Raw genomic sequence first — 57671 nt, 5'->3', positions numbered from 1 at the left:
TGACCTATGCTCTCTCCCGTAACAAGACCAAGACAGCCGTTTTCTTTGGCAAGATGCTGTGCTATCCTCATCATATATCTTCTCATTATGATAGTGAGTTCCTCATGAGGACACTGCTCATAAATATACATCTGAATGTCAGTGAAATTGACAACATGAAGTCTTATCTTTCCTGTATATCTTGAGACAAGTTTTGCAAGGTCTACAACTTTCTGTTTTGCTCTCTCACTTGTGTATGGTGGGGCATGGAAATATACCGCATCTATCCAGACACCTCTCTTAGAAATCATATATCCCGCAACGGGACTGTCGATTCCTCCTGATAGAAGAAGCATTGCTTTTCCTGCAGTTCCAAGAGGCATACCGCCTATTCCCTTATATACCTTTGAATAAATATAGGCTTTTTCTCTTATCTCCACCCATATATAAACATCAGGATTGTGCACATCTACCGAAAGTTCCGGAAAACGGTCAAGAAGATAGCCGCCCATCTCAACACACACCTCAGGTGATGTGTACGGATAATGCTTGTCACTTCTCTTTGATTTTACCTTAAATGAAAAATCGCATTTATCGTACTGTTTCTCTACGAAGTCTCCTACCGCCTTTGTCACATTGTCCCAGTTTTTGTCCTCGACAACCTCGACCGGACTTATTCCTGCAAGACCAAATACTCTTTGTAAAGTCTCGATAACTTCATCAAAATCAAAGTCGCCATCAGCCTGAACAAACACTCGTCCCGATTCTTTTTGAACCGTAAAATCACCGTCTATACCGGAAAGCCTTAATCTTATCTGATCACATAACGCATCTTCAAATTTATAACGGTTCTTTCCCTTAACGCCTATCTCCGCGTATTTTAATAAAAATCCCTGTGCCATCTTTTCCTCCATTTATTTACTGTTTAATAAATCTCTTAAGTATCGGAAGCTGTTTTTTTAGTACCTCCAATGCATACTCAACCTGTTCTTTTGTCGTTTCTACCGAAAAACTGAACCTTATCGTGGAATCGAGAAGTTCATCACTTACACCTATTGCTTTTAATGTGCCGCTAAGTTCGGGATGATTTGACGAACACGCCGAACCTGACGATACATAAACACCTTTTGCCGCAAGTGCATGAAGAAGAACCTCACTCTTTATCCCATAAAACGATGCACTTACGACATGAGGAGCAGTCTCTTTTATATCAATACCATCTATTCCATTTATAACAACACCACACGAGCCGTCAGCACATTTATTATCATCACCTATCTTGTAAAGACCGTCAATAAGCATCTTCTTTAATTCATAAAGTTTTTCTGTCTTTTCACTGTGCCCCCCATATATGAGCTTTGCCGCAAGTCCAAGTCCTGCTATCGCCGGAACATTCTCAGTTCCCGAACGCATACCTTTCTGCTGTCCCCCGCCAAAGATTATAGGTCTTATCTTTGTATTTTCTTTTATATATAAAAATCCGCTTCCCTTAGGTCCGTGAATTTTATGACCGCTTACTGACATAAGATCTATGCCCATTTTTTTAGGCACTATCTTATATTTGCCGTATGCCTGTATCGCATCCACATGAAAGAGCGTATTTTTATTTTTGCTTTTAATTATCTCAGATATTTTTTTTATATCCTCAACTGCACCCATCTCATTATTCACAAACATAATTGAAACAATAACCGTATCATCCCTTATGGCTTCTTTCAGTTCTTCCAAGTCAATATGACCGAGCCTGTCCACCTTAAGATAAGTCACCTCGTAACCCATCTCCTCAAGAAATGCAAGCGGCTCATGGATTGACGCGTGTTCTATTCTTGTCGTTATTATATGCTTTCCTGCCCTTTTATTTGCCATAACAGTGCCGATGAGAGCCATATTGTTTGACTCTGTTCCGCCCGATGTAAATACAATCTCTTTTGGCTGGCATTTAAGCGTTGCTGCTATATTTTCCTTTGCCTCATTTATATAATTTTCTGCCTCCATTCCCTTTGTATGCTTTGATGACGGGTTTCCAAAATCAGTCATCATAACTCTTTTAACTATGTCACAAACCTCCGGGAATGTCTGTGTTGTGGCAGCATTATCAAGATAAGCCTCCATTTGTCTTATTCCTCCGTACCTAGTCCTGCATCTCAAACATCATTATTGAAACGACCGCTATTCCGGCAGTTTCCGTCCTTAATATCCTCTTACCGAGAGATATAGGCTTTATCCCTCTTGATACAGCCTCTTCAACTTCGTCTTTTTCAAAACCGCCCTCTGGTCCAATAAAAATTCCAACTGATTTTTTCGTGCAGCCTTCTTTTACTATTTCTCTTGACTTTTCTATTCCGTCCTGTAACTCATATGGTATCATATTGTACTCTAAGCCACACGCAATGTCAAATGCCTCTTTGATACTTACAGGATTTGTCACTTCCGGAATAATCCCCCTGCCACTCTGTTTTGCGGCTGCTTCTGCTATCGTCTGCCAGCGTTTTGCCTTTTTGTCAGCTTTTTTATCATCAAGCTTCACAACGCATCTTTTCATTGCCACAGGAACTATCTTGGACACACCGAGTTCAACCGCCTTTTGAATGATAAACTCCATTTTGTCTTTCTTGGGAAGTCCCTGAAACAACACTATTTTACATGGAAGTTCGGTATCTGAATCCTGAACCTTCTCGATATTAAGCACTACCCTTTCAGAAGATATATCACTTATCCTTGAAACATAATCCGTTCCTTCTTTGTCACAGGCAATTATCCAGTCACCCTTCTCAAGCCTTAAAACATTTTTTATATGATTTACATCCGTCCCATCTATATAAACTTTATCATCTGTAATCTGCTCTTTGGATACATAAAAACGATACATATTTTTTCCTTTCATTACATAAAGATACATAGGTAATTGCGAAACTAAATATATGTTGTGTCAATTGCACAGCTATAACAAATAATATCGTCGGCACGCTTTCGCTATGTTGTCGTTCGTAGCAGTACATAAATCAGCAAAAAACGCTGATTAAGTGCTGACGACGACAAAAATGCCGACTAACACTATTTGTTATATCTGCACAATTTAATCAAGATTTATGACAGTTTCGCAAATACCTACATAAAGATACAGGCATGACAGAATTTTTATCCATACATGCCTGTATTTTTATTTTTACTTTGTTCTGCGATTTCCATTCATTTATATATTACAGTCCAGTGAACACCTGCTGTTTAAGAACAGTAACATAAGCTTTACATAAGACCGTTAAACCAGTTATTGCTGTTTGCAAATGTAGAATACGCACCACTGTAAGTATATGTAGCAGCATGCCCCATTGTAAATGCTGCACTATTAGCAAGTCCGAAACTTTCACCTGCCTTTGAAGATATGGTATCTCCGAGTGAACCAACACCACTGAACAATGTCTTTAACACATTTACATCTGTTTTTTTCAAGGTATCCTCATCAAGTGTAAGTTTATTGTCCTTTCCGATACTGATTCCGCTCTTTGAAAGAAGCACTGAATTTGCACTTGTATTATTTACCATGCTGACACTTCTTCTTAATATTCCTGTTGAGTCAACTTTTGAACTTGAATCAACATAATTGTTATATGCTTCTACAAATCCCTTTACCGCACTTGTGATGGCATCCCTGTCATAGTCCTTATTGCCATCCTTGTCCGTTTTCTTTTCGTATAATGAAGAGTCAGACAATTTTGATAATGACTCCTTTAACTTAGTTGAATTTGTCTTTACCTCAAGTAAAGCCGACTTAGAATCAGAAGCCGATGATGTGCTGCTGCCAGATGCCGTACTGTCTGTTTTTTGTGAAGCATAATACGCTGTCAAAAGTTTCTTATATCCACCGGACTTTATCATGGCGTAATCGCCAAGTAATGAACTTGTATTGCCAAAAATTGATGATGCTGAATTCTGTGTGCTATTGCTGCTGTCGGCAAAGAACATACTGCCTGCACCATTTATTGAAAATATTGATGACATAATGATCACACTCCTTTTATTTTTTCCGCCTGATTATCTATATTTTATATCGTCTGTTTTTTAATAAACTTTATCTTTTTTTGCTTTTTGCTCTTTTTCTATTGTTTGACAACGCCCCGCCTTTATTACCTGCTCTATCACTTATTTTGGCATTTTTATTACCTCTGCCGTTTGTTCCATTTGATGCAGAATTTTTTCTGTTTCCATACATATTTTCCAAACCGTTATTTCGTCTGTCAGACTTTTTGCCGCCATTCGCTTTTTTACCTGGTCTGTCATTTTTTCCTGACTTTTCTCCCGACCTTAAACTGCTTCCTGACCTCGATTTTTTCTCCCACGCTTCTTCCCTCCATTTTTCCTTTCTCGGTCTTATAAGACATTTTTCATCAAAACCGATAAGATCCTCCCTGCCGGCTTTTATAAGTGCTTCTTTTACAAGGTCATAATTCTTAGGATTTTTATACTGTATAAGTGCCCTCTGCATAGCCTTTTCGTGAGGATTTACAGGTGTGTAAACCTTTTTCATTGTTCTTGGATCAACACCCGTATAATACATACAAGTTGATATTGTCGACGGTGTCGGATAAAAATCCTGTACCTGTTCAGGCATATAACCTAAATCCCTAAGATGAACCGCCAGCTCCACGGCTTCTTTAAGTGTAGAACCCGGATGTGATGACATAAGATAAGGCACGACAAACTGCTTTTTACCGACTTTTTTATTTATCCTGTCATATCTTCTCTTAAATGCTTCATACACGGCATTTTCAGGTTTTCCCATATTTCTAAGAACTTCATCGGATATATGCTCCGGTGCAACCCTTAACTGACCGCTTATGTGGTACTCGCAAAGTTCTTTTAAGAATGTATCATCACTGTCTGCCATTATATAATCAAACCTAAGACCTGAACGCACAAAAACTTTTTTTACTCCGTCAAGCTTTCTGAGTTTACGCAAAAGATTAAGGTAATCGCTGTGGTCAACTTTAAGATTTGGACACGGTTTTGGAAAAAGACACTGCCTGTTCATACATACACCATGCTCAACCTGTTTGTCACACGCTCTCCCCCTGAAATCAGCCGTCGGACCTCCGACATCATGTATATATCCCTTAAAATCCGGCTCTTTTATCATCTGCTTTGCTTCTGCTATTATCGATTCGTGGCTTCTTGTCTGCAAAACCCTGCCCTGATGAAATTTAAGTGCACAAAAACTGCAGCCCCCAAAACACCCTCTGTTGCTTGTAAGACTAAACTTTATCTCAGACAAAGCAGGTACACCACCGTCTTTCTCATACATCGGGTGATATGCCCTCATATACGGCAGTGCATACACATCATCCATTTCAAGCTGTGTAAGCGGTCTTGCCGGAGGATTTTGCACCACATAAAGATGGTCGTTGTACTTTTCCACAAGTCTGCTCGCCGTAATAGAGTCTGTATTACAATACTGTATATAAAAACTTTTTGCATACTCAAGCTTATCATTCTGCATCGTCTCAAAATCAGGCAATGTTTTTGCATCATAAACGCTGTCCAGATTTTTGGCTCTGTAAACAGTTCCGTTTACAAAAGTAATATCTGACACATCAATCCCGCTTTCAAGAGCATCTGCTATCTCGACAACTGAAAGTTCACCCATTCCGTATATACATATATCCGCCTGCGAATCGACAAGTATCGAATGTTTAAGTTTGTCAGACCAGTAATCATAATGAGCAAGTCTCCTAAGACTCGCCTCAATACCCCCGATAATAATAGGCACTTTCTTATAAACTTTTCTTATAAGATTGCAATAAACTATAGTCGCATAATCAGGTCTTTTCCCGATAACACCACCCGGAGTATATGCATCCGAACTTCTCCTCTTTTTAGATACGGTATAATGATTAACCATCGAATCCATATTGCCTGCCGACACAAGAAAACCAAGTCTTGGCATACCAAACACTTTGATACTCTCCTCATCTTTCCAGTCAGGCTGTGCGATAAAACCTATCTTATATCCGTGACTCTCCAAAACCCTCGTAATAATAGCTGCACCAAAAGACGAATGATCCACATAGGCATCACCGCAGATGTAAACAAAATCAACCTGTTCCCAGCCACGCCTAAGCATATCCTCTCTGCAAACCGGCAAAAAATCTCTCTCATCATTATCGTAACTCATCTATAAAAACCTCATTTCTAATCTTTTAACATTGTAACCTTTCAGCCATAAAAAGATAATCGGCAATACAATGAGCTTGTTTATTGTATGCCAAATTCTCTTTTTATTACTAAACAAAAACATTATAATTGACTAAAACATACCATGTGCTATATAATAAACACCGCTGAAATTGTCAATATAAAATAACACAACAGGCGGCACAGTCGCTTTATATTATCATATATACTGTAAAAAACTATATAAACAACTTAATAAAAATACACCGGTGAGATTTTTATATATTGTATCTCTGACTTTCAGCTAAATAACACAGCGAATTAAAATATATACCAATTATTTTGCGGTATTTTTTAGATTAACATACCACCTCAAATCATTATAACAATATCGAAAGGATTTGCATATGAGAAAATTATTATTTTTTGATGTAGACGGAACACTCGCAGACAGAGTCGGCAAAAAAAATGTAGTTCCACAGTCAGCGAAAGATGCAATTAAAAAGCTTCAGGAAAACGGCCACCTCTGTTTTGTAAATACAGGTCGTTCATTATCTGAAATAGATGTATATCTCAAAGAATTAAATATGGATGGTTTTGTGTGCGGATGCGGTACTTATATTTTATATAAGAATGAAGTCCTTTTTTCACAGACAGTACCCTTTGAAATCGGTAATGAACTTGTAAGCGACCTTGAAAAATACAACATTGAATGGCTTCTTGAGGGCGAGAAAACGCTTTATTACAGAAATAAACCTTACACAACACATATTGGTGATTTTAAAGATGAGCAAAAGCATCTTTACCCTTCTGCCTATAAAGAACTTGAACCATCAAAGGCTTCTGACCTTGTATTTGACAAATTCTGCATAGGTATTCACAAAAACAGTGATTTCAAGTCATTTGAAGCAAAATATTCAAAAATATTTACAATAATAGACCGTGGCAATAATTTCTATGAAATTGTTCCTGCCAACTGTTCAAAAGCAACCGGTATGGAATTTCTGATGAAGCATTTCAATGTAGATAAAAAAGATACTATTGCAATAGGTGACAGCACGAATGATCTTACCATGCTTGAATTTGCCGGCACCAGCATAGCCATGAAACACAGCAGTCCTATTGTTCTTGAAAAAGCTGATTATGTGACAGACGATGTATTTGACGATGGCATATATAATGCCATGAAACATTTTGAACTTATCTAATCATTGACACTTAAACCTAAAAGTCAGTAAAAAAGCCTGCGTTTTGCCATCCAAAAATTGCTTTGCAATTCTCGTTGGTTTCCCACTATGTTATTAGCATTTTCCTATAACTTAAAAAATCATATTATCAAAAAAGATACTTTGCTAAAAACACTATGCAAAGTATCTTTTTTAATAAGCAGATTTACCTTATCTTTTCAAGGACAGTCTTGTATATCATTATCAGATATGCATCTATAAAACAGAATTTATTTTCCAAAAATTCCAATAATTTATACAAAAATGCTGCTCCGAGAAATGCCACGCTAATGCAGGTGACATAATAGTCAAGATTAAGTGCAAGAAGCACTATATTCCCCACAACATACGCAGAAAGCACCCCCGTAAACTTTCTTGCAATTTGCAATGCTTTATAAAGTGTGCATGACAGATTTTCAAGTTTTTCCGTTGTAACTTTCTTTGGGTCTTTTGATAAAACCTCATACATATCTTTGTAAATCTTTTTACTTTCTATATCATTTTTTATATTGGCATAATTTTTCACTTCTTCATTAAAGAGGTCAACATAATGTTCATATCCTTTTTTTCCAAATTCCTTACGCAAACACTTTTTAAAGACATTCATCATTAATTCTCCGTCACATTATTTAATATTTCAAGGGCAGTATCGTACTCAAAATTCTGCACATTATCATACACATCATTTAAAATACTCTGCGTTTCAGCCGATGCACTTCCCATCATTTTTTCTAATAATTCAATAATATCTATATAGTTGAAATCCTCAATATATTCCTTTAGTCTTTCAATATTCTGCATAAATTCCGTTGCAGGCATAACTTCAATTTTACTTTTATTTATATCCTGCTCCTTATAAAAAATACATGCCTGTTCAAGTTCATCATGGAATTTTTTGACTTTGTCAAGATAACCATCCATCATCTCATGAACATAAGGATTTTCAAACTCTCTTGCTGCAAATTCCATACGTTTTGACTGCCCAGCAAGTTCATCTGCACCTATATTCAAAAATATACCTTTTAAGCTATGAAAATAAAGCGTCATTGTTTCCATCTGCTCAGTATTTCTTATCACATCAATCATATTATAATTTTCAATTATATTTCTGACACTGACTGCGAGCACTTTCATATAATTTTCAAGACTGCCTGCCATAAGTGAAAGACCCTCTTGATAATTGAGTCCCTCAACTGCATTTAAAAACATTGTCCTGTCCTTTTCTTCTTCCTCTTCAACTTCTATCGTGTCAATCTCAATTCCATTCGCCGAGAAAACTTCCTCTAAATTTTCTTTCCTGACCGGTTTTCTGAGTACATCTGAAGCACCTGCTGCCCGAAACATTTCCATAACCTGATTGTCTACTGTTGCGGATACTCCAAAATAGAGAGTATTGTCATTATCTCCTGCAACAAACTTTATCTGCCTTATACTTTCCACTCCATCCATATCAGGCATAAGATAATCCATCAGAACTATATCATAACTTTTAGAACATGACATTTCAATCGCTTCCATGCCGGACTCAGCGGTATCTGCATTTGCACCATATCTTTCGATCATAGCCTTAAGAACAAGTGTATTTGCACTATTGTCATCAACAACAAGAACATCTAATTCACTAAGCTTCTTCATCTATGTTCAACTATCCTCCCTGTGATAAATCTCATATCTATACAATAAAGTGTCAATAACAACTTTTGACACTTACATCATATAATAGAAAAACGAAATACTGTAGTAGTAGTATATTCATCTCCAGCCTTTAATACCGCATTTGGAAATCCTTTAGTATTTATGGCATTTGGAAAATTCTGTGACTCAAAGCACGCACCACAGAAATTAGCATAATTTATACCGTCTTTTGAATTTTCCGTCGTAAGTCCACCTGCCGTATAAAGCTGTAATCCCGGCTGATCCGTATATACTTCCATCATTCTGCCTGTCTCTTTGCAAACAAACTGTGCTGCCTTTGCAACATCACATACATCGTCTCCATTAAGTACAAAGTTATGATCATACTCGGTAACGGTCTTTTCGTCTTTGTCATACGCACCAAGACCTTCACGCACCGGCTTTCCGTTTCTAAAATCAAGTGCTGTACCTTCGACACTCTTAATCTCACCGGTAGGCACCAATATATCGTTTACCGGAGTATAATTATCAGCATAAATTGTAATCTCCTGGTCGAGAATATCCTTACACTTATGTCCGCCTTTTCCTAGATTGAAATACGAATGATTTGTCATATTTACGATGGTATCTTCATCACCAACTGCATAATAATCTATCATAAGTTCATTGTCATCATTTAATGTATATGTAATGGCAACTGTGAGATTTCCCGGAAATCCCTGCTCACCGTCAGGACTCAGTCTTGAAAATGTAATGCTGTCACCATTCTCAACCACATCCGTCTCTGCATTATACATCATGCGGTTGTATCTCGTATTTCCTCCATGGAGACAGTTTGTGCTCTCATTCTTATCAAGCTTATACTCTTTTCCATTAAGGGTAAATATGGCATTTGACACTCTGTTTGCATATCTTCCCAGTGGTGCACCAAAACTTGGCATATTTACCTCATACTCAGCTACTGTATCATATCCGAGTACAATATCATCAATATTTCCATCCTTGTCCGGCATCATCAGATTGGTAATAATGCCACCCAGATCAATAAATGAAACTTCTATACCATTATTATTTTTCAAAGTATATTTTGTAACCTCGTCCCCATTTGCCGTAACTCCAAATTTTATTTTTGATATGCTCATATATCGTACCTCCTGAAATTTATACTGTTTACCTAATAGTGTTGAATTTTATATCGTTTTTTGTAAAAATAAGTCTATTTATATTATTATAGCAATTTCTTACATTTTTTACAACAGCCAAAACAAAACCCCGCAGCATAAAGCAGTCCGCCTCAATGCTACGGGGTTCATTATCTATATCTTTTTAATTTAACATGGCTTTTTTATTACAATGCAATCTCAACGCTTGTTGTTCCGGCTTTAGCTTCTACAGTCTTTCCTTCTGCTGTTACAGTAAAGTTCTTATCTGTAGAGTCATAAGATACTGTGATGACATTTGCGTTACGCTCAGCTTTTATGTCTGTAAGTTTGTTTGACTCACTGTCATAGATAGTTGCTGTCGCACTCTTTCCATCTTCAAGACCGTAAATGACCGCATCAGCTTTTTCAAGATAATCATAAACTACTGTCATCTTGTCTTCTGCATCAAAGTTACCATATGTGACAATGCTGTTTGGACGGGCAAGGATAGGTGTCTGGAAGTAGTCACACTGTCTCTTGTAATATTTTCCGCCCTCGTATGTTTCACCGCTCTGAATGTCTGTCCATGTTCCGCAGTCAGGTACATAGAATTCTGCAATTCCTTCTTCATTCATAACAGGTACGATACAGAGATTGTCACCGAGCATATACTGCTGGTCAAGATACTTGCAAGCTGTATCATCAGAGAATGCAACTATCATTGAACGCATCATAGGAACACCAACATTGTGTGTCTTGTTTGCCTGTGCCCAGAGGTAAGGCATAAGTCTTCCTTTAAGGACTGTATAGTGACGAAGTACATCACAAGCTTCTGTATCACCATCTTCATCGTAAACCCAAGGTACTCTGTAAGATGTTGAACCATGTAAACGGCTGTGTGTAGAGAGAAGTCCGAATGCACACCATCTCTTATAAACATCAGCAGGTGCAGTAGCTTCAAATCCACCCATATCGTGTGAGAAGAAACCGAATCCAGATGAGCAGAGTGAAAGTCCGCCACGGAGAGTCTCTGACATTGCTGAATACTCAGCGTAGCAGTCACCGCCCCAGTGAACAGGGAATTTCTGTCCGCCTACTGTTGCACTTCTCGCAAAGAGACAAGCCTTATCTTTTCCGTAGTAATCTTCAAGAGCTTCAAATACACACTTGTTGTAGAGGTATGTATAGTAGTTGTGCATCTTGATAGGATCCATTCCATTGTAATATTTGCACTTTGTAGGTATTCTCTCACCAAAGTCTGTCTTGATGTTATTTACACCCATATCAAAAAGTTTCTTAAGTAATCCCTTGAACCACTCACAAGCCTCAGGATTTGTAAAGTCAACGATAGCCATACCAGGCTGCCACATATCTGACTGGAATACGCTTCCGTCAAGGTTTTTGATGAAATATCCCTTTTCTTTTCCGATGTCAAAAAGTTTTGACTGCTGTCCGATGTATGAGTTAATCCATACGCAGACTTCAAGACCTTTTTCATTGTGAAGCTTGTCTAAAAGTCCCTTAGGATCCGGGAACATATCCTTATCCCACTCAAAGTTACACCACTCATACTCTTTCATCCAGAAGCAGTCGAAATGGAATACCTGAAGCGGAATCTTACGCTCTTTCATCCCATCGATAAAGCTCATAACTGTCTTTTCATCATAGCTTGTAGTAAATGATGTTGAAAGCCATAAACCAAATGTATATGCTGGTGGAAGTGCAGGCTTTCCTGTAAGTGTAGTATAGTTTTCAAGAACATGCTCAAGGTTTTCTCCACCAATGATAAAGTATTCAAGTTCCTCTCCAGGTACCGTAAATGTAACTTTTGATACTGTATCTGAGTTTACTTCAAATGAAACCTTGTCTGAACTATTTACAAGTACACCGTAGCTCTTTGATGAAATGTAGAACGGTACTGTCTTGTAACTCTGGTCTGAACAGGTACCACCATCGCAGTTCCATGTCTCAACTGTCTGACCATTCTTTACAAATGGTGTGAACTTCTCACCGAAACCATAAATACACTCACCTATGTCTGTCTTTAACTGTTCTCTGAGATATGTTGTATGAGCATCCTGTGGATAGTTGAAGAACTCGTCATCTTCCTGAAGATTCATGCGTGCATTAGCCGTGAACTGACTCTCTGAAATGATAGATGTTGCTCTCCATGCACCGCCTGTAAGGTGTCTGTCTTTGTAATAGAACTGAACATCCCAGTCATCGCCAATCTTAATCTCAACTCTTGTATCACCTGAAGTAAGTGTAACCTTATCTTCTGTTCTCTCGATTACAGGAGTATAACCTGTATCCTCATTGAGCTCATAACGAGGACTATTGTCAAGCCCTCCCCTGTAATGGTCAATATGAACTTTAATGATGTTTTCTGAAGTAGAGCTGTATGTAATCTCAAGGTTTGGTCCTCCGAGAGTCATACCTCTGTTCATAACCGTATAAGGTGTTGCAAGAACCTTAATGGAATTTTCAGTAGTTTCAACTTTGTATGCCTGTGAAGCATAGTTTACATTATAACCTTTTTTACTTAACCAAAATCCGTCTGCTACTTTCATTAGAAATCTCCTTTCTTTTTTTCCCATTTACTTAACTTTGATTACATTATATAAGCACTTTTTTGGTTCGTCTATAATTATTAGTGCGATTTTTAACACTATTATGATAACATACACACTTATGTATCTATACAGAAAGTTTCGCTGTAACTTCACCGTACATATCAGTTATAATACCAGATATTTCTAATCAGTTCTCTGGGCTTTCATCTTTACTTTCATCTCATACATACGCTCATCTGCCCTTGAACAGACTCCGTCAGTTTTCGGCATATCAAATTCCTCACTGCCTGCTATTCCATAAGAAGTCTGCATAAAATACCTATTCCCGCCTTTATTATCCTCATCGATAAATTCAAGCATTTTGTTGATACATTTCTTTATTTTTATATCATTCATCGACTTTTTGATGATGACACAGAACTCATCTCCACCCATGCGGCAGACCGTGCCTATATCATCAAAAGCATTTTTTAATATCCCGGAAAATCTCGTGATAAGCATATCCCCTTCTTCATGACCATATCTGTCATTTGTTCTTTTCAGATAATTCAGATCTAGCCACACCACACAATACGCTTCACTGCCATTGTCAAGTTTTTCAAATTCTTCCATCGACTTCGCCCTGTTGTATAGTCCGGTCATGGAATCAGTATATGCCATCCTAAGCAACACTTGTCGTTCAACATCATCCTTAAAAACTTTCATATAATTCATAAGATAGCTGAATAATAATGCTAATATTATGTAAATATTTCCTACAGGCATAAGATATACAGGCAAATCTGACATACCACCCGGATTTTTTGAAAGAACAAATGAAAGCAGTGGTATCGTATTACTTATTATAAGTACCCATAACACAGATGCTCTCAACTTGTCATCAACATTGTTGAATATTCTCCTAAAATTAGCAATAAACAGGCTTAAAAGTCCCATTATCATAAATACCCGGTAATATCCTGACACCCGGTTTAAATGAAAATCATAGAAGAAATAAGCAATTACTGTTACAAATGTTGCCGCTATATCAACCATAACATATATTTTCATGTACCATCTGAATCTGCATCACCCTGACTTATGTCTCTCTAACCTTTAAATTTAAGTGCTTTTTTAAGCAGCTTTATATTTTCATTCATAAGCTCAATGTAAGACACACCGTTTTTTAACTGTTTTGCCGATACCATGTGACAGGTATTAAATACCTCTACTTTTGCCCCTGTCTTTTTTGCTATCTTCTCTGCCACATCTGACTTATCATTCTCACTTTTAAATATAACCGGAATTTTTTCTTCCTTTATTCTCTCTTCAAGATAAGATATTGTCTGCTTTTTAGGTTTCTGATATCCACCACAGACAGGATATGCCGCACTATAAGCAAGGCCAAGTTCGCTTGCCATGTATCTCATCGAAAATCCATCGGCAAATATAAGATGCTTAATTCCTGCATTTTCGGACACTTCTCTAAGCTCATAATCTACATCTTCAAGTTTCTTTATATATTTTTTAGCATTTTTCTTATAATAATCTGCATTTTCTTTATCGGCATCACAAAGCTTTTCCTCTATAATTGAAACAATCTTTTTTGCACATACCGGTGAAGTCCACAAATGTTCATCATATTCACGCTGTCCTGTCTGCTCCTTTATGTCGCCATCTTCATTCAGCGAACTCACAATATCTGACGCATTATCCATCATAGGAACTTTTTTAATTTTCTTTGCTTCTTTACTTTTTACTTTCAAAAGGCTGTCAACCCATTTTTCAGAAGTTCCACTATTGTAAATAAGAACATCCGCCTTTAATACATTTGACATATCCGTTGAATCCGGTTTAAATGAATGTAAATCCTGTCCAGCCGGAACTATCATCGAAAGCTCCACTTTGTCACCTGCTATATTCTTCACAAAATCATAATATGGGAATATTGTCGTCACCACCGATAATTTCCCACTTTTTTCATTATCCTTTTGTGAGCCTTTCTTGCAGCCTGCAAGTGAACATATGCAAATAAGCAAAAGCGTACAAACAAGTAATCTCTTTTTAAGTTTCATATCTTTCCTCCTGAGTTTTTCTTTTTTCTGTGTCTTGAGCATACGATAATAATACTGAGAAGAAATATTTCTTTGCAAAGTGCGGACACTCCAAGTCTGTTCTGCAGCTTCTTTCTCATACCATGCACGGGCATCATGGTCTTTGACCTGCAATAAAGCCGAGTAATGCGACCATGACAATAACCCAACAGATTTTCCAGACGGTGTCTGGAAAATTTCAGGATAAGTCTTATAAAAAGAATAAAAGCTATATAAATTTGATTTTGTATAACCTCTTCCATATTCAGCCGACAATTCTTTTGCCAGCTTTTTTATAACTTCAGCTCCATATTTTGCCCTGTCCTCACCCTGTAATTCTTCTTCTGCAATTCGATACCCAAGCAGCCAGTTTCTCTGTATCAGTGTTGTATTGACCGCCTGATATGCAGCTTTTTGTGAAGACTCAATAATCCCACACATATCATTTAAAATGTCATCAGTTTTAACAAAATTATCCATAAGACTATTTTGTCCTGTTTTTTGTAATTTATTATCCATAGCCACCGCTCCTTTGGATTTCGATTTCAATTAAAACACTATTTTCCAAAAGTTGTCAATCTCTACTACTAATCTCTCATCTATAATCATATTTTTAAAATAAGGCTACCGCAATCCCACTGGCTTTAGACGATGGGTTAAGGTAGCCTTATTTCAATCACCGGTACAATCTACAATAAATAATTAGTTTTTTATTGTGCTAAATCAATTTCCAGACTGTACCCTCTCTTGTATCTTTTATTTCAATTCCTTTAGAAAGAAGTTCATCTCTTATGGCATCTGCTGCCGCAAAATCCTTTTCTTTGCGTGCTGCATTTCTCTTTGCTATCATATCTTCAACCATTGCCTTAAGTCCGTCATCCGCTGTCTTTTCTTCCTGCTCTTTCAAAAGGTCAAGTGATAAAACACTATCAAAATCTTCTACAAGTGCTCTCTTTGTAGCATCATTTGTATCTGCCTTTAACACATCATAGAGAACAGTAACCGCCTGTGATGTATTAAGGTCATTTCCCATTGCATCAGCAAATTCATTCTGATACTTTTCAAATATCTCTTTGTCAACCTCACCCTCTTTAGAAAGTGATGATGTTCTCTTGACGAGTTTTTCGTAAGTCGTCTTTACATTGTCCATTACATCATAGCTGAACAAAAGCGGCTTGCGGTAATGTGACTGTAAGCAGAAAAGTCTGTAAACAAGCGGATTGTAGCCTTTTTCCTCAAGAAGTGATACGGTAAGGAACTCTCCTTTTGACTTGCTCATCTTTCCTGACTTGTCATTTAAGTGCTGGACATGGAACCAGTAATTGCACCATTTATGACCGATGTATGATTCACTCTGGGCTATCTCGTTTGTGTGATGTGGGAAAATATTATCGACACCGCCGCAGTGAATATCCAGATACTCGCCAAGATGTTTCATGCTTATGCACGAACACTCAATATGCCATCCCGGATAACCTACTCCCCACGGACTGTCCCACTTAAGTTCCTGTGAGTCAAACTTTGATTTTGTGAACCAGAGGACGAAATCCGTTTTGTTTTTCTTATTGTCATCCTCCTCTACATCGTCACGCACACCGACCTGAAGTTCCTCCTCATTCTGGTTTGACAAAACATAATACTCTTTGAGTTTTGATGTGTCAAAATAAACATTTCCTCCTGCCACATAAGCATATCCCTTTTCGATAAGCACTTCTATCATATGAATGAACTCAGGAATACAATTTGTCGCAGGTTCAACAACATCAGGTGTCTTAATGTTTAACTTGCCGCAGTCGCTGAAAAATGCGTCTCTGTAAAACTTTGCGATTTCCATGACTGTCTTATGCTCTCTTTTTGCACCCTTGAGCATCTTATCCTCACCGCTGTCCGCATCACTTGTCAAATGACCTACATCCGTGATGTTCATAACTCTCTTTACATCATATCCCGCATAACGCAGATATTTTTCAAGAATGTCCTCGACAAGATAACTCCTTAAATTTCCAATATGTGCAAAATGATATACCGTAGGACCACAGGTGTACATCTTGACCTTTCCCGGCTCATTTGGTACAAATTTATCAACTTTTTTCGTCAATGTATTATAAATATTGATGTCTCTCAACTTGCTTCCTCCATTTATCTGTTATATTTGTACTGTCAGCACAACATACATATTATAGCATTACGATTTTAATTACACACTATTTTTCTATGTTAAAAAAATGCATATATGTTTCTTTTCGTAACAGTCCAACCTTGCATTTCTTACATTCATAAACCTGCCGGCGAGCTGTCAGTCGCTGCTTTGCAGCTTTTATTTATGTAAAAAAAGATATAATTATTTTTTTCATTGTATATGGTACTAAATTTTCCCGCATTTATCAAGTCCGTTATTGAAATAAACAGCATTATGGGTAACAGTTCAGCCCCTCATTTATTACATTACAAATATTATTCATATTATTTACCTTTCCTCCCTTGAAACATCTTGCGATAAACTATATAATGATGTTGGGGTCAAAATACCTTTTGACCCCAACATCATATAATATATTTAAGTAATTTATGAAAAATCATCTTAATAATAATGGAGGTGTTAGTTTATGAGCAATACACAAAATTCAAGTTTTTCACTTTTAAACCAGAAAGAGATTGATTCCCTCATAGGTTTCCTCTCAGAGCAGAAAAATTCTTTAGACAGTGATGTATTAAGCCAGAAAAGCATAGATAAACTTATTAAACTTATTTCAAGTGACAGTGACAGGATTATCACGGATGTATTTGATCCATTTGCACATGTTGACAACTCTGTACTTGCAACTCTTGGTTTCCGAGAGGATGTTTCACAGTTATGCGAACTTAAGTTTTCTGTCAATGAAACTACAGATTACATCATCCTCACGGCTTACAACACTGTTACGAATAAGGAGCTTGTCATAACTCCAAATCTTATCAATGCAAATGATACTACTGACTGGGGCTGTTCTATTTCGCCTGTATTTTTCAATCGTATAGCAAAAGTATTTTCATTTAAATACACACAACAGACTCATGATGCCGTATGTAACTGTTTTGCTAAACACACATACGGTGATGCAAACCATAAGATTCCTGAGATTTATCTTCCGGTAAATGAAAAACTTTTAGAGTGCCTTATCTGATGATAAGTTGACGGTATTATGAGTCGTCAGCATAGCTGATTGCAAATATCTGCCTGATTTATCATGCATCAAAGCAAGCACAAAAAACTCAGGCGTATATTCTAAAATAACTTAGCATAAATATTATTTACTCTTTATGCTAAGTTATTTTTTGTCTTTATCTATCTTTCGATTTATTTCTACTCCCCTTCACTCAACATCCGACTTACTGTTTCATCTTTTTTTCTATAATATGATATGAGCCTGCAAACATAAGTAATTCCTACGGTCAATCCGACAGAAACAATTATTTGCCTGCTTGTCAATGTCCCATTTGTAAATGCATATTTTCCTAAAAACATATTTAAAGCACACGCAAACAAAATGCTACTGCTATATCTAAAAAATACTTTTCTCTGTAACTGAGCATAACTCATTCCAAAACTTCGCAATACCCCATATTCATATCTGTGTTTCTCCCAATCTATATAAATACTCAAATTAATATAGATACATATGATAATTGCACAAAACAGCAATATTGTATTACTTAGAACTGATGTATAAGCTGCCATCAGCTTATCATCACTTTCTCTGTTTTCTGAAGAATCTAACAAGCCTCCCTGTATTGATGCCATTGTAAACATAACATTTTTATCCACTTCTTTTTGTATAAATAACGGTGCGTCTTTTTTCATTTCTATTGTTATTGTGTTACATCCCAAAACCGTTCTGCTTTTTATAGCTGTTTTCTCATCCATAACTATTTCTATGCCATTGTACTCTTCACTACTTCCACTAAGCACAGCACCAACATTAAATTTTTCTGAATAAAACTTTACCTTTTTCTCATCACCTCTTATTCCCCCGAGCCGTATCATCCCATTTTCTTTAATTGACGGACTTGCTATCTCTTTATAGTCCGGCAAAATAACTATACAGGATTTTGATTTATTGTTTTCAAAACATGTATTTTTAATTTCTTTCTTTTTCACAAAGTCTTTAAATTCTTTTTCTCTTAAAACTGTCACAAGCACATTATCTGATACCGGCTTGTACTTTTCTGTTTTAACCGAAACCTGTTTCCACAATCTATTATTTTTTTCTTTAGTTTCGGCATCACTTTCATCTAAAGAATACAATCTGTTTTCTTTTATATAATTTTTAAAATACTCATCTACATTATTTTTATCCAATAATATTGAACATCGCTTTGTTTCCGCTTCGATGGACATACTTATTTTATCCTTATACTTATCAAATACATTTAAAACATCAAACCCAAAATACTCTTCTCCATCTGTCTCTATATAATACCCCCTCAACGGATATGCACTTGCCTCACTTTTGCTACACAAATAATACTCAATATTTTCTGATTTACAACTAAAAGTATTCATAAAATAAAACGATGCAATCGTAAAAAAAATACATACTGTCTGAACAATAATAATGCTTATATCTATTTTTCTAAATCTGTATTTTCTGTTTTTTCTAAAATTATTATTAGAAAATAACCTGGAATGCTGTTCTATTCCCATAAGTATAAAATAACTACATATTGAAATCATTGCAAATACAATCATCATTATCAAAACATTATTATTTAATGAGCTTAGATAATATCTGCCATATTCCCCAAAAACATTACTTATATATGTGTTGCCAATAATCACTGATAATATATATCCTGTCAGCACTCCAAACCATATAAATATCTGCATTATATAAAAGAAAAGTCTTTTTATTTCTTTTGTTGTCATTCCTAATACCTGAAATAAATGAAATGTATTTTGATTGCGAATAACAAATGCTCTTATCACTACAGCCTGCTCTAATAATAGCATTATTCCCAGTAAGATAGGATACCAAATATTTATATTTATCATATCTTCATTATCACTATATCCATGCCAATGTAGTTTTTCATTAGCACATATAGCCTCTTCGGAAATGTTTTGAAATAAGACATTTTCTATATCACTCTTTGCTTTTTTAAAATCAAGTTTTTTCTGCAAAATAACTAAAGAGTTTTTTACATCTTTATCATTTTTCTGTCCACATATAATTGACGGATATACTTTTGTTTCCAACTCTTTGTCATATGATGTTGATATAACTGATGAATAATTTGAAATAACTCCCGTAACCTTATAATTTATAAATCTGCCATCCTTTTTTAATTTTATATCAAAAGGTAATTGTGTATTTTCTTTTCCAAATAACTTAAGTAAATATTCTTCGACAACAATCTGATCAGATCCTTTTACCCATTTTCCTTTAATCAATTTAAAAGCAAGTGTCGCACCCATATCTTCTGTCATCGTTCCAATAGTTATTTTTTTGTTTGCATATTCTACATTTCCAACCACTCCAAAATGTTCATATTTAAAATCAATACATTTTTGTTTTATTTCTTTTTCACTTTCATTATCAATATCCGGTAAAACCATAAGAAATTTTCCATATTTGTTTACTGTATTATCCTGCTTTGTCTTTATAATAGTTCCACTAAGCGAACTAACCATAAACATAAATGTAAATCCTACAATAACAGAAACAAAACTACAAAGCATCAGCTTTTTTTCATTGCCAATAAGCACCCCTATTAACTTAATTTGTTTTTTTATTTTTTTATTCAACTGTAATCTCACCATCCTTTATGCGAATTGTCTGAGTACAATTCTCCATGAGATTTTCTTCATGTGTAACTATTATATAAGTGGTTTTATATTCTTTGTTTAGTTTACTAAATAATTCCGTTATTATCATGGTATTTTCAGAATCAAGATTTCCGGTCGGCTCATCTGCAAACACAATCTTTGGTTTTAAAAGCATCGCTCGTGCTATTGCTACACGCTGTTGTTCCCCACCAGATAATTGATATGATGTTTTCTTTGTCAATTTATTTATTCCTAATTCCTGTAACAGATACGCATAATATTCTCTGTCATAATTCTTTCCATTAATATAAGCAGGACACAAAATATTCTCTTCTACACTTATGCGTGGTATTAAATGATATCCCTGAAACACAAAACCAAAATTATTTCCTCTCAGCTTTGCCAATTTACTCTCTCCCATAGAGCCATATCTTTTCCCACAATAATAAACATTTCCCTGAGACGCCTTATCAATACCGGCAAGAATATTTAGAAGTGTTGTTTTTCCACTACCACTCTTTCCATATATCAAATTGACAGATTCATTTTTTATCTCAATACTTACATGCTTCAATACATTTGTTCTAGAATTTCCGTTTTCATATGATTTTGAAATATCATCACATGACAATATTATTTCATCCTTTTTTATCATTATTTCCCCCCGTATTATACTTTACTTTAAAGCTCCGGCTTTTGACCGGAGCTAATATTTAAATTTACAAATTTTATCAAATATCTAACAAAATAGTGTTACTTAATTTGCCTGTTTTATCTCCCCTTCTCCTTTAATCTGTCCACCTTGTGGTATCAGGTTACATCTTGGATCTACACCTACATTAACCGTATATGTATTTTTATTTATTTTTCCATAACCTGTTGTATGTACTTTTCCATCTGCTTTTTTATAACTTCCTTTATAATCTTTCTTTAAAAAACCATTTCCATCTAAATCAACAGAATATTTTCCAACAAAATCAACTAGATTTTCTGTATTATATCTATATGTCGAAGCCTTACTTTCACAATTTGTAGTTTTATTTTTAAGATTAAATTCCTTTTTCCCTATAACATTACTGACCATGCTAAATCTGAAATTATTTGCAGCCGATGCTGCTGTACTTCCTCCTAAAATAGCTATAATACTTGCTACCACAATACCTTTTTTCACATTTTTAATCATATATATATCTTCCTCCACTCTGTTATATTTCGGTGTTCAGCATATAATTTAAACATATATTTTATGCTGTATATTTGTTTCATTCAAACTTTATCATACAAAACATTTTTTGTCAAGTTATTTTATAATCAAAATATTGTTTCAAACAATATTTATTATATCCTTACATTGTTATCCATAAAACTGTATTTTATAATTATTTTAGTGTATTTATTCAGAAAGATATGGGGTATGTTATGAATATTACAGCAGATAATTTCGGACATATGTTCAACTATATATTAGAACTTACAATTATTTTATATACATTAAAAAATATACTTTTAATAGCACTTAACAGCATAAAAAACGATATACAGCTCTTGCACTTTTTGTTATTATGGCTTTTTTATACATTTTTAGCAGATTTTCCTTTACCTTATACATTCATTATCTTACCTGTATCACTACTTATTTTTGCTGAAAATCCATTATTGAAATCATCCTGTAATGTTATGCTTGCATTTTTATATTTAAACATAATATGTGCCATCTGTGTATCATTTGTTTCCATAAACAATGTTATGTTTTCTGTTGCTTCTGGTAACACATTTACACAGACAACATCCTGTTTTTTCAGTAACTATATTAGTGTTACATTTGAAACTGCGTTCTGGTATCTCATAGCAGGCCTGCTGTCCGAGCTTTTTTATCCACCAATAAATGTACTTGGTGCAATATCATTATTAATACACCATTGCTTATCTGACAAACCGCTCTTACGACACTGCATGACAAGGTCATAAATTTTATCATAGTATAATTTTTTATTTGCCATATTTATTTTCTCCTCACTTTGTGTAATTTTGTAGTAAACAGCTCCATTATTGAATAAGAAACTTCAGGATTATTGGAGTGAATATTTCCAATTTTGAGACAATTTAATTATGGCATAATATTTTTAAATGTGCTATCCGTGAGAATATTTTGTGCTTATGTATCAAAAAAGCGGTGACATTTTACTTTTGTAATCTGTCATCGCTTTTTTATTTATCATTATTTCATGATGTTTGTTTCAAAATGTATTCTGCCCTACTTATGTTACGAACCATCATACCATTATCTGTTTTAACTCATGCATCATTATCAAAGCTTTACAAAGCACTCAGTTTCTTTTCTGAGTTTGTCAGATACATTCTGATTTGTATCCATTTCTTTGTTTACATCATTCATATCTGCAACTAATGAATCAACGCTCATGGCTGCACTTGTCACTCCATCAGCACTTTCCTCTACAGCCTTAGTAATTCCATTTATGGCATCGACCATAGATTTTATTGTCTTTTGCATATCATTAGACAATCCGGTAAACTCATCCATTATATTTTTTATATGAGTTGAATCATCATTATACTGCTTACCACTGGATACAAAATCATCATAATCAGGAAGTATCGTTTCATCTACATAATCAACAATCTTATTTGATGATGAAATAAGACCTTCAACTGCTGAGATAACCATCTCATTTATCTCCTGAATGTTGTTTGCCGTATTTCTGCTGGATTCTGCAAGCTCTCTTATCTCATCTGCAACAACCGCAAAGCCTTTTCCTGCCTCGCCCGCCCTTGCAGCCTCGATAGAGGCATTTAACGCAAGAAGATTTGTCTGGCTTGATATACTTAAAATATCTGAGGTAAGCTGTGATATTTTTTCAACCTTTTTGCTTTCTTTCATCGCATTCTTAAGTTCTTCGATAATAGAGCCTACCATCTTAGTTGTCTCATCCTTGTTTGCCTGAGCAGTCTCCTGAAGCTTTATCGCTCTCTCATTCATCTCATTGGAATAATCTACTACATTGCCTGTCTCAATCGTCATCTTGTCAACCTTAGTATTTGCAACAGCAGTATTTTCATCTATATTTTTAACCGTTGCGGCAACCTCTTCCATTGTAGCTGAAAGTTCTTCCATAACAGCAGATATATCACAGGCACTTCCATTCGCCGTATTTACTTTACCCACAACATTACCTACAGTCTCATCAAGCTGTTTTGAATTTGATGTTATCTTTTGCATTATAGACTGAAGTTTTTCTATAAATACATTGATATTTGTCGCAACTTTGCCAATTTCATCTTTTCTGTTAATGTTTATTCTCTTTGTGAGATCTCCTCTGTCCTGATTTATCTCATCTATTATAACACCAAGTTCTTTGTCTATCTTTTTTAACGGTTTTATGACAATAAGCTCAATACATAATACTACTGCTATTATAATTATAATAACCATGATAAATGCAGTTGTGGTAACTAAATTTGCCTGTGAACTCTTAGCCGAAAAATCTCTTACCTGTGATTTTGTTATCTTATCATTTGATGCTATCATTTTATCTGCCATACTTTCAACAACAGTACCATATTTGCCAAGTGTTCTGTTTGCATCCTCAAGTGCTGTCATAGCATCTGTCGAAGCAATCTCTCGTATCTCATCGACCTTTTTTTCATATGTCCGGTAATTAGCTTCTAATGTATCAAGCTGTTTTTCCAGTTCATCCGACTGGAGCATGGTATTCAATTTTTTAAGATATGATTCTGTATCATTCTTTAATCTGGTTATGTTCTTGACAACACTTTCACGCTGTGAATCCTGAGTGATAAGACAATATGACATTACTTCCTTTTGCATCTCGATAACATTTGATTTGACTGCATCAAGACAGCTTACACTGTTTATCTGCTTTTGAGCTATATTTTTACTTACATTACTCACACTCCTTAGCGAAACACCTGTCATTGCAAGTGACACCATACTGCATATTCCAAGTATCAATACCGGAATCACAAGATAAATCCTTACACTCCTAAACTTCATACTCATAATATTACCTCTTTCTCTATAGTCTGTTCTTATCTATAGTCTTCTCTTAATAACTGCTTATTTTTTCTGATTCATCATCACTCTTATCAATATTTCTGATAACAGCATAATAACCATCTGAATCATTTATTTTTATATACACTCTGTCTCCAACCTTGTGCTTCATAAGACTTCTTCCTATCGGGGACTCAATGCTTACCATATTGTTTATCGCATCAGATCTTATAGTCGTTACTATCTTAAAACATTCTTCCATATCATCTTCTTCTATGTAAATAGTAACAGAATCATTTAATCCGACCTGACTTTCATCAGAATCATCTTCAATAATCTTTGCAGTTTTTATCATCTTTTCAAGATACCTGATACGACTCTCATTTCTGTTTTTGAACTGCTTTGCTGCCTTATATTCAAAATTCTCACTCAAGTCTCCCTGTGCTCTTGCCTCTTTAACATCCTCAAGTGCCTGTTTTCTGACAACAAGTTTTCTTTCTTCCACCTCCTTCTTCATTTTTTCAACATCTTTTCTGGTCAATCTGTCATACACGAAAACATCTCCTTCAATCTTTTTATCATATACATATATTAACATTATTTTTTAGAAAAAACTATAGTATTTTATATATTGTTAAACTTTTTGGTAACAATTCATTGCCGGACAACAATGCAAATCTCAAATGCATTTCACCACATAACAAAATCAATCAATCAAAATCTGTTTTATGTAACACACAAAAAAATCATGAATATATTCTTATTAAAAGTAGAGTATTACAACTTTTTGCAATATATCTTCTTTAATTTTATTTATATACAGGAAGAAAATTTATGGCACTCTTTTTTAATCAGGCTACCCTTTCACACAATGGAACATCAACAGTTTCAAACATCACTACCGGAGAAATCATCGAAGCCTTAACAGCAACAAAAACAGCCATTGTACCGACTTACAACGCCAACAGCACCATAACTTATGTCCTTAGTCTATTAAATTCAAGTCAGGCAGCAATATCAGGTCTTACAATCACTGATACACTTGGTTCTTACCCATTTGGTGCCCTCACTTTAAAACCGCTTGACTATATTGAGGGTTCAGTCAAATACTATATAAACGGTGTATTACAGGCGGCTCCTGCTGCCACAACCATTCCTGAACTTGCTTTTTCAAATATAACTGTTCCCGCAGGCGGCAATACCACTATCATATATGATGCAAAAATAAACAATTTCGCTCCTTTGTCAACAGACTCTACAATTACAAATACAGCATCAATATCAGGCAATGATATTGCAAATCCTGTTACGGCTGCTGAAACAATTTCTACTGAAAATGGAACAAACTTAAGTATAAACAAATCCCTCTCACCTACAACAATTACAGAAAACGGTCAGATAACTTATACTTTTGTAATAGAAAACTTTGGCAATACTGCCGCTGCTGCTGAGGATCTGCTTAGTATCTCGGATGTATTTACACCGGCTCTCAACAATATTTCCGTGACTTACAACTCTGCACCATGGGCTGAAACAGGCAACTACACATATGATGCCACTACAGGAAGTTTTGAAACTGTTGCCGGTAAAATAACAGTTCCCGCTGCCACATACACACAGGATCCTGCAACCGGAGCCTGGAGTATAGCACCGGGAACAACAACCATCACTATTACAGGACGAATCTAACGATTCGTCCTAGAATCTGATGATTCGTCCCCAAATTTACTGTTTCATTCCGGAACTAATTTTCCTGAATATCGTCTATTGTTATCTTACTTTCGTGTGGTATTGGTTTCCACTCGACTTTCTTAAAGAGCGCTATGTATTTTACATAGCGTTCTATCACATCATAAATAGGCCATGTAAGACAATATAATACTTTTTTCCAAAAACTTACTTTTTGGATTCGTTTTCTTTCTATTATAAATATGTATATTGCCATCCATATATTTGCAAGATACATCCCTATTCTGTAAAAAATTCTCATCCATATAACAAGCAAAACGCATATCGCATATGACTTCCATCCCGGTTCAAGATTTATGGTAACATTTCCCGTGAACTGTCTGACAAGCTTTGAAAGCCATGTACCGTTTCTGAATATATACATCTGTCCGCCTGCATTGTAAATGGTGAAAGGAAATAAAAATAAATTCCAGAAAAGCCACTTAAATGCGGTAATTATCTGTTTGGGCAGAAGCTGTGCAAAAGTATCAAACGACATAAATCTGTGTCTTATGGTACGCCATAAAAATCTGTACCATGTATCGTCTTTTTCCCACTTTGTATTTTTATCTATAAAAATATTCTTAAATAATCCCCAGCCACTTTCCCCAAATGCCTGAAGATGTCCCTTAGCCCATCTTAAACGCTGGCGCAAAGCAACTTTTAAGCTTGTAGGCTGCTCATCATAAAATATCGCATCGTTGTTATATGAAATCTCATAGCCATTTACCACGCAGTCGGCTGTCAGTGATCTGTCCTCTGTAAGTGATGTATATTTCCAGCCGTCCTTTACTATCTCATTTGCGAACAAAAATCCAGTACCCTGAATATTCGTAGCAAGATGAAGAAATGATCTTGTGCGGTGACGCTGTCTTATCGAACGGAGCCAATGAATTGCATAAAGCGATGCTATCCATCCCTCAGTAAGATTTTTTGTACTTCTATATGATGTGATTATCTTCTCCCCTGCATCAAATGAATCGTTCATTCTTGATATATAATCTCTTTTTAAAAGATTGTCAGAGTCAAATATAAAATACCCCTCAAATGACTGTATTCCATAATCTTTTTCAATCTGCTCAAAAAGGTATTTAAGACCAAATCCCTTTGTCCTCTCATCAGGATTATTATGCTCATAACAGATTGCACCAAGCTCCTGTGCTATCTTTGCCGTATTATCCGTACAGTTGTCAGCAACGACAAAAATCGTTAAGAGTTCCTGCGGATAATCCTGCTTTTTTATGCTGTTTATAAGATTTCCTATAACAGGCTCCTCATTTCTAGCCGGAATAAGCACCGCATATTTGTGATTATTCTTAGCCGGTTTAAACTTTCTTGTACAGAAAAGCCCTATTATCATATATGGAACATTATGTATGCTCAATATTTTCATAAACATCCCGATAGCCGTAAACAAAAACAGGCTGGGAGTATAAATATTGCCTAAAAAATGTCCTATATCGTCTATAATTCCAACACTTAACAACACATTTGTAATATTCATTATTCTCTCCACTCCATAATACTTTTGTATCTTTTTTATTTATAATCTTTCAAAAAGTCATATTTTAATGTAAGATCATTCTTCTTAATAAGTTCACTCACAATACTGCTCTTTTTCTCAATCTGAGTTTTAGATATTCCTACACCATTAGTCACCTTGCCATCAGCTACATACGCATTTCCATCATACCAGCTTGAATCTGCGAAAAAAGCCAACGAACTATAGTCATTTGAAAGAATATCCTTACCTATATAATAGTTACTATTGTAATCAATACCAAAAAGATTTAGTACAGTAGGCAAAATATTCATCTGCATATTTGTCCTGTCAATCTTTTCTGCTTTCATGTCACTGCTCCATATAAAAAATGGTGTACGATTTATAAGATTATTATCAGTTTCTTTGTATTTATCAAGCACAGACTTGTCATTTATGGTATAAAGATAATGATCTGCATAAGCCACTATAACTGTATTATCATATAGATTATTATCCTTTAAAGCCTGCATCAGAAGTCCAACCATATAATCAGTTTCACCAACCATAAGATCTGCCACCTGCTCCTCAGAAAGTTTTGGAATTTTTCCTTTTCCATACTTCATCTCAGCTACAAGCTTTCCAACTTCCTTTTCAGTCGTAAATGGCGTATGTGGCGTATAGGATATAATATAGTCAACAAATCTTTCACTGCCTTTAAACATTTTATTATAGAAAGTTTTATTCTCAATAAGCTTTCTATCAAGCTCATAACTAAGGTCATTTTTATCTTTACTGTCAAGTATATCCTTAAGACCATAATAATTGTCATAACCCCAGCTCTTATAGTTTATTCCTCTGGAATAAAACTCACTGCTGTTCATATGAAAAGCATTGACTGCATATCCCTCTTTTTTAAACAGTTTCGCCATGGTATTATTGAATGTATTCTTATTAAATGTATATACATTTTCATTATATGAAATAGGTGTCGTAAAACCTGTATTCACAGCAAACTCTGAATTAAAAGTCGAACCACCTCCGGTATAAATAGAATAGTGATCCGTAAAATCAATGGACTCATTCTTGAGTTTATATAGATTTGGTGTGTTCTTCTTTGTCAGAAGCCATTCATCCATACCCTCCAGCTGCAAAAAAATCACATTCTTTCCTTTTAGCATACCGGTATATTTATTTGGCTTTTTCTCATCTTTCGCCTCATATATGTTTTTAAGGAATTTTCTGTCACTGTCACTTATCTTTTCCTTTGGCTTTAAAAAAGTTATATATAAATTTCTTAAAGTATATTCATAAAGTCCGGCAACTTTCATACTCTTATTTGTATCACTAAATTCATTATAAACATTTCTTGCTTTTTTAAAGCTGTTCCACTTAAGATTTTTGTTTCCGCTTCCCATTGTAACCGGGATAATCAGATGCAGACATATAAATATTACAACTGCAGCTAAAAGTTTTTTCCACTGAAAACACTCACCTTTTTTCATGTTTTTTACCGCCACAATCGCAAGTACAAATATAAAAATTGCAAGAATATATACATAAACCGGTGTATTTTTTATAGTATCAGCTATATAAGAACTTCCCTCACTTGCCAGCTCCAGCAGAGAAAAATTAAAATAAAAGTTCGTGAGAGAATAATATACAGCATTAGTCAGAAACATCACAAAACTTATAATAAACATAAGGAAGTAAAAAATCTTTCCTATAACCCCCTTAAGATATTTTGCTAATGCAATAAACAGCCCTGTCCATATTATTGTAAAAAGATTTGGCTGAATATAATATGCCGGATAAAAATCTATTTTGTATCCCATGATACGGATACTTAAATCCATGATAAAAAAAGGCAGAAACATCAGAATCTCAATTTTGTGTGATGCAATAAATCTCAAAAAACTGCTGCCTTTAGAACTGCTTCCCAAACCCGAAAAACTAAGTCCGTGTTTTCTTTTAAATCCATATAAACTCATAATGCTCCCCGTTTCTGCACTTATCTTTTGTGCATATTAGAATTTGTTTCAAGTGTACACCGACACAAATCCTGAGTGTAAAAAAATTTCCACACTCATATCTTAAAAAGTAAATTTTTTCAAACAGATTTTAATATAACACATTACAAGCATTATTTCAATCTTAATTGTTTTATCGTTTTTTTGCAAAGCAGTTCTTTTTTATTTTAATTATTTAATGTAATTGCTACTATTTAATTGATAATAAAGACCTCTTTTTTCCATAAGTTCTCTATGATTTCCTTCCTCGGCAATTCCCTTGTCAGCTATATAAAGTATCCTGTCCGCATTTCTTATCGTCGAAAGCCTATGTGCCACTATGAATGCTGTTTTTTCTGACAGTATAACATCAAGTGCTTTCTGTATCATATTTTCAGTTTCCGTATCTATCGAACTTGTCGCTTCGTCAAGTATTATCACTGACGGATTTTTAAGTATTATCCTCGCAAAGCTGATAAGCTGTTTTTCTCCTGCTGAAAGTCCCTCCCCTCTCTCTTCGAGTTCCTCGTCATATCCATGTGGCAGTCTCCCGATAAATTCATCGGCATAAATATATTTTGCGGCTGCTATGCACTCCTCGTCCGTCGCATCAAGTCTGCCGTATCTTATATTCTCCATAACAGTCCCTTTAAATATGAAAGGATCCTGCATAAGCACTCCTACTTCCTCTCTAAGTGACTCCAATGTTACTTTTCTTACATCATTTCCATCTATTTTTACTGAACCTCCGGTCACATCATAAAATCTTGTTATAAGATTTATAATTGTAGTCTTTCCTGCACCCGTCGGTCCTACAAGTGCTATCGTCTCTCCGGGCTTTACATGGAGGTTCATATTCTCAAGAATATTTATATCATCCTCATATGAAAAAGTCACATTGTCAAAATCAACCTGACCTTTTACATTATCAAGCGATACATCGCCCTCCTCATCTTTTATCTGCACTTCATAATCAATCGTATCAAACACCTGCTCAAGATTTGAGCTTACCTGTGCCATCTGCTGAATTATTATCGCTATCTGTGTGAGTGGTCCGCTGAAAAGTCCCATATAGCTTATAAACGCAACAACCGTACCTGCATCTACCTGGCTGCTTCCATTTAATATAAGATAAAGTGCAACTCCGTAAAGACAAAGTGTCCCGATATTCCAGAATATTTCAACAATCGGCGTATTTAAGTTATTTAATTTGACAATTCCCCACCATACATTGACACTCTGATTATGCAAATCCTCATAAATCGACTTATTTTTCTCAACTCTGTTATAATTCTTTACTATCTTTTCGCCCATGATAGTCTCGATAAGAAAAGCTGAACGGTTTGAAAGCTTCGCCCTGTGCCATGCAAATCTCCTTCTTATCTTATATCTCAACAAGAACACAAGAGCCATCATAGGAACTACCGTACACACGACAATAATCGTAAGCTCCGGACTGAGTGAGAGCATAAATATCGTAACAATGACAATCTTTACAAGATAGACAAGAAACATCACGACATAATTCGTAAAGAAATTTGCAAGGTCATTTATATAATCAGTGACACGCACAACAATCTTTCCGTCAGGTCTGTTGTCAAAATACTCAAAAGGAAGTTCCTGCAATTTATAAAAAATATCCTTTCTCATATCCGCAATAACACTGTGCCCCATCTGTCCCATCATACGCTGCTGTGCATAAGTAAGCCCTATATCCGTCGCAGCCAGAAAAACAAGACCACACACAACATAAAAAAGCTTAGCCATACTTTTTTCAACAACAACATCATTTATAACATATCTAAGCAGCATCGGCGGCAGCAATGCAGTACACGCTGAAACAAGCATAAGCACACAAACAATGATAAATATATGCTTATACGGCATTATATATTTTAAAATCCTGCCAAACTGCTTAATATCAATTTTTTTATGAACAACCTCATCCTCAAAATATGTATTCCTCTTAGCCATTAAATTCCTCCGTTATAATCAAATCCCAACTAATTTCTCAAAAATATTTGCGAAACTTTCAATATACTAACTTCTTAGCAAATCATAAGTTTCGCATATCATTTATGCCACCGTCTGCTTTGCCATCTGCGTCTTATACACACCAGCAAAATGTCCGTCAAGCTCCATCAGTTCATCAAAGGTGCCCCTCTCAACAATTTTTCCATTGCTGAGATAAATTATCTCGTCACAATCGACAACGGATGACATTTTGTGTGCCGCTATAAGAATAGTTCTTTCCTTATAATATGTCCTCAAATTTTCAAGAAGTTTTCTTTCTGTCTCTGCATCAAGTGCACTTGTTGAATCATCAAATACAAATACCGGTGCATCCTTTAGCATTGCCCTGGCAATAGAAACCCTCTGTTTCTGACCTCCTGAAAGACCAAATCCTTTTTCACCTACTATCGTCTGATAGCCGTCAGAAAGTTCATTTATAAAATCATCTGCCATTGCTCTTTTTGCACATTCCCTCACCCTGCTCTCATCAACATCAGGGTTTGCAAATGCAATATTACTGTCAATGGTATTTGAAAATAAGAATGCATCCTGAAAAACATATGAGATTTTTTCCCTAAGCTCCGCTGTTTTATACTCCTTGACATTTGTTCCGTTCATTTTTATCTGACCGTCATTTACATCATTTATCCTTACTATTGATTTTAATAAAATACTCTTTCCGCTTCCCGTTGCTCCGACAATACCGACCTTTTTGCCATAAGGAATCGAAAGATTTATATTGTCAAGAACCTTTTTCCCGCCAAGTTCCAATGTAACATTTTCAAACTCTATATCAGGCTTATCTATATCTTTTGCAGTTTTTTTGCCATCCTTAATCTTTGTCTTACAATCCATAAACCTCATTATCTTATCCCCTGCAACAATCTGCTGCTGCATCTGAAAGAGAAGATTGTTTATCTGTGATACATGATCCATTATTTTCATGACATAACCTGACGCTGCAACCAAAAATCCTACAAGCATCTCACCCTTTATAACAAGCAATGCACATAATGCGATAGTTCCAATATAAGCAACCTGTTTTATCGAACTAAATATAACCTCAAAACCTGCCGAAAGTTTAACCTGATTTATATATGACTGTTTCATGTTCATATTTGATTTATCAAACTTCTCTTTTTCCCTTCCCTCATTTGTAAATGACCTTACAAGACGGACAGCCTCTATATTTTCCTGAACTGTAAGATTCATATTACTGTTGCTGGTTCTTATGGCTCTGTAATTTTTCTGAGCCTTTTTCCTAAATTTCAAAAGTGCCACAACAAAAAATGGTGCAAGTATAACCGGAATTATAAGCAGTGTGATATTTATCGATGTAAGCAATATTATACACGCACCAAACACAAACATACTGTCAAACATTCCCGGAATAATTCTTCCAAACAGGTCTTTCATCATAATCGTGTCAGTATGAAGCGTAGTTAAAAGTTCACCCGTGTTGTACTCAGATACAGTCTGGCTGTCAAGTTCCATCAGCTTATCAAAAGTTACAATTCGTAAATCCGTCTCAAACTTCAACGCATACTTTTCAAACATTGTGTTTTTGATATATATAAAAACAAGTCTGAAAACAAGAAGTCCGACAAACACCATCGCAATATTAAAAAACAATTCAAAACTGTGCCTTTTTCCGTAATCTCCATCAATCAAAAATGCAAAAACTCCACTCGCCTTATTGTCGTTATCCATAATAACAAAATCAACAAAAAGCTCCGACACAAACGGAATCAGCAAATCCGCAATAATTGCAAGAAAACTCACAAATTGCAGGACAACCGCCGCCACTATGTACTTTTTCCAGTATTTAAAACCAAATTTTATCGCATCCATTCTTAATCCTTTCCTTATTTCATTTCTATTTAATGATAAGATAAATTTTTATATTTTTTTCGTGTGCGTACACGATTTTAATCTTATATAAAGAGGGTAAATCACTACCCTCCTTATATTCTTAATTATATTTAGGTATTTGCGAAACTATCATAAATCTTGATTAAATTGTGCAGATATAACAAATAGTGTTAGTCGGCATTTTTGTACACACAAATGAATGCAATTTTCTAAGTAAAAATAATGTATGCTTGCATACAATTATTTTTGCTGAAAATTATATGAGTGAAACGAACAGCGAGAAAATTTTATTTTCCAGCTGTAGCATTCATTTTTATATCAGCGTTTTTTGCTGATTTATGTACTGCTACGAACGACAACATAGCGAAAGCGTGCCGACGATATTATTTGTTATATCTGTGCAATTGATACAACATATAGTTAGTTTCGCAAATCCCAACATCCTTAAAGTGTTTCACCCTCAACAATATTGTAACCAACAACGCAGTCCTTTATATCTTTCTCACCATTTATCATCCTGATAAGATTCATTGTCGCCTTTCGTCCCGTTGTCTTTATATTACAGTCAACCGATGTAAGTCTCGGTGAAATATTGTCAAGTATTGCAATATTATCAAAACCTATAATACCAACATCCTCCGGCACTCTGATATTATTTTCCCTAAACATCGTCATAAGTCTGACCGCCGGGGTGTCATTACGGCAAATGAAGACCTTTTTCATACCGTCTTTTCTTTTTGCTATCCCAACAAGCTGTCTTTCATCCATATCTTCAAGGATTTCACCATCGCCGAGCATCTCCTCTTTCAGTCCCTCAAGATAACCAATACGACGCTGTTCAATAGAAAAAACATTGATGCCGCCTGATTTCATCTTTTCAAAATGCGGGTCGATATATATCATTTCGTTATATCCTTTTTGTGCAAGAAAAGAAACTACATTTCTCATAATCTGACGGCAGTCAACATCAACATGGACAAAATCACACTCTATCCTGTTATATATGGTAACTATAGGAATCCCAAGTTTCTTTAAAAAAGAACTAAACTCCACGCCCTTGCCAAGTGGAAAAAGTATGATACCGTCAACACGGCGTTCTGCCATATACTTTATAGCTTCCATCTCTTTTTCAGGGTCATTGTGAGACAATGCAAGATTTACAAAATAACCATGCTCCCTCGCCGTCTGCTCTATGCTTTCAACAAGAAGTGCAAAAAAGTTGTTGCTAAGGTCAACCGAAACAATCCCTATGGTTTTTGTACTTCCGATTGCAAGACTTTTAGCAAGATGATTTGGTCTGTAATCCATCTGCTCTGCCATTTCAAGTATGTGCTGCTTAGTGCTCTCCCTGATGCCGCTCCTGTTATTGACCGCCCTGTCAACCGTTCCCTCGGAAACACCGCAGGCCTTTGCAAGTTCCTTAATTGTACATGAAATATATATCACCTCTTTTAATTGCTTATCGAAGTATTTGCGAAACTACTGTTATGTTGTGTTAATTGCTATGATATAACAAATAATTTAATTACAGCTAAAGGTCGTTTCGCAAATATAACTTTCTATCCATAAACAATATAATTTCAAATTTCCGTGTGCGTACACGATTTTTAGATATAATACCACCTTTGTTTTATCTTTTCAAGTCATTTTTTAGCTTCTTTTTTCTAAAGTGTGATGCCGTTTTACAGAATACTACCGCCACCAGTGTGCTTATTCCCGTAGCTATCAGTCCCGGTACAACAATACCTACAGGATTTACGCTTCCGTACTGACTCCTGTAGGCTATTATGTTTACGGGTATTAACTGTAGTGATGATATGTTTATTACAAGAAATGTACACATTTCATTGCTGGCACGCATCTTTATCTTACTTATATCTTTATGAGCTTTTTTTATTCTTGCTCTCTCAATCTCTGCCATCTCTTTGATTGCCTTAAGTCCCATTGGTGTTGCCGCCCAGCCTAGTCCAAGCATATTTGCAACCATATTGGCAGTTATGTATTCATTGACAACATGGTTTCTGTCAATATCAGGAAACAGAAAATGAACGACAGGTGATAAAAATTTTGTCATTCTATCCATAAGACCTGCCTGCCTTGCAACTTCCATAATCCCACACCACATTGCCATTACCCCAAGCATTGTTATTGATAATGAAACTGCTTCGCCCGCACTCTCTATTATAACATCAGACAAAGCCTGTGCTTTTCCGTTTGCAAGACCGTATGATATTCCCCCAAGAATCATAAATGCCCATATATAATTAAGCATACTTTTCCTCCAAGATTTTTTAACATTATCCCACAATCTGTAACAGTTCAGCCATAAAAAGATAATTGGCAATACAATGAGCTTGTTCATTGTATTGTTAAGTACCTTTTTATGGTAGAATAGCCTTTCATTTCTGAAATGAGGGCAAAGCCCTCGCGAGCACGCTCAGATGGAACAAATTTATTTGTTCCATCCTCACTTTGCTTTCGCGTAAATAAACAAAAGCTGCAAAGCAGCGACTGACAGCTTGCTGGCAGGTTTATGAATGTAAGAAATGCAAGACTGAACTGTTACCACAATTTTGATGTTGGGGTCAAAAGGTATTTTGCCCCTTGCATCATAATTTTATAATTACATGAATTTCAACATTGCTGTACAAACTTGAATTTCGCAGCATTTTATCTTGACTGTTAAGCAGATATTCGCAATTTGCTCTGCCGTCTGTTCATAACACTGTGCTTTTATTTCATATAAATAATATTCATTTTTCAGCTATATATGCACATTTTTATGATTTTCTGCCCGGCTTTATAACATTTTCTCTTATAATCTCACAATTACGGCTTTCCTGCATATAAATAATATTTTGCATTTTCGCAATGGTGAGTTTTCTTTCCCTGCCAAAATAACTTTTATTCTTTTAGATTTTCACTACTTTCCCACTTACTGCCAACCGCTTACTTATTCTTCTTTATCCTGTGCGGACACACAACAAAGCATCTGCCACAGCTTATACATTCTCCGTCCCTTATATCTGCTTCATCATATTTCAAATGAACGGGGCATCTGTTTGTACAGGCACTACAACGTTCAAAGCACTGCTGCCCTTTCTTCTTTACATGAAATATCGGAAGTTTTGGAAGTAGTGAAAACACTGCTCCAAGAGGGCAGAGAAACTGACAGAAAAATCTTTCCTTAAGCATCATTCCGACTACTATCAGTAATAACAGCACAACTCCGGTAATGTATGCACCAAGTTTAAAGTTTCTGCTCGTTATAAGAGAAAATACCGTCCACGGACTGTATTTTGTAACATATTCCCCTTTTCCCAAAAAGCAAAATCCAATGACACAAATCAGCACGATATATTTTAATTTTTGCAAGTAAACCTGCCATTTTGACGGTATGACAGGTAATTTTCTCCCCGTCTTTTTCTGAATAAATTCTGAGAGCATATAAAACCAGTCTCCAACAGCACCGAATGAACAGACAAATCCACAAAATATCCTCCCAAATATAATCGTGACAGCACATAATATCAACAGTTTTATCACGAAATCAGATAATATGAGATTTTCGCCTTTTCCTATCAGTGCCACCGCTTCTTTCACACCTGCAAATGCCTGTGAGAAAAGTGACGGCATAAATATAAAAAATATTATCTGGACTATCACCCTGAAAATCTTTAAAGTCCTTATTTTTTCTTTAACATTCATTATTTCTAAACTTTTACCTTTCCGTAAATTTTTCTTTTTGTAACATTTCAGTTCTAATTAAGCTTTAATTCGTGAATATAAAGTTTAAAAAGCTGAATCATTACTTTTTTTCTTTCCGTTTTTTATAGCATCTTTCATCGCACTTATTATCCCATTTGACGACAATGTTGCTCCCGATACCGTATCAACATCAACCAACTGTTTATCAATGACATCATCAAGTATTTTTTTTGCCGACTCAAGATAATCTTTCGTCTCGTTTTCAGCCGATAATATCTCTACTTTTTCAAGCTTATTATCCTTTACGGTAAGACGGACTTTTATCTCTCCGCCAAATCCGTCACCGCTGCCCTCATAAATACCGTCATCAGCAAAATAAATGTTATTACCACTATCACTTACAACTTCTTTTTTATCTGTTTTTTCGGCTATTGCTTTTTTCTCCTCACCGACTTTGTGCACATTGATGCAGTATAAAGCTAGTATTCCTGCAACAATCAACAGATTAACGCTTTTTATAATAAAAACTCTCATCAGTTTACCGCCTTTTTATTTATCAAACTTTTTCTAAATATCCGTCTTTTTACCTTTCCGCCCAATCTATACCTGTATTGCTATTGCATTTTTACAACAGTTATTTTATAACAGCTTCATCAAGTGCCTCACGATACATACCTATAAGAGTTTTTGATGTACAGGTCGCACCTGACACCGCATCAAACTCACCATTTAATGCCGCATTTATCTGAGTCAGAAGTCCCGGAATTTTCTTTGTTCCGTTTACCGATTTATTATAGTAAAATCGATTTGTCTCATCTGAGAGAACCACATTTGAAAATCCTGCAAAGTGATTGTCATTAAATAACAAATCTGCCGAAATCGTATATTCCTCAAATGCTTTTGACTCATCAGGATATACCGTTGCCACTTTAGAATATGTACCGCTTCTAAGCAGAATTGACGGTTCAGGCAAAGCCGTCTCCTGCGGTGTACTGCTTATCATAGGTTCAGAAGATGTTAGAGGCTTTGAAGAAGCCGGCACATCTGTCTGTAAAGGATTTACTGTATTTGCTGGTACTGCCGTATCTGCCGGTGCAGGTACTTCAACCGGAATTTTTGAAGGAGCAGGAGTTTTTTGTGGTTTTATTCCTCCTTTTTTTGCTGCCTTATTAAGTGCTTTCAGATACAGGTTCACTATTGTTTTTGAGGAACAGGTAGCTCCCGATACCGCACTTATCCCATCTGACAACTGCCTGTTTACTATCTGTCCGACAACACCCTTTTCTCCTGATGCTCCATTCGCCGCTCTCATGTAATAAGTCTTGTTCGCTTCGGCTGTTGATAAAAAATCAGCTATCTTTACGCATTTTCCTTTTGAAAATTTCACAACCGCACTAAGTAAATATTTTTCAAAATCTTCATTTTCATCAGGCTCACATACCGCACTGACTTTATAATTTCCGTCTGCTATACTGCTTTTTGGCACTTTTTTCTTTTTATCAACTTTTATTGCCACAGGCTTTTTTGTCGAAACAGGCATGGTAGTCTTTTTTAATGCAGTTTTTATCGTCTTTCCGTCTGCCTTTGCAACTGCCTTATTATAGGCATCCATATACGCATTTATAATAGCTTTTGACGAATATGTAGCCCCCGATACAGCATCTGCATCAGACGCATTTTTTCCTACAAGCCGGTTTACCATGCCGCTCCATGCCTTATTCATAAATGCATTATTTGCACTGTCCGTATTGCCTGACATTTTCATCCCATAAACCGCAACTGCCTCTCCATTTTTAAACCTCGCCTTCAGACTTACCGTATAGCCGAATTTTTCACAGATACTCTCACCGCTAAATTCTCCGTCAGCAGGTTTCCCGCTCTTTTTCTTTGTATCAGCAACAGCCGTTACTTTTGTCTTTGTATCTGTATCGCTTAACTTTGTATCTGTTTTATCAGTATCCGCCTTATCCTCTGATTTCTGCTTAGTATCATCATTTCCGCCAGATGTATCCGCTGAAATATTTTTCTCAATTTTCCTGTAATGCGCAAGGTCATTATTTGCAACATATATTCCACGAAGTGAAAATCCGGCTATCACTATTGATGGAATAATAAAAATCAGCATTTTAAGATTTTTGATAAGATTTTTTGGTATATTTATCTTTTCAAAAACCTTATCTTCTCCTGCTGTATTTTTTGCAGCAACATTTCCCGTATCCTCAATATTATTCTTTCCCACAGCCTTATCTTCAATGTTATTTTTTTCTATATTTTTATCTGTATCCTCAATATTATTCTTTTCCGCAACCTTATCTTTCAAATCTCTTCCTCACTTCCAAACAACCTCTATTTTATAATCCACAAATACATCATATTCACACACATTTTCACCAATCAAATCCCCAGCCAACAATTATCGCTCTATGTAATAGTATTTATTTTCTTTCTATCCATATTTATTTTTTCTGGTATTATTTTCCATAACCCCGTATAACGCACAAAACGGAAGGCTCACCATGATGCGACACTATCGCACCATGTATAACACCTTCCTTTTTATTTTGCCTATACATATTTACAAACATATCATAATATGTACTTAAAATTAGTTAAAAACTATTTAACTTTCACATTCTTTACGGCAGACCATTTACTTGCTGTTTTTCCACTTCCTACAGCTTTTACTCTTACAAAGTATTTTTTACCTGATTTTAATCCGCTTACTGTCAATGTTGTTTTCTTTGTAGTCTTTGTTGTTGACTTTTTAAAGTTTTTTGTAAGTGAATACTGCACCTGATAACTTGCTGCATTAGCTGATTTTTTCCAGCTTACTACCGCTTTTGTTTTTTTAGCTTTTACCTTTACGCCTGTTGGTGTTTTCGGTGTCTTTACAGCTTTTACAAGATTTTTCATTGCGTCGCTTAAATGATTGTAAGCTTCATCTACAACCGCCTGATAATGAGCTGTTTTTGCAAGTTCTTCCTCTGCTTCTTCAAGCTCTCCTGCAAAATTCTTCCAACTGTCCGCTGTGTAATCAGCTTCTTTTAATGTCTTAGCATCTTTAACAAGTGCTTCAAGCTTGCTTATGTCGGCATTTTCAGTAGTTGTAACCGTGTCAACGATATTGTCCTCTGTCACTTCAAAATCAACTGTTGTGTCCTCAAAACCAAGTGCATAGACTGTAATACTCCAATAGCCTGTTCCGTCTGTTCCACCCGGAAGTGCTGCTCTATATGAATCTGTAAGACCAAGCTGAATACCCATTGCTTTGTGCATCCAGTTGTCTGCCGCAAATTTTGTACCAAATGCTGCAAGTGCATTTTTGCGTGTAGAGTCATTTCCATAATATGTCCACTTTACAGCCTGCATCTTTGCACCGAGTGCACCGTAACCCTCGCCTTTTGATGTATCTGCATCATCTGCATTGTTTAAGTCTACTCTTAAAAATTCACCATAACTTCCATTTGCTTTCTGAACCTGAGTTTTCAGCTTTGAAGCTTTTGCAAGTGTCTCATCCTTTATACCAGAATCATTTCCCGTCTTTCTTGCACTAAACTTAAATGTTCCATCTTTCTGCTCTGCCGCAGTCTTAAGACCGTTTGTATTTGCAGTAACATCTGCTTTAAGGTAATAAGCTGAAAGATTCATCTCACTGTAACCACCTGCAAGTTCACCGTCATTTTCAACAACTTTATAGATTTTCTTAAAATCAGAAAGTTCAGATGTCTTTACGGCAACAGGAACATATTTAAGACCTGTAACTTTGTATTCTTTTAATTTTGTCTGTGAACCATCAGCCTTTGTGATAGTTCCTTTGCTATATGATACACTTGTTCCGTCTGTGAGATAAAGTGTTTTTCCATCTGCTGACCAATGAGATACATTAAACTCACTTCCATCTTCACCATAGATAACAGTATCACACTGATAACTTCCTCTATGAAGTCCATGATTTGTAGTTGCTCTTGAAACAGCATCAAAAGCACCTTTATCCAACTCTCCTCTTGCATCAGCCTCAGTGTTTGCATCAGTCATACTCTTTGTACTCTGCAGGTAAATATCCTCTGCATCCCAATACTGATCCCATGTAAGTCCGGCATAAAGATATGTATAATCATCTGCTGCCTTTGTTTTAATGTCTGCTGCATATCCCAGTGTGACAACCATTGCCGTTGACAATGCGACTGCAATGCTTTTCTTAATAATTTTCCTCATCGTTGCTGTCTCCTATCATGTGTATTTGTATAATAAATGTTTTGTCCGTTCATGATAAATATCTTTAAAGTTAATTGTATATAACTTTAGTAAGATACCACTTACTTAGACATCAACCATTATATTTCCCATATAACATGAAGTCAAACACTTTCTTGCTTAATAAACAAAACTTATCAAATAAAACACTTAAATATTATTTTACAACAAAATAGAGAGCCGGCATAACCGACTCTCTATTTTGGATAATAAATGAGAAAATTTATGTTACAAATATAAACTTATAACCTATTTAACCTTTACTGTCTTTGTTACTGTCTTATAACCAGACTTTGTAACCTTTACAGTAATCTTTGTGTTCTTCTTAAGTTTAGAAGAAACCTTCAATGTGAAATTCTTTCCACTTACTTTAGCTGTTTTAGCTTTATCTTTTCCAACTGTAACTTTTACTTTTGCTTTTGCAACTGAAACAGATCCTTTAACAACCTTTGTTCCTGCCTTTGCTGTAACTTTCTTTACAGACATTGACTTCTTCTTAGAAGATGATGAGCTGTTTGACTTGTTTGATGCTGATACCTTTTTATACTCTGTAGTTATACCAGAAAGTCCAACTTTTTCACCTGTAATATGAACCTTAAGTGCATCTGCTGCATTAGGAACATCACAATTTGCTACAAATTTATAAGATTTTGATGAATCTGCATTGCTTACAATCTTGTTTGTGATAGTAATTTTTGAGCCAACTCTCTTTACTGTTACTGTAACCGAAGCATCTTTCATTACTTCAAGGTATGTATTCCAATCAGCAGCACCATCGCCCCACTCCATAGTAGAGCCATCATCAACCCATGTTCCTGCAAACCATCCAAAGTTATCTGCACGAGTTGAAATGTACTGTCCTGCTCCGTCAAAAATTTCTACAATGTAATTGTCCCAGTTGTTTGTTCCAACTGATTTGTTTGTAAATTTATATACAAGCTGGAAGTTTCCGCTAACATCTTCATCACCTGTATTTGCTGTAAATGCATCTCCAATATCAAGATCCTTAACTGTTGCATCACCAACTGCCGCTTCTGCTACATTCTTGTTTGCTGGTACAGCAACTACTGCTGTTGAAAATGCCATTGTTGTTGCAAGTGCGATTGCTAAAATTTTCTTTCTCATGTCTAATTCTCCTCTCGATTTCAATTTATTAAAGTTTTCGTAAACTATTTTAGTTTTTATTATAATAACATAGATATTACAAAAAGTCAACATAAAAATAAAATATTTCATATATTTTTTTTCATATTTTGCACAATTTTTATTAACACAGCAAAAATGCGTAGTGAAATTTTTACAATTTCACTACGCATATGTAACTGTTTTATATACAGTTTATACTAAACTATCTGTAATCAAACTTTGATTTAATTATTTAGCGATAGCTTTAACCTGCTTTGGAGAAAGTGCTTTGTTCCAAAGTTTAACATCATCGATGTATCCCTTGAATCCTGTATCCCAAGCATTAAGTCCGAGGAAGAACTTGTTAGAGTTTGACATAGTTCCCTTTGCAACTGTTCCGTTTCCGAAAAGTTTTCCGTTTACATATGTCCAAGCATGGTAAGATTTAACATATGTCTTTTCACCCTTTTTACCATACTCACAATAACCCTTCTTATCCCAAGAAGTTTTCTTTGTATTTACAACGAGTGTGATGTGTGTCCATTTTCCTTTTGATACTGCAAGGTCTGCTGTCCACTTACCTTTTTTATCCTGGTGACCATACCATGGGAACTGATCATTCTTTCCGTTTGATACACTGTGTGACCAGATTGTAGGAGAGTTAGACTTGTTATCAAGCCATGAATCCTTTGTAATTGAAAGCCACTTTGTGTTCTTAGGATCTGTAATATGGCTTCCTGTGAAGAACATAGCCATGAAGTTTGAAAGATCTGTCTCAGGTTTAACCCAGAATGAAACTGTCCAAGAACCGTTTCCAAGCTTAACACCTTTAAGCTCAGCACCCATAGAAGCTGCCTTTCCACCTACTGTTCTTGAGATGTAAAGAGCCTTTCCATGTTTACCTTTCTTATACTGAAGCTTTGCTTTCTTGTTTGCTGTAGGTAAAACACCTGTCTTTGTCTTTCCTGTTCCACCACTTGCTGTATCACCTTTACGAGCAACTCCTACTACTTTTTTGCTTGCACCATTCATGCTGAATGTGTACTTTGGCTTTGGAGCTGATGCTGCATCTGCTGCTGTCTGTGGCTGTGCTGCATAAGCTGCTCCTCCAACAACCATAGCTGCTGCTAAAACTCCGCTTAATAATTTCTTATACATTGTTTTATTCCTCCTTTTAATAAAAGAATATGTTTTATTGATTTGTAAATTATTTTAGCATTAGTTACCTATTTTGTCAACAGTTTATGACTAAATTATTAACAATTCGTAAATATAACTTTTTTTGTATATTTATTCATAAAGTATTTTACGAATAAATGATTTTTCATATACAAGACAAATCATGCTTAAAACCACCGCATTATCAGGCAGCTTATGCTAAAACAAAATATCTGCTTTATCTTTTTTTATTTCTTAATCTTTATTTTGATTGATTTGACAGGTCCAGTAAGTGTCTTTCCGTTATACTCTCTGTAGGCTTTGACAGCTACCCAGTAAGTCTTTCCTGCCTTAAATGTTGTCTCTTCTGATACAGTGCACTTCTTGCCTGTTACTTCCGTAGCATATTTAAACTTACCGTTTTTGCTTGTCTTATAATATACTTCATATCCTGTTACTTTTGATGAATAGTTCCATGAAAGTACGACTTTCGCCTTTTTAGCTTTTTTCTTCTTTGTTACTTTTGCTTTAAGACTTGTAACAGCTTTAAGTTTTGGCATTACTGTCACACCCACTGAAACAGTCTTTGTGATGTCACCCTCTGTGTAGGATACTGCTGCATACTGCGTTCCTGTTTTATTTACATTTATATTTGAATAATCAACCTTGTAATCAGATGCAGCCAATGTTTTCTGCGTCTCATCAGAGTAGATTGCCTTTACATTAGAGAAATTAATTTTCTTAATCTTTTCTCCCTGTGTTATGACATTTGTTCCTGCCGAAAGACTGATACCGCGAAGTACAGTTGTCTCACTGTTCTCACCTACAATAAATGTTGCGGCTGCCTTGTCTGTGCCGTCTGTTATCTTAAGTGTATTATTTACTATTGTAAGATACTGTCCCGGCTTATAAACACTCTCAAATGAAACTCCATCCTCAGAGCCGTCAAGTGCCTTTACACTTCTGAATGTCTGTCTTTTTGCCATCTCATCAGTACCGGTTGAATCCTGGTTAAGTGTAACCTTGCCATTATCATTTACAGTAAGATAAAGTCCTGATTTATTTTCAGACTGGATTGACACATATGCAGGTTTTGTCTTGTCAGACTTACCGTCTGTGAGTACCCACTGTGCGTCTTTTACATCAGAATATCCCATAGCACCTACATAAACATTTTCATAAGGATAATCTGCATCATCAAACGAATTAAGGAAATTTTCATGTGCAAGAACGCCAGCACCCGCCTTTGTGTAAATTTTTGTAGTGCTTCCTGCTATGCCTGCTGTTGTCTCAGGTACTTCATCAATACTTCCGTCTTCATTAAACTTAAGTTCAGTTATGTTTGCAACTCTGCGGTATCCGTTTCCACCTGCAAGTGCACCATTGTGATAGATAAAATATGTCTTTCCTTTAAAATCTATAACTGCCATATGGTTTGTGTTTGATGTGACATTTGGTCTTGCGATTTCTTTTCCCTCTGACCACTCGCCATTTAATAAATCATCGGTGGTTGCATATGACATTCCCTCTCTCCATCCTGAAGCATAGAAGAGATAATACTTTCCATAGTAATTGCCATTTGCATCCTGTCTTCTGTAAAGCCATGGTGCTTCAGTATATGAAGTAACTGATGTTTTCTGGATAACATCAGCAGTCTTTGTTGATGTGCCGCCTGTAATCTTTCCATCACCATTCTGGTCTTTTACCGAAATCATATCATCATTTAACTCACAGATATAATAATTTCCATTTCCCCATGCAAGATAACGGTGCTCCTCGCCCTTGTCATCTTTTTCAATCCATACTGTAGGATCGATGTCATTCCATGTGCTTGACTCAGTACCAAAATCAGTAACCTTACCGCTCACAACAGGCTTTCCTAAATCCTTAAACGGTCCTGTAGGACTGTCTGATACGGCAACACCGATAGACTGCTGTCCATTACCTGATGTCGCATCCCATGTGCAATAGTAGAAATAATATTTTCCATTGTGCTTAACAGTCTGAGCTGCCCAAGCCGATGTGCTTCCTGTTGCCCATGAAATATCTTTGGCACTCATTATCTCGCCCTCATATTTCCAATTAACAAGATCCTTTGTAGAATAGCAGATCCAGCCGTCAATATCATATACTTTATCGTTTACTTCCTGATCTGTTGACACATCATGTCCCGTATAAAGATAGACCGTATCTCCGTCTACCATAGCTGACGGGTCACCGCCATATGTAAGTTTGCCATTGTTGTCATATCCGCCTATAGGATTTGTGTACTGGCTCTTTGCCACTTCAACTTCACCCTCTCCGAGCGGTTCTTTAACTATACTGCTGCCTGATGTTACAGACACTTCCGTCTCAGATGCTTCTGCTTTGTCTGAACCTGAAAAACTGTTTACCGCAGGAACAGATGTAGCAACAAGGCTGAGTGCAAGTATGCTTGCAAATAATTTTGTCTTTCTCATACTGTGTTCTCCTCCCAAGAAATTTGTTATTTTATAATTTTTAGCAAAACAAAAATTATTTTATAATTTGTTTAATATTATATACAATTTATGCAAAACTTGCAATATAAAAGATGGATTTTTTTAGGTTTTTTATGCATTTTACATATTTTTGACACAATTATTTTAGTTTTTTTCAAAATAAAATAGTATTTTTGTTGTAAATTGGTACATAATATGTTATTCTTTTATATGAAATAACTATAAACAAAAAACAAATTTTCGGAGGTAACACTATGAAGAAAAACTTTAAGCGGGCTGGTGCCATCGTACTTTCGACAGCACTTGCTTTGTCAACTGCAACGACTTCATTACCAAGTCTTTCCTTATTTAATAATGAATCTGTTGCAAAAGCTGCAAGCGTAACTCATGTAACGACTTCTCCTACGAGAGTTTCCGTGCATGACCCATCTATCACAAAATCAAGTGACGGTACATATTATGTATATGGTTCACACACTGCTGCAGCAAAATCAACTGACCTTGTAAACTGGACAAAGCTTTCAAACGATCTTAATGCAGGTGATTCAACCAGTGCAACAAACAACTTTGTTTTCGGAAATATGCCTGAAAATCTTAAAAAGCCATTTAAGTGGGCAGGTGACCATGATGAAGATGCTTCTTTTTATAATGTATGGGCTCCTGATGTTTTCTGGAATCCTGATTATATAAACACTGACGGTACAAAAGGTGCATATATGATCTACTTCTGCACAAGTTCAACAGCAGTGCGTTCAGTCATTGCTTTTGGTGTCTCACAGAGCATTGAAGGACCTTTCACTTGTGTCGATACTCTTATCTACTCAGGTTTCACAAAGAATAAACCGGCTTTCGAGGGTTCTAAAGATACAAGTTATACAAACACAAATATTCCGGACCTTATAAAGAGCGGTCAGATTGAAAAATATGATACAACCTGGTCATCAGGAGACTCTTATAACAATTCTTATGCTCCTAATGCAATCGATCCGGAAATCTACTATGATAAATCCGGAAAGATGTGGATGACTTACGGTTCATGGTCAGGCGGTATATTCACACTTGAGATTGACCCTGCTACCGGCAAGGCAAAATATCCCGGCAAGACATATACAAGAGATGACGGACTTCAGGTAGACCAGTATTTCGGTACAAGAATCGCCGGAGGTAAGGCAACTTCAGGTGAGGGTCCTTTCATACTCTACGATGAAAAAACGGATTACTTCTATTTATATATGTCATATGACTGGCTTGGTGTTGACGGCGGATATAACATGAGACTTTTCCGCTCAAAAAATCCTGACGGACCTTTCGTCGATGCAGCAGGCAATAACGCAAATATGTATGTATCAAACGGCAAAGACCACAATGATGTAGGTATAAAAGTTATGGGAACATACAAGTTCTCATGCCTTGATAAGTATTACAAAGCCGAGGGGCACAACTCAGCAATGATAGATGATGACGGTCAGATGTATCTTATCTACCACACAAGATTTTCTGACAGCGATGATTATCACGAAGTAAGAGTTCACCAGCAGTTCCAGAATGAAGAAGGCTGGCCTGTTACTGCTCCTTTTGAAAACAAAGGTGATAAGATTTCAAAGACAGGTTATGCCAAAGATGATATAGTCGGCGAATACGAATTTGTAAACCACGGTAAATCGGGTGTTGCAACTGCTAAGACCCAGTCGATAAAGTTAAATGCAGACGGTACCATTTCAGGTGATGTAACAGGTACATGGACAGCAAAAGACGGCACATATTATATGAACGCTGTTATAAACAAAGTAACTTACAGCGGTGTATTCTTCCTTCAGCATGATGAATCATCTGATTGCAAAAAAGTTATGACATTTACGGCAATCGGAACAAATAACCAGTCTGTCTGGGGTGTAAAAAAAGATGCTTATAAGTACACGGACAAAGAAATCCTTGAAAGAGCAGCAGGAAACCTTGATGCAGACCGTCCTGTAATATCAAAGACAACTTCTGACATCACACTTCCTACAGAAGGATTTAATAGCTCAACTATCACATGGTCTTCAAGCAACGCTGACATTATCGCAAATGACGGAAAAGTTACAAGACCTGAAAATGATACAGAAGTTACACTCACTGCCACTATAAAATCAGGAAATGAAACTGTTACAAAAACATACAAAACAACAGTTCTTGCTTCATCACTTATACCTGATTATAAATATGACTTTGAATCCGTAAGTGAAAAATCAGTAGCAAACAGCGGAAAAAATAGTGCTGCCGCAACACTTATCGGCAATGCAAAAGTAAGCAAAGATAACTGGTACGGTAATGTTCTTACTATAAAAAATACAAAGAGTAATGAAAACTATTTATCACTTCCTTCCGACCTATTTAAAAACATTGATGAATCAGGTTTTACTGTTGGAATGTGGGTAAAAGTTAATTCAGAAACTACAGATGCAACTGCATTATTTGAAGCAAAATCATCAAAGAACCGTAACTGCTATCCATACACGGCACTCCATTCAAGCGTTTACGCAGACTTTGCAAGCTTGGAAGGAACAGCAAAAGGAAGTTACCAGACATCATTTATCTCAGGCAGATGGAGTCATGTTGTTTATACAGTCTCTAAAGATGGTGTTAAAACATATATTGACGGTGATTTAAGTGCAAATCAGGAAGTTTCTCTTTCAGAAGCACTTTCAGATAACAAATTATCCGATATTGATGATGTCCGTATAGGAAGCGGTATTATGTCGTACCTTGAAGATGTACAGAATGCACAGTTTGACAATATTGAATTTTATTCAACTGCACTTTCTGATAAAAATGTAAAAGAAAAATATAAAGAAGAATCTGCTGCATATCCGACATTGAAGTTTAATGCATCAGCAACTACTCTCTATGCAGGCGGAAATACCGGTAAAACAGCTAAGCTTTCTGTTTCAGCATCACCAAGCATTACAAAAGAAGTTACATACACTTCTTCAAATCCGGGTGTTGCTGAAACATCAAATGGTATTCTCACAGCTAAAAAAGCCGGTACTACTACTGTTACTGCAACAATAACTTCAGGTGACAAGACAAAGACACTCACAAAAACATTTACAGTCAAGAAAGCTTATATCAAGTTCACAAGCAAAAAGGCTTCTCTTAAAGTAAAGAAAACAGCTAAATTCAAAGTAAAAGGCTATGGTGTTAAGTTATCAAATGTGAAATGGTCATCAAACAAACCTGCCGTACTTGCAGTTAATAATTCAGGTAAAGTTATTGCAAAGAAGAAAGGTAAAGCTGTTATAACAGCAAAGATGGGCAAATACAAGGTTACATATAAAGTAACAGTTAAGTAATCAGCTATCAAAGCTCAACCATTAAAAAATAGCAAAACCAGTGCTTTGCTATACAATAAAAATAAATATTGTCCGACCGGACAAACTGCCATATTAATATGATTTAATCCCACGGAATTTTAGAAACAGTAAAATTCCGTGGGATTTTTATTGCAGCAAAAAACAAATAAAACAGAACTGTTAAACAGTTCTGTTTTACATTTATATTATATTTAAATCTCATCCTCTGTCATAGGTGTATAGCTGATGGCTACATTAATATCCTGACCATAATTTCCAAATGACTTTCCAAACAATGTAAGACCACCCTTATGCGTGGCATTTTCATCCACACCGAGTTTAAATCTTATATTGCTTCTGTAATCAAAATTAAAATCATTTATCGTAACATCCGAAATCTTAAGACCATCTATAAATGTGCCTTTTCTGTTTATAACAAGAAGTTTTAAAAGTCCGTACTGATTCCAGTTTTCAGGCCACCATGTCGGTGTGAAAAGCCCTTTAACATCACCAAAATCTCCAGGTGATGTCCAGCATCCCAGCGGTTTATCATTAAGATAAAACTCTATGTCAGACGGCCAGTCACTGTTTACTCCCGGTGCTTCTGAACTAAGCTCCATTGTGATTGATATCTGTGTAATCTTCTGAAATCCAGGAATAAAATTTGGAATAACATACTCTACAAAACCATTTGTAAACCAGAGTATCTCAGCATTGTATCTGTCAGGATGCTCAAAGTACCTTGCATCATCAACCTCGCCGATAAGTGCCTTGCTTGATGCAAGACCACATGTAGGTGTAATATCATAGTTTGAATAATGACCTATCTTTACTTCCGTATTATAAACATTCTCATCCCCAACCTGTTTTTCAAGGTCAATTATTATCCTGTCCCAGTGAACTGAGCATATCTTCTGATTGCCATGCACTACCGACTCTGCCGATGTTGTAATAAGTCCACAGCTCTCAAGTTTTTTGATATGTCCCGTAAGTGCTCCATTTGTTATATTCAGCCTTGCTGCCAGATCTTTCATACTCATATTGCTGTTTTCGAGCAATATATTTAATATCTGTATTCTGACATCGGAGCCAAGTGCTTTGAATATTTCTATTCCGTCGTCCAATGATGTTATATGTAACAATTTTTCAACCTCTTTTCCCTTAGATATCTTTTATAAAATTAAATTAGAGGCAAAAAATATTTTACCACTAACTTACGCATCTCAAAATAACAAAACAACTCTTTTTATATGATTCTCTTACATTTTTATTTTATATACGCCTAAAATAGTCAATGTATTATATGACTATTTTTTAATGTTTTTAACAAAAAAATTCAATTTTTTACATAAATTATATAACATTTTTCATAAACATTATACATAATAAACTGAAATTAGTCAAACAAAAACTAAAATGTTTTAGATTTTCAGTAACAGTTCAGCACAAAAAAGATAATTGGCAATAAAGAAGCTTGCTTATTTTATTGTTTATTATCTTTTTTGGGTAGAATAGCCTTTCATTTATAAATGAAATAAACTTAAGCTGCATAGCAGCGGCTGACAGCTCGCTGGCAGGTTTATGAATTTATTAAATGCAAGGCTGAACTGTTACGATTTTTACATTTTCACAAAAAAGTACACTTATCAACATTTTTCGTCAAGGTGAAATAAATACACTAAATATAACATTTTACACTTGTCTTTCAATCTATTTTTAGATATAATTAAATTACTTTAATGTATATTAAAATATGTAGCATTTTTATGTTTTACACATCTTTTTAATATTAAGCACAATATTTACATATGCCGACTGAACCATAGCTGTCAGCATATGTCATTAACGATTTATGGAGCTTATATGCTCCGGAAACGAGGAATAGTATGAGAACAAAAAAATTAAACTTACTGCCATTAAAAGCACTTAATGTTGATGATTTTTTCTGGAACAAATACACCGGACTTGTCACTAAAGAAATCATCCCTTACCAGTGGAAAGCACTCAACGATGAAGTAGCTGACGCAGAGCCAAGCTACTGTATCGACAACTTTAAAGTTGCTGCAGGACTTAAAGAAGGTACATTTCACGGCTGGGTATTTCAGGATACCGACCTTGCCAAATGGCTTGAAGCCGTTGCCTACTCCCTCTCCTATGAACCTAATGAGGTACTTGAAAAACTTGCTGATGACGCAATAGACCTTGTAGGAAAAGCACAGCAGGAAAATGGTTATATCAATACCCACTTTTCTATCCTGCATCCGGGCAAGCAGTATTGTAACCTCAAAGAGGGACATGAACTTTACACCACAGGACATTTTATAGAAGCTGCGATAGCTTATTATGAGGTAACCGGAAAAGATAAATTTTTAAACATAATGAAGAAAAACGCAGACCTTATCTGCGAAGTATTCCACACTGAAAAATATAAAAATGCAGTTCCGGGGCACGAAGAAATAGAACTTGCACTTATGAAACTCGCCGATGTCACGGGGGATGATAAATACTCAGACATGGCAAAAGATTTTGTAGACAGACGCGGTACAGAACCTAATTATCTGTTTAATGAAAGCAAAAACGAGGATTTCATAGATGTATGGCACGACCCAAATCCTTACATTAACGAATATGGTCAGAACCATCTTCCTGTAAGAAAACAGAAAACGGCAGAAGGACACGCCGTAAGAGCCACATATCTCTACTGTGCAATGGCTGATATAGCACAGAAATATCAGGATGAGTCACTCTTTGAAGCCTGCGAAAACCTCTACAACAATATTATCAACAAGAGAATGTATATAACAGGCGGCATCGGAAGTTCAGGAGTAATGGAACGCTTTACTACGGATTATGACCTTCCAAACGATACAAACTATTCGGAAAGCTGTGCTTCAATAGGACTTGCTCTCTTCTGCCGCCGCATGGCTCAGATAACCGGAGACAGTAAATATATAGACACAATGGAACTTGCACTTATGAATACCGTACTTGCAGGTATCGCAATGGACGGAAAGAGTTTCTTCTATGTTAATCCGCTTGAAGTATGGCCTGATAACTGTATTCCGGCAACTGATAAAAACCATGTAAAACCTGTACGACAGAAATGGTTCGGCTGTGCGTGCTGCCCTCCTAATATCGCAAGAACATTGAGTTCTCTAGGCGAATATCTTTTCATGCAGAGTGATGACGGACTCTTTATAAATATGTTTGCAGGCGGTGAATATAAGACAACAGCACTCGGTGGCTTTAAAAAGCTTGATATACATACAAAATTCCCATTTGACGGAAAAATCTCCATATCAATATCAGATATTCCTGATGCAGTCGTAACAACCGAGAACTCCGAGGCCAACAAAAAACTCTATATCAGAATACCTTCATATGCACATAATTTCACAATAAAAATTAACGGCAGTGACATAACTGATTACCGCACTGAAAACGGTTATGCAGTCCTCTCAAAAGCTGACATAGCATCAGCATGGCGTGGAACTGATATAGAGATAAACTTTGAAATGCCGGCACACTTTGTATATGCAAATCCAAAAGTTCGTGCAGATGCAGGCAAGGCAGCCATCAAAAAAGGTCCTCTTGTTTACTGTGCAGAACAGGTAGACAACGGAGAAAACATTTCATCAATCATGGTAGATATAACAAAACCGATAAGCGAATATTGGGATGAGAATACACTTGGTGGAATAACAGTCATCAAAGCACACGGAAAGACCATCAAAAATCCTGAACAGTACGACGACGAAGCACTCTACTCAGATACACCTGCAGAGCTTGGCTATAAAGAGATAACATATGTTCCTTATGCAAACTGGGGCAACAGAGGTGCCGGAGAAATGTACACATGGCTCAGGAGATTTTGCTAAACCTTTGAATAATATATAAATGTTTGGGCGTAATATCAAAAAAATAATATAGCTTTATATCAATATACAAAAGCCGTTTTGGAGAATGATTTTTAATAATTCTCCAAAACGGCTTTGCTGTAATAATTATAATTTGGAATTTTATAAAAGTATCTGCTGCAACATATCATCAAAAATATTTTATATGCATCTTTTAAAAAATTTAAGAAATTATTTCCACAATCTTTTCTATATCACTTCCCGTTATTTCTGCTATCTGCTCTATAGTAAGATTAGCTTTATACATATTTTTGATAATTTCCTTTTCCTTTTCGTTCTGTTTCTTTTGAAAAGCAAGCACTTTGTTGCTAAGTTCAGTATTCTCTACTCTCAGTTCCTCATTCTCACCTTTGAGTTCATCCACCATATACTTTACAGTATTTTCATCCAATATTCTTAAAGCTTCTGAATACATATTAAACACCTCCTCCGGTTTTACAAGATATTCTACCATCTCAATATATATTTCTTCGAGCCACGGATATTTTTCAATATTTCTATCTATCTTTTCTATATCATCCGTCACAAAAAGTGACAGCCACGCATTTACATTTTTTCTTGTATTATTTCCTATATCATTACTTAAATAATATTCGCTTTTCTTAAACTCGTCAAGTGCAATTATATAACATTCCTGATACATTTCCATATCAAGTCCGGTATCAAATTTCATCTTTCCCTTATGCAGATATGCACCTTTTAAATTCTCCGATTTACAGATTGTGGGTGAATTTTCGTATATTACTATCGTTATTACTTTGTTGAGGTCTTTATATGTAAAATAATTACCTTTTTCTGATTTTTTCTTTTACATACCTCGATGTACAGATAAACAGGACTTATATATGTTTGGCAAGCGGCATTTCAAACTCGCCGGCACTTGCGCACCGTATTTAGGTGCGTTAGCTGCGTGTTTGTTATAGCGCAAGCGTGCCGCCTAAAAACATATATAAGTCCTGTTTGTCGTCACTCCCCCAAGAAAAAGTCCCCTACCAAAATTTATGCGGACATCTCCCCACTTTCGCCGCAGCCCTAAGCTCTACATAACATCCGCAAGCACCACAAGTCCCAGCATTAAGCAGATCACATTCTTTGCAGACAGCCAGCCTCTCCTCGTATTTTTTCTCTGATACACGGTCTGTTTCTTTTATACCTTTTTTATATTTTTCTATCATTTTTGCATCTTCTTCTGCCATTTCACGAAGAAAACATTTTTTACATATATGTGCCATAATAACCCTCATTATATAAGTCAAGTCATGCCCCACAGTTTACTGCGAGGCATGACCTGATTTCGTTTATTTTTAATTTATTTCTGTACTCTTATCTCTACTACCGAATTTGCCGGAAGCTTTGCTACGATATTTCCGTTTTTAACTTCATAATCAGCAAAGTCTTTTTCTACTACTTCCTCAGGTGCTTCAAATGTATTGTGAGCATGCATATCACTATTTGTTACTATGCGTGACTCTGCCACTTTGTACTCACCGTTTGAAAGCTGTATCTCCACTTCCTCTGCCGCTTCTATTGAGAGGTTGTTGAGTGTGATAGTGATAACTCCGTCTTTATCTTTTGATACTGACTCTGTTACTTTTGGCACCTTCCACTCTTCAGGACCAATCTCGTCTATTCCTGTCACACTGCTCTCAAGAAGTTTTGCTCCCTGATGATGTCTATACATATGCATTACATGATATGTAGGTGTCTTTATCATCTTGTCGCCCTCTGTAAGAAGCACTGACTGGAGTACATTTACCATCTGTGCAAGTGCTGCTATCTTTACCCTGTCACTGTGCTTATTAAATATATTAAGCGTAATTCCTGCGATAAGGGCATCCCTTACAGTATTCTGCTGATACAAAAATCCCGGATTTGTTCCAGGCTCACAAGTGTACCATGCCCCCCACTCATCAACACACATTCCTACTTTTTTCTCAGGGTCATACTTATCCATGATAGTTCCATGTCTTGTTATAAGCTCATCCATATGAAGTGCCTTGTTAAGCGTCTTATACCATACATCACCGTCAAAGTCCGTTGAACTTCCCTTTATCTCCCATCCTTCCGGATGCACATAATAATGAAGTGAGAGATAATCCATAAATCCATGTGCCCACTCTGCATGGCTGAAACAGGTCTTCATAACACCCTCAGTCCAGAAATAATCATCGACATTTGCACCACAGCAGACTTTCTTTACAGGTTTTTCAGGGTCATAGTTTCTAACATATGTCTGATAACGGCGGTACTCATTTGCATAAAACTCAGGAGTCATATTTCCGCCACAGCCCCAGTTTTCATTGCCGACACCAAAGAAATCAACATTCCACGGCTCCTCATGTCCATTCTCTTTTCTGAGATCTGCCATAGGTGATATACCGTTAAATGTCATATATTCAACCCATTCTGACATTTCCTGTACCGTTCCGCTTCCGAGATTTCCATTTACATAAGTCTTGCAGCCTAACTGACGGCAAAGTTCCATAAACTCATGTGTTCCGAAGCTGTTGTCCTCAACAACCCCGCCCCAGTGGGTATTTATCATTTTCTTTCTCGTCTCTTTTGGTCCGATACCATCTTTCCAATGATACTCATCCGCAAAGCATCCGCCGGGCCAGCGAAGCATTGGCACTTTAAGTTCCTTTAATGCCTCAACTACATCTGTACGCATACCGTTTACATTAGGTATGTCAGAATTTTCTCCTACATAAATTCCCTCATAGATACATCTTCCGAGGTGCTCTGAAAAATGACCGTAAATTTCAGGTTCGATCGTACTTAATTCTTTGTTTTCATTAATTACAAGTTTTGCCATATTGCTCCTCCATCAGTCTTTGTAAGAAAATACTGGTCTTCCATCCTCGTCCCAGCGAAGCTTCATAAGCATTGCGTGTCTGTTAGGATTGTAAAGAGGATCTCCCTCTATCTCAGCTTCTTTTCTTGCATGATATACCATAACATCGTTTCCGTCCTCATCTACTGTAAATGAGTTATGTCCCGGTCCATATATCTCAAGTTCTTCATTGGTCTTGAGAACCGGGTATCTCTCTTTCTTCCATGATAATGGATCGAGTACATCTGAATTTTCATCAGCCGTAAGCATACCCATACAATAATTTATACCTGTGTCACTTGCTGAATATGTAAGGAAAATCTTTCCGTCATGCTTGATGACTGCCGGTCCCTCATTTACCCAGAAACCATGACGCTCCCAGTCATAATCAGGTGTTGTAAGAAGTACCTGAACCGTCTTAAGCTTATATCCCGACTCCATCTCAGCAATGTAAAGATTAGAAATCTGTGGACCTACGCTTACTTTTTCAGCCCATACATAATAATATTTTCCTTTGTTTTCAAAGATAGTAGCATCAAGTGAAAATGCCTCAAATGAGAATATATCATCATCTGCTCTTTGCATTTTTCCTCTCTCTATCCATTCATCATTTATAGGATCATCACCCTGACACTCAAGCACATATGGACGAATATTCCAAATATTTTCTGCTTCTCCTGCCGCAAAATAGATATACCACTTTCCGAAAAGATAATGAAGCTCCGGAGCCCATATATGTTTGCTCATAATTCCACTCTCATGCTTTTTCCATACTACAACTTCCTCCGCATCTTTAAGACCGTCAAGAGTTTTTGATCGTCTGAGTGCGATACAGTCATAACTTGGAATAGATGCCGTAAAATAATACCAGCCATCCTTTTTGCATACAAATGGATCTGCTCTCTGCAATATCCACGGTTCATTGTACTTAAGTTCTTTGTTTTCTGCCATTTGTTTTCTCCTTTTCCTTTATTGATTTTATTTTTAATTTTACCTTTTACTAAAGTATTTTAATATCAATTAAATTATACCTTAAATTATACGATTTGACAACCGTTTTTGTTATTTTTTTAATAAATTTGTAACAGTCCTCATTTGCAAAACTAATTTCCACCCCTATATGACTTG

42 protein-coding genes (1 of these 42 running past the window's edge) are annotated in these 57671 nt (G+C 35.9%); 5 read left to right on the top strand and 37 right to left on the bottom strand.

The genetic code is table 11. The annotated features are described in order from the left end of the window. The 5 genes from thiI to DWZ63_RS00180 form a co-directional block, all read right to left on the bottom strand. Positions 1 to 881, bottom strand: the 5' portion of a protein-coding gene (thiI, locus tag DWZ63_RS00200; RefSeq protein WP_118498145.1) for a tRNA uracil 4-sulfurtransferase ThiI. It extends 301 nt beyond the left edge of the window; the window shows 881 of its 1182 coding nt (coding positions 1-881); its start codon is at positions 879 to 881; the stop codon falls past the left edge of the window. Between the two features lie 16 nt (positions 882 to 897). Further along, positions 898 to 2091, bottom strand: coding sequence for a cysteine desulfurase family protein (locus DWZ63_RS00195; protein ID WP_022014731.1), 1194 nt, complete (start codon positions 2089 to 2091; stop codon positions 898 to 900). Positions 2092 to 2110: 19 nt separating this feature from the next. Then, complete coding sequence (locus DWZ63_RS00190) at positions 2111 to 2848, bottom strand: 16S rRNA (uracil(1498)-N(3))-methyltransferase (RefSeq protein WP_118498143.1); 738 nt, start codon at positions 2846 to 2848, stop codon at positions 2111 to 2113. A 377-nt stretch (positions 2849 to 3225) separates the two neighbouring features. Then, on the bottom strand, positions 3226 to 3978 hold the full coding sequence (locus tag DWZ63_RS00185; RefSeq protein WP_022014729.1) for a hypothetical protein: 753 nt from the start codon (positions 3976 to 3978) through the stop codon (positions 3226 to 3228). A gap of 70 nt (positions 3979 to 4048) precedes the next feature. Beyond that, a complete protein-coding gene (locus DWZ63_RS00180; RefSeq protein WP_118498141.1) occupies positions 4049 to 6148 on the bottom strand; it encodes a YgiQ family radical SAM protein in 2100 nt (699 codons plus the stop codon). 406 nt (positions 6149 to 6554) lie between these two features. Here DWZ63_RS00180 and DWZ63_RS00175 point away from each other — a divergent pair, with 406 nt between their 5' ends. Next, positions 6555 to 7355: a Cof-type HAD-IIB family hydrolase gene (locus tag DWZ63_RS00175; protein ID WP_022014727.1), complete on the top strand. Its 801-nt coding sequence runs from the start codon at positions 6555 to 6557 to the stop codon at positions 7353 to 7355. Between the two features lie 184 nt (positions 7356 to 7539). On the opposite strand, the gene DWZ63_RS00170 is transcribed toward DWZ63_RS00175, so the two are convergent. From DWZ63_RS00170 to cysS, 7 genes are all read right to left on the bottom strand, one after another. Further along, entirely contained in the window at positions 7540 to 7980 is a 441-nt protein-coding gene (locus DWZ63_RS00170) for a hypothetical protein (RefSeq protein ID WP_022014726.1), read from the bottom strand. Positions 7981 to 7982: 2 nt separating this feature from the next. Then, positions 7983 to 9008 carry a response regulator gene (locus tag DWZ63_RS00165; RefSeq protein WP_022014725.1) on the bottom strand — a complete coding sequence of 342 codons (1026 nt, stop codon included), beginning with the start codon at positions 9006 to 9008 and terminating at the stop codon, positions 7983 to 7985. Between the two features lie 77 nt (positions 9009 to 9085). Next, positions 9086 to 10150, bottom strand: coding sequence for an aldose epimerase family protein (locus DWZ63_RS00160; protein ID WP_118498139.1), 1065 nt, complete (start codon positions 10148 to 10150; stop codon positions 9086 to 9088). 206 nt (positions 10151 to 10356) lie between these two features. Continuing rightward, positions 10357 to 12720, bottom strand: coding sequence for an alpha-xylosidase (gene yicI / locus DWZ63_RS00155; RefSeq protein WP_118498137.1), 2364 nt, complete (start codon positions 12718 to 12720; stop codon positions 10357 to 10359). Positions 12721 to 12906: 186 nt separating this feature from the next. Then, complete coding sequence (locus tag DWZ63_RS00150; protein ID WP_055943998.1) at positions 12907 to 13773, bottom strand: sensor domain-containing diguanylate cyclase; 867 nt, start codon at positions 13771 to 13773, stop codon at positions 12907 to 12909. Between the two features lie 38 nt (positions 13774 to 13811). Next, positions 13812 to 15314 carry a zinc ABC transporter substrate-binding protein gene (locus DWZ63_RS15575; RefSeq protein WP_082440728.1) on the bottom strand — a complete coding sequence of 501 codons (1503 nt, stop codon included), beginning with the start codon at positions 15312 to 15314 and terminating at the stop codon, positions 13812 to 13814. 199 nt (positions 15315 to 15513) lie between these two features. Continuing rightward, complete coding sequence (gene cysS / locus DWZ63_RS00140; protein ID WP_347474809.1) at positions 15514 to 16911, bottom strand: cysteine--tRNA ligase; 1398 nt, start codon at positions 16909 to 16911, stop codon at positions 15514 to 15516. 490 nt (positions 16912 to 17401) lie between these two features. Between cysS and DWZ63_RS00135 the strand changes: the two genes are divergently transcribed. Next, positions 17402 to 17959, top strand: coding sequence for a hypothetical protein (locus DWZ63_RS00135; RefSeq protein WP_022014719.1), 558 nt, complete (start codon positions 17402 to 17404; stop codon positions 17957 to 17959). 179 nt (positions 17960 to 18138) lie between these two features. Here the strand turns inward: DWZ63_RS00135 and DWZ63_RS00130 are convergent, their stop codons facing one another. From DWZ63_RS00130 to DWZ63_RS00110, 7 genes are all read right to left on the bottom strand, one after another. Further along, positions 18139 to 20580: an FtsX-like permease family protein gene (locus DWZ63_RS00130; protein WP_118498135.1), complete on the bottom strand. Its 2442-nt coding sequence runs from the start codon at positions 20578 to 20580 to the stop codon at positions 18139 to 18141. Further along, on the bottom strand, positions 20573 to 21256 hold the full coding sequence (locus tag DWZ63_RS00125) for an ABC transporter ATP-binding protein (RefSeq protein ID WP_118498133.1): 684 nt from the start codon (positions 21254 to 21256) through the stop codon (positions 20573 to 20575). Before DWZ63_RS00125 ends, DWZ63_RS00130 begins: the two co-directional genes overlap by 8 nt. A gap of 102 nt (positions 21257 to 21358) precedes the next feature. Then, on the bottom strand, positions 21359 to 21784 hold the full coding sequence (locus tag DWZ63_RS00120) for a hypothetical protein (protein ID WP_118498132.1): 426 nt from the start codon (positions 21782 to 21784) through the stop codon (positions 21359 to 21361). Between the two features lie 418 nt (positions 21785 to 22202). Continuing rightward, positions 22203 to 22373 (bottom strand): hypothetical protein, encoded by a 171-nt coding sequence (locus tag DWZ63_RS15570; protein WP_182431399.1) that lies wholly within the window; start codon positions 22371 to 22373, stop codon positions 22203 to 22205. Between the two features lie 99 nt (positions 22374 to 22472). After that, positions 22473 to 22601 (bottom strand): hypothetical protein, encoded by a 129-nt coding sequence (locus tag DWZ63_RS16085; protein ID WP_279217352.1) that lies wholly within the window; start codon positions 22599 to 22601, stop codon positions 22473 to 22475. A 308-nt stretch (positions 22602 to 22909) separates the two neighbouring features. Next, positions 22910 to 24640, bottom strand: a complete 1731-nt coding sequence (locus DWZ63_RS00115) for a methyl-accepting chemotaxis protein (RefSeq protein ID WP_118498130.1) — start codon at positions 24638 to 24640, stop codon at positions 22910 to 22912. Between the two features lie 46 nt (positions 24641 to 24686). After that, on the bottom strand, positions 24687 to 25187 hold the full coding sequence (locus DWZ63_RS00110) for a GreA/GreB family elongation factor (protein WP_055944013.1): 501 nt from the start codon (positions 25185 to 25187) through the stop codon (positions 24687 to 24689). A gap of 281 nt (positions 25188 to 25468) precedes the next feature. On the opposite strand from DWZ63_RS00110, the gene DWZ63_RS00105 reads away from it, so the two are divergent. Then, positions 25469 to 26323, top strand: a complete 855-nt coding sequence (locus DWZ63_RS00105; protein ID WP_118498128.1) for a hypothetical protein — start codon at positions 25469 to 25471, stop codon at positions 26321 to 26323. A gap of 55 nt (positions 26324 to 26378) precedes the next feature. Here the strand turns inward: DWZ63_RS00105 and DWZ63_RS00100 are convergent, their stop codons facing one another. The 13 genes from DWZ63_RS00100 to DWZ63_RS00040 all read right to left on the bottom strand — a co-directional run bounded on the left by DWZ63_RS00100 (position 26379) and on the right by DWZ63_RS00040 (position 46440). Next, complete coding sequence (locus DWZ63_RS00100; RefSeq protein ID WP_118498126.1) at positions 26379 to 27866, bottom strand: glycosyltransferase family 2 protein; 1488 nt, start codon at positions 27864 to 27866, stop codon at positions 26379 to 26381. 35 nt (positions 27867 to 27901) lie between these two features. Then, a complete protein-coding gene (locus tag DWZ63_RS00095; protein WP_055944022.1) occupies positions 27902 to 29833 on the bottom strand; it encodes an alkaline phosphatase family protein in 1932 nt (643 codons plus the stop codon). A 210-nt stretch (positions 29834 to 30043) separates the two neighbouring features. Further along, on the bottom strand, positions 30044 to 31825 hold the full coding sequence (locus tag DWZ63_RS00090) for an ABC transporter ATP-binding protein (protein WP_118498124.1): 1782 nt from the start codon (positions 31823 to 31825) through the stop codon (positions 30044 to 30046). Between the two features lie 102 nt (positions 31826 to 31927). Then, positions 31928 to 33715, bottom strand: a complete 1788-nt coding sequence (locus DWZ63_RS00085) for an ABC transporter ATP-binding protein (RefSeq protein WP_055944029.1) — start codon at positions 33713 to 33715, stop codon at positions 31928 to 31930. 465 nt (positions 33716 to 34180) lie between these two features. Continuing rightward, complete coding sequence (locus DWZ63_RS00080) at positions 34181 to 35182, bottom strand: LacI family DNA-binding transcriptional regulator (RefSeq protein ID WP_022014709.1); 1002 nt, start codon at positions 35180 to 35182, stop codon at positions 34181 to 34183. A 184-nt stretch (positions 35183 to 35366) separates the two neighbouring features. Then, a complete protein-coding gene (locus tag DWZ63_RS00075) occupies positions 35367 to 36008 on the bottom strand; it encodes a nucleoside recognition domain-containing protein (protein WP_055944033.1) in 642 nt (213 codons plus the stop codon). A gap of 677 nt (positions 36009 to 36685) precedes the next feature. Further along, entirely contained in the window at positions 36686 to 37444 is a 759-nt protein-coding gene (locus tag DWZ63_RS00070) for a 4Fe-4S binding protein (protein WP_055944036.1), read from the bottom strand. A gap of 84 nt (positions 37445 to 37528) precedes the next feature. Next, positions 37529 to 37978: an FMN-binding protein gene (locus tag DWZ63_RS00065; protein WP_055944039.1), complete on the bottom strand. Its 450-nt coding sequence runs from the start codon at positions 37976 to 37978 to the stop codon at positions 37529 to 37531. Between the two features lie 100 nt (positions 37979 to 38078). Beyond that, complete coding sequence (locus DWZ63_RS00060; protein ID WP_118498122.1) at positions 38079 to 39764, bottom strand: FMN-binding protein; 1686 nt, start codon at positions 39762 to 39764, stop codon at positions 38079 to 38081. Positions 39765 to 40060: 296 nt separating this feature from the next. Continuing rightward, the gene (locus DWZ63_RS00055; protein ID WP_082440729.1) at positions 40061 to 41659 is read right to left on the bottom strand and encodes a penicillin-binding Tp47 domain C-containing protein; all 1599 of its coding nucleotides are present in this window, start codon (positions 41657 to 41659) and stop codon (positions 40061 to 40063) included. Between the two features lie 288 nt (positions 41660 to 41947). Continuing rightward, positions 41948 to 42823, bottom strand: a complete 876-nt coding sequence (locus tag DWZ63_RS00050) for a hypothetical protein (protein ID WP_055944045.1) — start codon at positions 42821 to 42823, stop codon at positions 41948 to 41950. 249 nt (positions 42824 to 43072) lie between these two features. Further along, a complete protein-coding gene (locus DWZ63_RS00045; protein WP_055944048.1) occupies positions 43073 to 43981 on the bottom strand; it encodes a LamG domain-containing protein in 909 nt (302 codons plus the stop codon). Positions 43982 to 44229: 248 nt separating this feature from the next. After that, complete coding sequence (locus DWZ63_RS00040; protein WP_118498120.1) at positions 44230 to 46440, bottom strand: family 43 glycosylhydrolase; 2211 nt, start codon at positions 46438 to 46440, stop codon at positions 44230 to 44232. 275 nt (positions 46441 to 46715) lie between these two features. On the opposite strand from DWZ63_RS00040, the gene DWZ63_RS00035 reads away from it, so the two are divergent. Then, positions 46716 to 49793, top strand: coding sequence for a glycoside hydrolase family 43 C-terminal domain-containing protein (locus tag DWZ63_RS00035; protein WP_055944052.1), 3078 nt, complete (start codon positions 46716 to 46718; stop codon positions 49791 to 49793). Positions 49794 to 50005: 212 nt separating this feature from the next. Here DWZ63_RS00035 and DWZ63_RS00030 read toward each other — a convergent pair whose 3' ends face one another. Then, positions 50006 to 50935 (bottom strand): winged helix-turn-helix transcriptional regulator, encoded by a 930-nt coding sequence (locus DWZ63_RS00030; protein WP_055944058.1) that lies wholly within the window; start codon positions 50933 to 50935, stop codon positions 50006 to 50008. A gap of 744 nt (positions 50936 to 51679) precedes the next feature. Here DWZ63_RS00030 and DWZ63_RS00025 point away from each other — a divergent pair. Beyond that, on the top strand, positions 51680 to 53671 hold the full coding sequence (locus tag DWZ63_RS00025) for a beta-L-arabinofuranosidase domain-containing protein (RefSeq protein ID WP_055944060.1): 1992 nt from the start codon (positions 51680 to 51682) through the stop codon (positions 53669 to 53671). Between the two features lie 202 nt (positions 53672 to 53873). Here the strand turns inward: DWZ63_RS00025 and DWZ63_RS00020 are convergent, their stop codons facing one another. The 4 genes from DWZ63_RS00020 to DWZ63_RS00005 form a co-directional block, all read right to left on the bottom strand. Then, on the bottom strand, positions 53874 to 54383 hold the full coding sequence (locus tag DWZ63_RS00020) for a hypothetical protein (protein ID WP_055944063.1): 510 nt from the start codon (positions 54381 to 54383) through the stop codon (positions 53874 to 53876). A gap of 316 nt (positions 54384 to 54699) precedes the next feature. Beyond that, complete coding sequence (locus DWZ63_RS00015) at positions 54700 to 54942, bottom strand: DUF6171 family protein (protein WP_022014440.1); 243 nt, start codon at positions 54940 to 54942, stop codon at positions 54700 to 54702. A gap of 77 nt (positions 54943 to 55019) precedes the next feature. Beyond that, positions 55020 to 56525, bottom strand: a complete 1506-nt coding sequence (locus DWZ63_RS00010) for an alpha-N-arabinofuranosidase (RefSeq protein WP_118498118.1) — start codon at positions 56523 to 56525, stop codon at positions 55020 to 55022. Between the two features lie 12 nt (positions 56526 to 56537). Continuing rightward, a complete protein-coding gene (locus DWZ63_RS00005) occupies positions 56538 to 57494 on the bottom strand; it encodes a glycoside hydrolase family 43 protein (protein WP_022014442.1) in 957 nt (318 codons plus the stop codon). Positions 57495 to 57671: the final 177 nt, after the last annotated feature.

This window comes from Clostridium sp. AF34-13 (assembly GCF_003477845.1).
Taxonomy (GTDB): Bacteria; Bacillota; Clostridia; order Lachnospirales; family Lachnospiraceae; genus Butyribacter; species Butyribacter intestini.
Note: the sequence above shows the minus strand (reverse complement) of the source record. Positions and strands in the feature narration are given on the sequence as shown.

What these genes read in the sequence shown, in the direction of transcription:
- DWZ63_RS00195 (WP_022014731.1), bottom strand. Translation starts at nt 2,091, where the DNA reads ATGGAGGCTTATCTTGATAATGCTGCCACAACACAGACATTCCCGGAG.
- DWZ63_RS00190 (WP_118498143.1), bottom strand. Translation starts at nt 2,848, where the DNA reads ATGTATCGTTTTTATGTATCCAAAGAGCAGATTACAGATGATAAAGTT.
- DWZ63_RS00185 (WP_022014729.1), bottom strand. Translation starts at nt 3,978, where the DNA reads ATGTCATCAATATTTTCAATAAATGGTGCAGGCAGTATGTTCTTTGCC.
- DWZ63_RS00180 (WP_118498141.1), bottom strand. Translation starts at nt 6,148, where the DNA reads ATGAGTTACGATAATGATGAGAGAGATTTTTTGCCGGTTTGCAGAGAG.
- DWZ63_RS00175 (WP_022014727.1), top strand. Translation starts at nt 6,555, where the DNA reads ATGAGAAAATTATTATTTTTTGATGTAGACGGAACACTCGCAGACAGA.
- DWZ63_RS00170 (WP_022014726.1), bottom strand. Translation starts at nt 7,980, where the DNA reads ATGAATGTCTTTAAAAAGTGTTTGCGTAAGGAATTTGGAAAAAAAGGA.
- DWZ63_RS00165 (WP_022014725.1), bottom strand. Translation starts at nt 9,008, where the DNA reads ATGAAGAAGCTTAGTGAATTAGATGTTCTTGTTGTTGATGACAATAGT.
- DWZ63_RS00160 (WP_118498139.1), bottom strand. Translation starts at nt 10,150, where the DNA reads ATGAGCATATCAAAAATAAAATTTGGAGTTACGGCAAATGGGGACGAG.
- yicI (WP_118498137.1), bottom strand. Translation starts at nt 12,720, where the DNA reads ATGAAAGTAGCAGACGGATTTTGGTTAAGTAAAAAAGGTTATAATGTA.
- DWZ63_RS00150 (WP_055943998.1), bottom strand. Translation starts at nt 13,773, where the DNA reads ATGAAAATATATGTTATGGTTGATATAGCGGCAACATTTGTAACAGTA.
- DWZ63_RS15575 (WP_082440728.1), bottom strand. Translation starts at nt 15,314, where the DNA reads ATGGATAATAAATTACAAAAAACAGGACAAAATAGTCTTATGGATAAT.
- DWZ63_RS00135 (WP_022014719.1), top strand. Translation starts at nt 17,402, where the DNA reads ATGAGCAATACACAAAATTCAAGTTTTTCACTTTTAAACCAGAAAGAG.
- DWZ63_RS00125 (WP_118498133.1), bottom strand. Translation starts at nt 21,256, where the DNA reads ATGATAAAAAAGGATGAAATAATATTGTCATGTGATGATATTTCAAAA.
- DWZ63_RS00120 (WP_118498132.1), bottom strand. Translation starts at nt 21,784, where the DNA reads ATGATTAAAAATGTGAAAAAAGGTATTGTGGTAGCAAGTATTATAGCT.
- DWZ63_RS16085 (WP_279217352.1), bottom strand. Translation starts at nt 22,601, where the DNA reads ATGGCAAATAAAAAATTATACTATGATAAAATTTATGACCTTGTCATG.
- DWZ63_RS00115 (WP_118498130.1), bottom strand. Translation starts at nt 24,640, where the DNA reads ATGAGTATGAAGTTTAGGAGTGTAAGGATTTATCTTGTGATTCCGGTA.
- DWZ63_RS00105 (WP_118498128.1), top strand. Translation starts at nt 25,469, where the DNA reads ATGGCACTCTTTTTTAATCAGGCTACCCTTTCACACAATGGAACATCA.
- DWZ63_RS00100 (WP_118498126.1), bottom strand. Translation starts at nt 27,866, where the DNA reads ATGAATATTACAAATGTGTTGTTAAGTGTTGGAATTATAGACGATATA.
- DWZ63_RS00095 (WP_055944022.1), bottom strand. Translation starts at nt 29,833, where the DNA reads ATGAGTTTATATGGATTTAAAAGAAAACACGGACTTAGTTTTTCGGGT.
- DWZ63_RS00090 (WP_118498124.1), bottom strand. Translation starts at nt 31,825, where the DNA reads ATGGCTAAGAGGAATACATATTTTGAGGATGAGGTTGTTCATAAAAAA.
- DWZ63_RS00085 (WP_055944029.1), bottom strand. Translation starts at nt 33,715, where the DNA reads ATGGATGCGATAAAATTTGGTTTTAAATACTGGAAAAAGTACATAGTG.
- DWZ63_RS00075 (WP_055944033.1), bottom strand. Translation starts at nt 36,008, where the DNA reads ATGCTTAATTATATATGGGCATTTATGATTCTTGGGGGAATATCATAC.
- DWZ63_RS00070 (WP_055944036.1), bottom strand. Translation starts at nt 37,444, where the DNA reads ATGAATGTTAAAGAAAAAATAAGGACTTTAAAGATTTTCAGGGTGATA.
- DWZ63_RS00065 (WP_055944039.1), bottom strand. Translation starts at nt 37,978, where the DNA reads ATGAGAGTTTTTATTATAAAAAGCGTTAATCTGTTGATTGTTGCAGGA.
- DWZ63_RS00055 (WP_082440729.1), bottom strand. Translation starts at nt 41,659, where the DNA reads ATGAGGAAAATTATTAAGAAAAGCATTGCAGTCGCATTGTCAACGGCA.
- DWZ63_RS00050 (WP_055944045.1), bottom strand. Translation starts at nt 42,823, where the DNA reads ATGAGAAAGAAAATTTTAGCAATCGCACTTGCAACAACAATGGCATTT.
- DWZ63_RS00045 (WP_055944048.1), bottom strand. Translation starts at nt 43,981, where the DNA reads ATGTATAAGAAATTATTAAGCGGAGTTTTAGCAGCAGCTATGGTTGTT.
- DWZ63_RS00040 (WP_118498120.1), bottom strand. Translation starts at nt 46,440, where the DNA reads ATGAGAAAGACAAAATTATTTGCAAGCATACTTGCACTCAGCCTTGTT.
- DWZ63_RS00035 (WP_055944052.1), top strand. Translation starts at nt 46,716, where the DNA reads ATGAAGAAAAACTTTAAGCGGGCTGGTGCCATCGTACTTTCGACAGCA.
- DWZ63_RS00025 (WP_055944060.1), top strand. Translation starts at nt 51,680, where the DNA reads ATGAGAACAAAAAAATTAAACTTACTGCCATTAAAAGCACTTAATGTT.
- DWZ63_RS00020 (WP_055944063.1), bottom strand. Translation starts at nt 54,383, where the DNA reads ATGAAATTTGATACCGGACTTGATATGGAAATGTATCAGGAATGTTAT.
- DWZ63_RS00015 (WP_022014440.1), bottom strand. Translation starts at nt 54,942, where the DNA reads ATGGCACATATATGTAAAAAATGTTTTCTTCGTGAAATGGCAGAAGAA.
- DWZ63_RS00010 (WP_118498118.1), bottom strand. Translation starts at nt 56,525, where the DNA reads ATGGCAAAACTTGTAATTAATGAAAACAAAGAATTAAGTACGATCGAA.
- DWZ63_RS00005 (WP_022014442.1), bottom strand. Translation starts at nt 57,494, where the DNA reads ATGGCAGAAAACAAAGAACTTAAGTACAATGAACCGTGGATATTGCAG.